The sequence below is a fragment of the Pantoea sp. AG1095 genome (assembly GCF_003208415.1).
GTDB classification, from domain to species: Bacteria; Pseudomonadota; Gammaproteobacteria; order Enterobacterales; family Enterobacteriaceae; genus Pantoea; species Pantoea leporis.
The window spans coordinates 1-57,671 of sequence record NZ_QKMJ01000003.1 but is presented as its reverse complement, the minus strand read 5'-3'; the positions used below and the strand labels follow the sequence as shown (position 1 = coordinate 57,671).

The following is a 57,671-nucleotide window of genomic DNA, read 5'->3' as shown; positions in this document are numbered from 1 at the left end:
CCACTTTGACAAAAGGCAGATAAATCAACACCGAAACTACGATGCAGATGATTTGCGTCACCACCGCACCCATCGAACCGGCGGTAGAAAGCCACGCATTGATGATCGGCGGCGTAGTCCAGGGAACCATCACCACCGCTTTACCGGCAAAGCCCATCACCGTGGCGAAATAGCCAATCGAACCGGTTACCAGCGGGGTGATGATGAAGGGAATAGCAAGAATGGGGTTGAGCATGATCGGCATACCAAAAATCACCGGCTCATTGATGTTGAATAAGCCAGGTCCAAACGACAGTTTGGCGATTTCACGCATCTCTTTGCGTTTGGTGGCAATCATCACGGCGGTTAAAAGCCCGATAGTCAGGCCGGAACCGCCGATGCTCATGTACACGTCCCAGAATGGCATGGTGATGATGTTTGGCGCTTCCTTACCCTGCTCGAAGGCGTTCATGTTGACCAGAATCGCCCCCAGCAGCAGCGGCTCACGAATCGGTTTCACCATCTGGTTGCCATGAATACCAATCACCCAGAACAGCTGGGCAACAAACATCAGCAGCAGAATGCCCCACAAGCTCTGCACCACCGATTCTAGCGGCTGCTGCACCACTTTGTACACCGCGTCGTACAGGTACATGCCGGTGATCTGATGGAAGATAAAGCCAAAGGTAGCGACCAGCGTGACGGTGATGATCGACGGAATCAGCGCGGAAAATGACGCGGCAACGTTCGGCGGCACGGTATCCGGCATTTTGATTTTCAGCCGTTCAACCTGCTCCAGCCGGCAGTAAATCTCCACCGATAGAATGGCGATAAACATGCCGAGGAACAGACTTTTGGTATCGGAGAACTGTTTCGCCAGCACATCGGTTACCACCTGCATCTGGCCATCCACCAGCATTTGCAGCGTGGTGGGCGTCACCGAGATGAAGCAGATGATCGCCAGCAGGCCGGGAAACAGCGTTTTAATGCCGTTGATGCGGCCCAGTTCGATACCAATCAGAAACACCGCGCCGATATTCAGAAAGCTCAGCGTGGCGTAGTTAATGCTGCTGGTGATCGGTTTCAGATCGGCGAGAAACGACAGTGCAGAGAAACTGGCGAGGCCATTTTTCGGATCCAGCACCATGTTGGAAATCAGCACCGAAAACGCGCCGACGATGATCACCGGCATCAGCGTAATAAACGAGGCTTTGATCGCCATGATGTAGCGGTAGCTGTTGAATCGGGTGGCAAAGCTACCCAGTGAATCGATAAGACGTTCCTGTAGAGACATTGGTCAACCCTCAGCGGTTTTAGGTGTTATGCAATAGCTTGATGGTTCGTGGCATACCAAAATGGCGATATTTGTCGTTAATTTCTGTGATCATGCTCGCGGAACTCTTTTTTGGTATTCCGGTAGCATCGTTATTACCAATTTGGCATACCAATAAGTGAGGCGGATATGGATTTTGAACAAACGATGATGGAGTTGCTGATTAATGCCGGTGAGGCGCGATCGCAAGCCATGATGGCGATCCAGCAAGCGCGTAAAGCTGACTGGCAAGGGGCGGACGAGGCTTTAGCGGCATCCGACGAGGCCGCGAAAGCCGCGCATAAAATCCAGACCGCGTTGATTGGCGCCGATGAAGGCAGCGGTAAAGTACCGGTCACGCTGATTTTGGTGCATGCGCAGGATCATCTGATGACGGCGATGCTGTGCCGTGATTTGGCAGGCGAATTGGTTCTGTTAAGGAAGGAGTTGCATGGGGAGTAAGGGTGCAGCAAGGTAAATTTAACCGACATCAAATGCTATACGGCTATTAACCGTACGCGTTGACTTATCAAAGCGATAAGGTTTACATTATCCGCATACGGTTATTAGCCGTACCAAGCTAACTGAAATGAAAGACTTCACTCACATTGCAACGCTGCATAAGTTTAAGGACTGACGTCAACAGGAGGCGTTTTTACTCAACGAGGCTCTCGCTATGCCAAAAGTATCCGCACTTTCCACCGATACGCGCGCCGTTAAAGATGCGCGCGTAGAGTTAAAAACCAGTTCGAATCTCAAAGAAGTCTTAAAGGAAGCAGCAACCGCTGCAGGGTTAGATTTGAGTGCCTTTATCTTAAATGCGGCGCTTGAGCGTGCAGAAACCGTTTTGGATAATCAGCGACGTCGCCAGCTTTCGGAAGAGAGTTGGCAGCAAGTGAATCAGCTCATGTCTGAACCTGCAGCTCCGACGCTGGCGTTACAAGCGTTGATGCGAAGGAAAAGAGCAGATGGAAAATTCACGGAATAACAGCGCTGACGTTATGGTGTGCGCTTATCAGGCTGATATCACTTATCCCGGTAATAAGCACTTCGATTGCGGCAACGCAATTATCAACTCCTTCGTGCGCAACTCGCTTAAAAAAAGCGTAAAAGAGGGAAACTGTGCAGCGAAGGCGCTGATTGACGCTAATACCGGCGAACTGCTGGGAATCTGTACCTTCAGCGCCTACTCCCTGTTGAGACAAAAGCTCACAGGCGTGGTGTCCGGTTCAATGCCAGCCGAAGTCGGCGTGGTGCGCCTGGTTATGCTGGGAGTCGCCGTCAAAGAACAAAACAAGGGTTATGGACAGGATTTGTTAGGCGAATTCTTCGAACACGTCAAAATAATCCATGACGCATTACCTGTAAAAGGCGTTTATCTTGACGCTGAACCCAAAGCCGTGAATTTTTACACCCGCCTGGGATTTGTGGCATTGCATGAGCCGCCCAATGTATTTGGCGCAATCCCGATGTTTCTGGCGATTCAGCACATACTCGCGGCGTAATCCATCATGATTAACCGAGGAACCTATGGCGCTGTCACATGAACTGATTCTTATCTACACCACCTATTTCGTCGCGACCGCCAGTCCCGGCCCGAGCAATATGGCGATTATGGGCACGGCGATGAAACAGGGACGCGGCGCGGCGCTGGCATTAGCGAGCGGCGTGATTGGCGGTTCAATGATGTGGGCGCTGCTGGCGGCTTGCGGGGTTCTCACCGTGCTGGCCACCTTTGCGCAACTGCTGGTTGTGCTAAAGATTGGCGGCGGATTGTATCTGCTGTGGCTGGCGTTTAAGGCGGGGAAATCGGCGCTGCGTCGGCCAGATGCCAGTGAATTCGCACCGGTCAGCGAAAAAGCGCGCTTCGGCAGAATGTTTCGTCAGGGCATTTTGATGCACGTCGGCAATCCTAAAGCGATTTTGACGTGGGTGGCGATCATGTCGGTGGCGTTAAAACCGGGTGCGGCGGCATCAACCTTGCCGATGATTGTTGCAGGCTGCGCGGCAATTTGTGTGCTGGTGTTTGGCGGTTATGCGCTGCTGTTTTCCACCGCGGTGATGACGGCTTTCTATCGCCGCATCCGTCGTGGGCTGGATGCGCTGCTGGCTTGCTGCTTCACAGTTGCGGGATTGAAGCTGGTGTTTAGCCGGAGTTGATGTGGGCAGGTCGCCATCAATGGCGACCTGAAAAAAACATACTGGTGCGCATTTATGCGCACCCATACATCAGGAATTATTCGGCGGCGTGGCGTCGGTTTCGCTGAACGCGGGCTTCTGGCGCGTTACAGAATAGACCACGTTTTTCGGGCTGTTCGGATCGGTGGTGACATCCACGGATGCGATCGTCACTTTGCCAAAACCAAACAGCGTCTGCACGTAACCACCAATCTGGTGTTTACCTGGCGCAACACGAATTTCTCGTTTTTCACCCTTCTTCAGCAGCCCCGCATCCTGACCATCTACCGTCACATAGACAGAAGAACCGTCATCGGTACGCGTCACCAGGTGCGAAACGTTAATCACCGTTGGGCCTGTCTCGAATGGAGAAGGCGAATCATTATTGTCGATTGGCGCGCCGGTTGCAGGCTGAGCGGCGGATGCGTCCGCAGTCGCAGTGCTGTCATGAGATGTACCAGTAACGGCGGCAAGGCGGGCGCAGCCGGTGAGCATGATTGTTGCCATCAAAGTGGCTAAAGTGAAGCGCGATAACATCGTGACGAAAAACCCCTGCTAAATGAGAAGCGCGTATTTTAACGTGCCTTGCAGAGTGATGACAGTCACACAAATACAGTATTTTCCGAAAACCGCTTAATAAATACCTGGCTGAAAAGCGCGTCGCACGGAATGCGAAACGAAACGGCGGCCACGCAGGCCGCCGGAGGGAATTACCAGCTGTAGCTGACCGAAGCCACAATGGTGCGACCGCTGCCGTAGAAGCAGGCACTTTCGTTACTGCATGACGCCACGTAGTGCTTATCCGCGATGTTGTTGACGTTGAGCTGCAGCGTGGTGCCACGCAGCGAGTTCGCCGCTTCGCCCAGCTCATATTTCGCCATCGCATCATACAAGGTGTAATGCGGTACTTTGTGGACGCCAATTTCATCCGCTGGCGCGGTGCCGGTATAACGCACGCCGCTGCCCAGCGTAAAGCCGCTCAGCACGCCATCGAGGAAGGTATAGCTGCCCCACGCCGACGCCGCATGACGCGGAATGCTCGACGGTGAATGGCCGATGCGCTGCGTGATGCTGCTCTCTTTGGTCACCGCATCGGTGTAGGTATAGGCCGCTAACAGTTTGATCTCTGGCGTAATCTGCGCATGCGCTTCGGTTTCGATGCCTTTCGAACGCACTTTACCAATCTGCTCGTTATAACCGGTCACGCTGTTATAAGCGGTGATGTTTTTCTGCGTGATATCAAACGCTGACACGGTTAACACCGCATCCCAACCTACCGGCTGATACTTCACGCCCACTTCGGTCTGTTCGCCGGTGGTCGGTTTAAAAGGATCGGTGCCTGGCGCGCCGCTGTTGAGGTTTGGCTCGAACGAGGTGCTGTAGCTGACGTACGGTGAAATGCCGTTATCAAACGCATACAGCAGACCCGCGCGGCCAGTGAACTTGTTGTCATTCTGCTGGGTTTCACTGTCGTCGGTGCGATCCTGCGTGCGCACTTCGCTCCAGTCGTGACGTCCGGAGAGCAGCAGGTTCCACTGATTCCACTCCAGCTGATCCTGCAGATAAACACCCACCTGATCGAGCTTCTTGCGCGTGCTGGTAGTGAGCGTCAAATCGCTCTCGTTGATGCTGATCCGTGTCGGATTCGCCCAGTCGAGGATGTACTGATCGCCGCTGTCACGCCACAGTTTGTTATCCACGTCGCTCCACTTGTAATCCAGCCCGCCGAGAACGGTATGCGCGATGTTGCCGGTTTCAAAGGTGGCTTTCAGCTGGTTATCAAGGCCCAACTCTTTCGACTTGATCTTGTCATGCTGCGGACGACGGTTGATCGAGTGATCGTTATCAGCATCAAAGGTATACACCAGATATTTGTACGATTCGTCCATGTTGCTGTAGCGCAGATTCTGCGTGAAGCTGATGTTATCGCTTAAATTGTGCTCGAAGATATAGCCAATCGACGTCTGTTCGCGCTTGGCTTCGTTGAAGCTCGGATCGCTGACGTTGAAATCGTAAGGGATAAAGCCCGCGCTGCTCTCTTTCAACGTACCACTGGCCGGCAGGAAGTTACGGTATCCCGCTTTCGGCTCGTTTTGATACATCGTCAGCAGCGTGAAACTGGTGTCTGCGTTCGGCAGCCAGGTTATCGCTGGCGCAATCGCCATGCGCTGCTGTTTGTTGTCCTTAACGAACTCATGTTTGGTGCTGGCAATACCGTTCAGGCGGTAAAACAGCGTGTTGTCATCATTCAGCTTGCCGCCAAAATCAAACGCCGCTTCACCCAAATGCTGGTTGCCGGTGCTGAGCTGCACTTTGTGAATGCTCTGCGCGGTCGGGCGCTTGCTGGTCATGGCCACGATACCGCCCGGATTCACCTGGCCGTACAGCACTGAAGCTGGGCCGTGGATCATCTCTACGCGCTCCAGCAACCAGGGATCGATCTGCCCCGCTGCGCCCGCCTGGCCGGATAAACCGTAGCTCAGGCCATCAAGGAATTTTGGCGCATAGCGGAAACCGCGCGCGATGATCTCATCATTACGGTTGGAGTTACCGCGATAGTTGGTCAACACGCCGCTGCTGTAGCTCAGCGCATCCGCAACGGAGGCCGCAGCCTGATCGTCCATCTGCTCGCGGGTAATTACCGAAATGGATTGCGGGGTTTTGCGCAGCGGCGTCGCGGTTTTGGTGCCTGCCGCGCTCTCTTTCGCCACGTAGCCCTGCAGCGGCGAAGTCACGCTTTCACGCGAGTCGGCGTTGACGGTTAGGGTCTCTTCGGCAGCCACGCTGAAGGCGGCTGGTGTCACCAACAAAATTGAGGCCAGAGAAAGGTACAGAGGATTGAATCTGAACTGCCGTGCCACAGCAGGTATTGCTGAATTTTTAGCGTTAACGGACATAGTTGCCATCTCTATTTCAAACTGCCTTGTAAATGAAATAATCCGTTCAGTCGCCCTCGCCCAACGACAAGGGCTGTAACGGATTGAAATATTAATCTCTTGCGTAATTGACGGTCCTAATCTCCCCGCGTGACGTCCTTCACAAAATAATCCACTGAAATTGCGAAGGTTTATCAGGCACGAAAAATCATATTGCAAATGTAAATCGTTATCAATAGCATTTGCATTAGCTTTGATTAAGTAAAGACAGTGAACAAAATGTGGAGATAGGTTGCAGGATGTTTCTAACAAGCGCAGAAAATACGACGCAGACTTGGTTGCCCGCCGGAACAGTTGCGCAATGGTTGCAGCAGGCCGAAATAGGAAGCGAAAGCTGGTGGCAGCGGCTATATGCGGTCGGTACGCCGCTGGTGGAGCGTGACGAAAGCGGTCAAACGACCATGCACTTCTTCTGGCGCGATCCCGAAGGACATTCCGCACGTTCTTCCACTGAACGGGTTTATATCGATATTAACGGCGTCACCGATCACCACAGCGAAGCGCCAGAAAGTCTGGTGCGCGTCGGCGACAGCAACGTCTGGCATTGGTCGACCGCCATTGAATCTGACTGGCGCGGCAGTTACAGCCTGATCCCCGCCACCGCGCAGCAGTTACCGCCGCTGTTTTGTGGCGATGATGCCGACTGCCGCGCGCTGCAGCGTAAGTGGTGGATCTCGCTGATGCCGCTGGCGATCCCCGACAAATTCAATCCCACGCCGCCGTTTCTCAGCAGCCGCCGTTTTGCGCTGAGCAACGCGCACATGCCGGATGCGCCGGATCAATCGGCCTGGCGCGCGCTGGATGCCGGCATGGCGGAAACCTGGCCGGATACGCTGCAAACCCTGCAGTGGCACAGCGCGTTGCTCAACGTCACGCGCAATGTCTGGCTTTATAGCACCGGAACAACCGCTCAGCCCGAACAGCGTCCGCTGGCAATCCTGCTCGATGGACAAAACTGGGTCTACGGTCAACCGATTTTCAGCGCGCTGGATCAGGTCACCGCCGATGGCGCACTGCCGCCCGCCTGCTGGCTGTTTATCGATGTTATCGACAGCCAGCACCGCGAAGCCGAATTGCCGTGCAATGAAACCTTCTGGCAGGCGGTGCAGCAGGAACTGTTGCCGCTGGCACGCCAGCACGCGGCCTTTAGTAGCGACGCTGACCGCACGCTGGTGGCCGGGCAAAGCTATGGCGGACTCGCCGCGCTCTATGCCGGATTGCACTGGCCGCAGCGTTTTGGCCGCATTCTTACGCAATCCGGCTCCTTCTGGTGGCCGCATCTGCAATACATCCGCGACTACGCCAATCGCGAGCAGCACGCACCCGGCTTGCTACTGGAGCAGCTGCAACAGGGCGATTTACCGCCGGGCAAGCTGAAGATTTTCCAGGAAGTGGGCGATCGCGAGGCGGACATGGTTTACGTCAACCAGCAGATCGTCCCGGCGCTGCAAGCCGCAGGCCATGAATTACATTTTCGCCGCTTCGCCGGAGGGCACGATGCGTTGTGCTGGCGTGGCGGTTTGATCGACGGCTGCCGCTGGCTGCTGGCCGATTTTCTCTCCCCTACATCAACCTCTGAAGGTAACCACCATGTCTGAACAACAGAATCCGTTTGATAACGACGCGCTCGATTTTTTTGTGCTGCTTAACGCGCGCCAGCAATACAGCCTGTGGCCCGCTTTTGCCCCGGTTCCGGCAGGTTGGCACAACGTGGCGGGACCGCTGACGCGCAGCGCCGCCATTGAGTTTATCGAAGCAAACTGGCACGACATGCGGCCAGCGACGCAACAGACGTCGTCTACCGCGCATTAAATTTTTTTAACTTTCTCTTTTTTAAATTGTTTTTCTCGACAGGAATTGTCCTTTGGCATCGCTAAACAACTATTCTCCAGCCTATCCACTCGTCGCGGCGCAGCCCGGCATCTGGATCGCTGACAGCATTGCGCAGCAGCGCAATCAATTTACCGTGGCGCACTACAGCGTGCTGCACGGCGACATCAATCGCGCGGCGCTGGACAGCGCCATTCAGCAGGCGATGGCGGAAGCCGATACCGTGCAGGCACGCTTCGGCCTGGACGAACATGGCAATCCGGCGCAGTGGTTTGGTGCACAAGCGCCGGTCGCGCCGGAATGGCATGATTTCAGCCAGCGCGGCGATGCCAGCAGCCATGCTCAGAAACTGATGCAGGCCGATCTCGCTGCCGATCTGCCCGCCGACGGCGACAAACCGCTCTATCGTCATGCGCTGATGCGCATCGGCGACGGCAGCTGGCTGTGGTATCAGCGCTATCACCATTTGCTGGTGGATGGTTTCAGCTTTGAAGCGCTGACTCAACGCGTCGCAGCGATCTACGCCGCCCTTTGCGCCGGCGAAGCGCCCTCGCCCTCGCCGTTTACCCCGTTCACCACGGTGATTGAAGAGATTCAGCAGTGGCAGGATTCGCCGGCTTTTACCCGCTCCGCCAGCCACTGGCAAAGTTACGCGGCGGATTTGCCGGAAACCCTGACGCTTGCCAGTGAAAACGTCAGCGATCCCGGCGATCGCCCGATCAGCTGTCAGGTAACGCTGCCGCAACTGACCACGCTGCGTCAGCAGCATCCACTCGCCGACAGCAGCGAAGGCGATATCGTCAGCGCGCTGTTGGTGGCCTATCTGGCCCGCTTCAGTAACAGCCAACGTTTGTCAATTGGCTTCCCGTTTATGCGCCGCATGGGTTCGGCGGCGATTTCTACCCTCGGCCCGGTGGTCAACGTGTTGCCGCTGATTTTCAGCGTCAGCGATGAGATGACCTTGCCGATGCTGGTGCAGCAGGTGCAAAGCGAAATCCGCAAAGCGCGCCGTCATCAGCGTTATGAAGCGGAACAGCTGCGCCGCGATCTCGGTCTGGTCGGCAGCAGCCAGGCGCTGTATGGCCCGGTGATTAACGTCAAGGTTTACCACGACGATCTGCAATTCGATGGCCATGCAGCCACAACGCACACGCTGGCGATGGGCCCGGTCGACGATCTCGAGTTTGAAGTTGGCTTCCGCGCTGGCGCATTGCAGCTGACGCTGGTGGCGAACCCGCGCCGCTACGAGGCACAAACGCTACAACGTCACGCCGAGCGCATCAGCCACGTGCTCACGCAATTCGCGGCGGATGCCAACACGCAAATCGGCGCGCTGTCACTGCTGGCGCCACAGGAACAGATCGATCTGCAACGCTGGTCGACCGGACCAACCATCGTGCCGCCCGCCGATACCCACACCATCGTCGATATCCTGCTGCAAGCCGCTGAGCACTACGGCGAGCAAACCGCGGTGGTGTGCGGCGATCGCAGCCTGAGCTATCGCCAGTTAGCCGATCGCGCGATGCAACTGGCGCATCTGTTGATCGCGCGCGGCCTGCAGGCTGACGATGTGGTGGCGATTGGCATTCCGCGTTCGGTGGATTCACTGGTAGCGATGTTCGGCGTGCTGGCGAGCGGCGCGGCCTACATGCCACTCGATCTTGACTATCCGCGCGAACGCCTGGCGCTGATGTGCGATGACGCGCAGCCGAAGCTGCTGCTGACGCACTCCAGCACGCTGGCGCAAATGCCGGAGTTAACGCATCTACTGATTGATCAGATCGCGTTGAACACCCTTTCCACCGCACGACCAGATACCAAACTGTGCGGCGACGATCTGGCCTACATGATTTACACCTCAGGATCGACCGGCCGCCCGAAAGGCGTGATGAGCACTCATCAAGGGTTGCTCAATCTGTTCCTGTCGCACCGCGAGCATCTGTTTGGCCCGGCGATTGCGCGCTTCAGCGCCAGCAGCCCGCGCCGCATGCGCGCTGGTCACACCGCTTCCTTCTCGTTCGATTCCTCATGGGAACCGCTGTTCTGCATGCTGATGGGCTGCGAGCTGAATATCTTCGACGAAGAGCTGCGCCGCGATGCCTGGGGCCTGATTCAGCAGATGAACGCGGTGCCGGTCGATTTACTGGATATCACGCCGTCATTCTTCTCGCAGATGATCGACAGCGGCCTGCTGGAAGCCGATAACCATCGTCCCTCTTTCGTCATGATTGGCGGTGAAGCAGCCACGCCAACGCTGTGGAAGCTGATGCAGCAACAGCAGCAGATGGAGATCCACAACTATTACGGCCCATCGGAATACACCATCGATACGCTGGGTGCCAGCGTCATGGCGTCGCCGCAGCCGGTGATTGGTCGTCCGGTGGGGAACAGCGAAGTCTATCTGCTGGATAACCAACTGCGTCAGGTGCCGATTGGCTGCGCTGGCGAGCTGTATATCGCCGGAACCGGCATCGCGCGCGGTTATCTGCGTCGTCCCGATCTCACCTGCGGACGCTTTGTCGCTAATCCCTTCCGCGACGGCGATGTGATGTACCGCAGCGGCGACCTGATGCGCTGGCGTCAGGATGGACAGCTGGCGTTTATTGGCCGTACCGATCACCAGATTAAAGTGCGCGGTTTCCGTGTCGAACTCGGTGAAGTGGAAAATGCGCTGGTGGCGCTGCCGGAAGTCAGCACCGCCGTGGTGATCGCCGAAGTAATGGGCGCCACGCATCGCCTGATTGGTTACTGCTCGGTGCAGGATGATGCGCTGCGCGCCGATGCCGATCTCAACGCCCGTTTGCTGGCGCAGCTCGCCACGCAGCTGCCGGATTACATGGTGCCTGCGGTGCTGATGGTGATGGACGAATTGCCGCTCAACGTTAACGGCAAGATTGATCGTCAGGCGTTGCCGAAGCCGCAACAGGCGCAGCAAAGTCAAAGTCGCGCCGCCAGCACGCCGCAGGAGCAGCTGATTTGCCACGCGATTGCCAGTCTGCTGGGGCTGGAGAGCGTTGGCGCGGAAGATGATTTCTTCGCGCTCGGCGGCGACAGCATCTCAGCGATGGGGCTCAGCACCGCCGCCCGTCGCGCTGGCTATCTGTTGCGTCCACGCGAAATCTTTGCCGAACGTACCGCCGCCCGCATGGCGCGGGGTTTGCAGCCGCTGGCACAACACCACACCGGCGCGCGCGTCGCGCAACAGGGCGCGATTGGCGGCTTGCCGATTCTGCACTGGTTCAACGCCCAGGCGGGCATCAATGCGCGCTTTGCTCACGGCGTGCTGCTGTCGGTGCCGCCGCAGTTGCAGCTCGTTCAGTTGGAACAACTGATCGATCAGCTGGCGCAGGCGCATCCGGCGCTCAACGCCTTTACGCGCGGCGATCAGCTGATTGTCGGCGAAGCGCTGACGACGCGCCCTGCCCGCGTGCGTGCGCTGGAGGTGCAGGACCGCGACCGCGCAGCGGAACGGGCGTTTAGCGAAGATGCTGAGGCGCTCGACCCGGCTAAAGGCGCGCTGCTGCACGCCACGCTGCTGCAGCAAGAAGGCGCCAGCTGTGGGCTGGTGTTAACGCTGCATCACCTGATTGTCGATGGCGTCTCGTGGCGCGTATTGCTGGAAGAACTGCAACAGGCCGGTGACGCGCTGCTCAATAACACGCCGCTGGTGATCCCCGCCGAGGAAACCTCGCTGCACGACTGGTCTGCCGCGCTGCTGGCGAACCTTGCGGCGCGCGCCAGCGAGTTACCGTTCTGGCAACAGATGCTGACGGAACCGCTGCCGCTTGTTGGGCAACGGGCGATTCAGTCCGGCGATCGCCAACAGCATCAACGCACGCTGCTGGATGCCTCAACCACGCACGCGCTGCTCAACACGCTGCCGCAGTACTATCGCGCCACCAGCGAAGAGCTGCTGCTGACCTTGTTGACCCTCGCTCTGCGCCAGCTCAACGGCAGCGCACAGCAGCGCGTCACGCTGGAATCGCATGGCCGTGCCGAACTACATGCGCAGCAGGATCTGGCGCGCACCGTCGGCTGGCTGACGGCAGAATACCCTTTACTGCTGCCGTTGCCAGAAAATCCACATGCGCCGCTCAATGAGTGCGTACGCGCGGTGAAAGCGGTACTGCGTGCGGTGCCGGATCGCGGCATTGGCTACGGGCAGCTGCGCTGGCTCGATGCACATCGCGGCGTGACGCTGGAAAAACTGGCAGCGCAACACGCGCCGCAGGTGCTGTTTAACTACCTCGGGCGCTTTACACCGCGCAGCGGTGACTGGACGCCACAGCGCACCGCGCAACAGTTCCGTGACACTTTCGCGGTAGTGCAGGATGACGCGCTGCCGCTGCAGCACGCGCTGGAACTCAACGTCTTCGTTGAGGAGCAGCCACATGCGGCGCAGCTGGCGCTGAACTGGAGCTGGGCGGACGGCGTGCTCAACGCCGAAGCGATTGCCGATTTACATCAGGCAATGGCGGCTACCGCGCAGGCGCTGATCGCGCTGGCCCAACAGCAACCGCAGCACGCCGCCCACACGCTGGTGGCCGCCGAGGTGGCGCTGGAAGGCGTTGATGACGCGCTGCTGCAACAGCTGCATGCGCGTCACGGTGCGTTTAGCCATGCGCTGCCGTTGTTACCGCTGCAAAAAGGTTTGCTGTTCCACGCGCAAACCACCACGCAGCAAGGCAGCTATAACTCACTAACCCGCATGACGCTGAGCGGCGACATCAGCGCCGCAGCGGTACAAACCGCGCTCGACGCGGTGTTACAGCGTCATCCGCAGCTGGCGGCGCGCTTCGACGCCGAACTCAGCCTGCAACCGCTGCAGCTGATACCGGAAGGCGAATTGCACTGGCCGCTGACGCTGCTTCAGTTGGGCGAGGAAGAGGACATTCAGGCGTTGGAACATCAGGCGCTGGCGCAGGATCTGTTTAGCCAGCCAATCATGCTGCACGCCACGCTGATCGCCCATCGCGATGGCGCGCGCTGGACGCTACTGCTCAACGCGCATCACTTGGTGGTGGATGGTTGGTCAACGCCGGTGATCCTCAACGATCTGCTCAGCGCGCTGCGCCAGCAAATCTTGCCCGCGCACAGCAGCAGCTACGCCGACATCGTGCGTCAGCTCAGCCAGCGCGACAGCCATGAAGCGCGTCAGCAGTGGCAAGCTTGCCTGAAAGACGTGCGTCCGACGCTGCTCTATCCGCAGGCCGCCGACAGCGCGGTCAATGAAAAGCGCATTACGCTGGATGCCACGCTGGAGCGGGAACTCTATGCGCTGTGCCGGGCGCGCGGTTTAACCCTGAACACTGTGATGCAGGGATTGTGGAGCTTGCTGCTGTCGGTCGCCAGCGGCCAGCAAGACGTGGTGTTTGGTGCGCCGGTTTCTGGCCGTTTTGGTCAGATTGACGACATCGATCAGCACGTGGGCCTGTTCAGCAACACGCTGCCGGTGCGCGTGCGCTTCGATCATCAGCGTCCATTACTGGCGCAGCTCGCCGATCATCAGGCGCAGCAAATCCAGCTGATTGAGCAGGATTGCCTCGGCCTCGCCGAGATTCAGCAATGTGTCGGCGCCGGTACGCTGTTCGATACCTTGCTGGTGGTGGAGAACTATCCGGACAACCAAACGCTGCTGGATGCCAACGCCACCGTGCGCTGCGAAGCGATCCATAATCGCGGTTACACGCACTATCCGCTGACGCTGTTGGTGCTGCCGGGCGAACAGCTGACGCTGCTGATGGAGTATCGCGACTGCGTTAGCGAGCCGGAACGTCTGGCCGAGCGGCTGTTATTGCTGTTGCAACAGCTGGTCAGCACGCCGGATCTGCCGCTGACGCAGTGGAAGTTGCAAACGCTGGCCGAGCAATCGCTGCTCGCCTGGGTGAATAACACCGGCGTGCAGCTGGAAAATGAAACCCTGCAACAGGCGATTGCCCAGCAGGCGGCGCGCACGCCCGACGCGCTGGCGCTAATGGATGTGGATCATCGTCTGAGCTACGGCGAAATGCAGCGTCGGGCCGCGCTGCTGGCGGATCGCCTGATTGAAGCGGGCGTGATGCCAGGCGATATCGTCGCCGTGGCGCTGCCGCGCTCGGTGCGTCTCAGCATTGCGCTCACTGCCATCCTGCAGGCGGGCGCGGCGTACTTGCCGCTGGATATCGGTTATCCCGATGAGCGTCTGGCTTACATGGTGGAAGATGCGCGGCCGTGGGTGCTGATCACCGAATCCGCGCTGGAAACCCGCTTTGCCACGTTTGGCACGCTGATGATGTTTGATGGTTTAGCCGGTGAACACATTCAGCCGCGCCATCCTTTGCCGCAGGCGGACGCCAGTCGCCCGGCTTACGTGCTTTACACCTCGGGCTCGACCGGTAAACCAAAAGGCGTGGTGGTGAATCAGCGCGCCATCGTCAACCGCCTGCGCTGGATGCAGGCCAGCTATCCGCTGCGCGCCGACGATGTAGTGTTGCAGAAGACGCCGTGCAGCTTTGATGTATCGGTGTGGGAGTTTTTCTGGCCGCTGATGACCGGTGCGCAGCTGATGATGGCGCCGCCGGAAGCGCATCGCGATCCGCAGGCGCTGTGGCAGCTGATCGACGATTATCGCGTGACCACCCTGCACTTCGTGCCCTCGATGTTAGCGGCCTTTGTCGGCCATCTCGCCGCGCAAACCGAGCAAGCTTGCCCAACGCTGCGCCGCGTATTCTGCAGCGGTGAAGCGCTGGCGTGCGACCTGGCGCGCAGCTATCAGGAGATGATCGCCGCGCCGCTGCACAATCTGTATGGCCCAACTGAAGCCGCCGTCGATGTCACCTGGCAACCGGCCAGCGGCAGCGCGCTGGAAGGCCTTAACGGGCCGGGTGTGCCGATTGGTCGTCCGGTGTGGAACACGCAGCTGCATATTCTCGATAGCCTGCTGCGACCAGTACCGGTTGGCGTGCCGGGCGATCTCTATCTCAGCGGCGTGCAGTTGGCCGATGGCTATTTGCATCGCGCCGACCTTACGTCACAGCGCTTTGTCGCCGCGCCGTTTGCCGAAGGCGAGCGCATGTATCGCACCGGCGATATCGCCAGCTGGCGCGCCGACGGCGCGGTGGAGTATCTCGGCCGCAGCGACGATCAGCTAAAAATGCGTGGACAGCGTATCGAGCCGGGCGAAATCGAACAGGCGCTAGTGGCGCTGCCGGGCGTGGCGCAGGCGGTGGTGGCGGCGCGCGCGCTGACGCAGCACGCCACGCCGGGCGTCGATAACCGTCAGCTGCTCGGCTGGCTGGTGGCCGAAACGGGCGTGGCGCTGGATATCGACGCGGTGAAGCAGCAGCTGGGCGAACGTCTGCCCGCGCATATGCAGCCGGTCAGCTATCTGCTGCTCGACCATCTGCCGCTCAGCGCCAACGGCAAGCTGGATCGTAAAGCGCTGCCGATGCCGCAGCTCAGCGCGCGCAGCGGCCGCCTGCCGCACAGCGCCAACGAGCGTTTGCTGGCGGATCTGTTCCTGCAGCTGCTTGGTTGCGACAGCGTGTTTGCCGATGACGACTTCTTCGCGCTCGGTGGTCATTCGCTGCTGGCGATGCGTCTGGCGGCGGAACTGCGTCGTCGTGAGGTGCCGCCGCTCAGCGTCGGGCAGATCATCGCCGCGCGCAGCGTGGAGAAGCTGGCGGCGCTGCTTGACGGCGGTGCCAACAGTGAAAGCGGTGGCAACGGCGAACTGCTGCCGCTGCGCGCCGGTCACGGCCCGACGCTGTTCTGCATCCATCCGGCATCCGGCTTCGCCTGGCAGTATAGCGCCCTGCTGCACTATCTCGACGGCGACTTCCCGATTGTCGGCCTGCAATCGCCGCGGCCAAACGGCGTGATTGCTGCCTGTCACAGCGTGGAGGCGATGTACGAACGCCATCTGCAGGCGATACGCCAGCAGCAGCCGAGCGGTCCGTATTTCCTGCTCGGCTATTCACTCGGCGGCACGCTGGCGCAAGGCATTGCGTCACGTTTGCAGGCGCAAGGTGAAACGGTGGCATTTCTTGGCCTGCTGGATACCTATCCGGCAGAAGGTCAGGACTGGCGCACGCCGGATGCCGATGAAGCGGAACAGGAAGTGGCGCGTGAGCAGGCCGAGTTTATGGCTGCGACCGAAGATGAGCGCGATCCGCTACTGCGTGAAGAGAAGGCAGCGATGTTTAGCACCATCGTCGCGAACTACAAAGACGCCGTCGCACGCCTGGCTGAAGCGCGAACGCCGCGCTATGCCGGCCACGCCACGCTGTTTATGGCCGAGAAAACGCTGCCGCCTGAGATGGATGTGCGCGCCAGTTGGGCACCGTTCGTTGATGAATTGACGATCTTCCCGCTGGATTGCGAACACGCCGATATTCTTTCAGCAGATTCGTTGCAGGTGCTGGGACCGTTGATAAACCGTTTGTTAGCTCGGCGTTAATTAAGGCACATATCGTAGCGGCGCGATTCATCGTGTTCTGTCAAAAAACGCGAAATAAATTGCGCCGCTACGGGTGATGCAAATGTGATTCACCGTTGGAGATTTATGGCTAAGCCCTCGATATTCTTAGATTTCAGTTTACTCAAAAACAACGCCTCCTTCCGCGCGATATTCTGCGCGCGCATGCTCTCGGTATTCGCCCTTGGCATGCTGGCGGTTGGCGTGCCGGTGCAAATTCAGGCGATGACCGGCTCCACGTTGCAGGTTGGTGTGGCGGTAATGCTCGATGGCATCGGCATGTTTATCGGCCTGCTGCTCGGCGGCGTGCTGGCCGATCGCTACGATCGCCGCAAATTAATCCTGTTCGCGCGCGGCACCTGCGGCATCGGCTTTGTGCTGCTCAGCCTCAACGCCTTCAGCCCAGCGCCTTCATTGCTGGCGCTCTACTTCCTCGCCTTCTGGGATGGCTTCTTTGGCGCGCTCGGCATGACTGCGCTAATGGCAGTGATCCCGCTGATCGTCGGACGTGAACATCTGGCGGAAGCCGGTGCGCTCAGTATGCTAACGGTGCGCCTCGGCGCGATTTTGTCGCCCGCGCTCGGCGGCATGATCATCGTTGCGGCGGGTGTCGGGTGGGCGTTTGCGGTCGCCGCGATTGGTACGCTAGCAACGCTGATTCCGCTGGTGCGTTTACCGTCGATGAAGCCCGAACAACAGGAGCCGGAGCATCCGCTGCGCGCGCTGGCGAGCGGCATGCAGTTTGTCTGCCAGCATAAAGTGGTCGGCGCGGTGGTGCTGGTTGGCTTGCTGCTCAGCATGGTTGGCGCGGTGCGTATTCTGTTCCCGGCGCTGGCGATCACCTATCACGCCGATGCATCCGCATTAGGATTGATGTACTCGGCGGTGCCGCTGGGTGCGATGATCGGTGCCTTTACCAGCGGCTGGGTGCGGCAGTTAACGCGCCCGGGATGGGTGCTGATGGGTTGTGCGCTACTGGCATTTGCCTGTATCGCCTCACTCGGTCTTTACAGTCATCTGCTGCCCGCGCTGCTGGCGCTGGTGTGTTACGGCTACAGCAACGCCATCGCCTCGCTATTGCAGTTTATGCTGACGCAGCACCACACGCCGGATGCGCTGCTGGGACGCGTCAACAGCCTCGGCACCGCGCAGGATGTGACCGGCGATTCGGTCGGTGCATTGGGTTTAGGCGCGCTGGCACGTGTGCTGGCACCGTTGAGCAGCGTGCTGTGGTTTGGCGGATTGGCGGCGGGATTGCTGGTGCTGTTGTCGCTGGCGGCGCGCGGCCTGCGCTCGGCGCGCCTCAGTGAACAACCGGACGCGCCGCAGCCCGCCACCGCAGAGGCTTAACGGGTAAACTGCCGCTCGATGCTGCTGAGCATATTGCTGGCGCTGTAGTAATCGAGACGAAAAGTATCGTTACCTACGGCAAAGATGTCGTGCTGCTGTACCGCCGGCAGATGGGCGAGGAATGGATTCTTCGCCACCTGCGGCACGGTTTTCTCATCAGCGGCGAACAGCAATAGCGTGTTGCCGGTGATGCCATCGGCCATGTTTTCGCCATTCAGCTGAATAATGTCATTGCGCTTACCCATGCTGGTGCTGCCCTGAAAACTGGCAGGCGGCGCGGCCAGCGTAAAGCCCAAATCCTGTAATAGCGCGCCCTGCGCCGATGCTGGCGTCCACAAGTTCATTCCGCGTCCATCTTCGTAATAGACCAGCGCAGAGGTCGGCTGCGGCGGCAGCGTAATCTTGTGACGCACTGCTTCGACTCGTTGGTCGAATGCTGCGATCACCTTATTGGCATCAGCTTCATGGCCGGTAATCTCGCCCAGCTGCAGGGTCAATGCCTGCCAGCTCTTATCGCCATAGTCGATCACTAACACCGGCGCGATGGTTTGCAGCTGATCGTAGAGGCGCAGCGCCGAATCGCCGCCGGTGGCGGCAATCACGATCAAATCCGGCGCTTCGGCGGCAATCGCTTCGGCATTCGGCTGTGAAATATAGAGCGGTTTAACCTGACGCGCTTTGGCCACCGCGCTCCATTGCGTAAAAAAGCCCTGCGCATCCGATACGCTGCTATTGCGACTGGTGGCACCGGAGCCAATCAGCGGCGCGTTAATTGCCAGCAAAGTGCCACTCAGCGTAACGCTGGTAGAAACAATGCGCTGCGGCGGCTGTTGCAGTGTGAAGGGGCCTTTCGGTGTAGCGATAGTGCGCGGCCAGGTTACGTTGGCGTGAACATGGGTGCAGATGAAAAACAGGCTAAGCAGCAGAGAAAGAGCGGGGAAACGCATCAGGTTGTCCATCACTTGATAGTTGAGAATAAATATCATTATCAAAAATAAGTGCGGGTGCAAGGGAAATAGTGCGTGGTTTCCCCTCACCCTAACCCTCTCCCGCAAGCGTGAGAGGGAATAATTAGGTGGGCGCGGCCGGCTCCTTCTCCCGCGCGCGTGAGAAGGCTGGGGTGAGGGGCAAACCTCACCAACTTACAACGAATATCGCCCCATCGGCGCCACAGCCTTAATCACGCCATTAGCTTGCATATATTCACCAAACGCCTGATAGCGCGCCTGATCAAACGCCGCACTGTGCGCGGCGAAATATGGCAGCGTGGCCTGCCACGCCTCGTGATTGAGCGGCGTATTCAGCTCGGGATATTTTTCGATAAACGCCTGCCACGCTTCCTGCGGGTGAGCGCGTAGCCACGCCACGCCGGCATCCAGGCCACGTAAAAACGCCGGAATGCGCTTGTCCTGCGCGGCAGTTTTCTGGTTTGCCAGGATGATCAACTCATCATAAGCAGGCACGCCGTAATCTTCCGGCTTGAACACCGTTGGCTTTGCGCCTTTGTCTTTCAGATCCAGCAGCTCATAGTTGCGAAAGATGGTCATCGCGCCATCAATCTTGTGCGTTAGCAACGCGGAGGTGCCATCCATATTCAGGTTGATAAGCTTCACCGAGTCGGCATCAACGCCCTGCACTTTTAGCATATTGCGGATCGCCACGTCTTCGGTGCCCGGCACCGCGTAGCCGATGGTTTTGCCAGCGAAATCCTTCAGCGAGTGAATATCGTCTGACACCGTGGTCAGCGTATTCAGCGGCTGATTAATCAACGTGCCGACGCGGATTACTGGCACCTCTTTATCCACCAGCGTGTAGAGCTGCGGCTGGTAGCTGACGGCGAGATCGACTTTGCCCGCCGCCAGCAGCAGCGGCACGGACGCCGAATCGGCGGGCGCGATCATCTCCACATCCAGCCCCTCTTTCTTAAACGCGCCGCTGTGCTGGGCAGCAAAAATCGCCGCGTGATTGGGGTTGATAAACCAGTCAAGCAGCAGGCGAACTTTCTCCGCCGCCTGCACGTTAGCGGTCGCCAGCAGCAGCAACGCGGTCAATGCCATTCGTAGGATTTTCACGGTATTTCCTTATGTAGATTGCCAGAGGATTTTCTTGCGCATCAGCGCCACGCTGCCCGAAAGCAGCAGCGCCAGAACCAGTAACAGCAGCAGCGCCGCGAAGCTGGTGGCGGTTTCCAGTCGCGCGTTGGATTGCATCATCAGATAGCCGAGCCCTTCGCTGGCGCCGACCCATTCGCCAATCACCACGCCAATCGGGGCCAACACCACCGCCATCTGCAGGCCGGAGAAAAACTGCGGTAACGCGGCAGGCCAGCGCACGCGCCAGAAGATGCGGAAACGCGACGACGTGGAGGTTTGCGCCAGCTCCAGCCAACCGACCGGCGTACGGCACAGCCCATCAAACAGTGACAAGCACAGCGGGAAGAACAGGATCAAAGCCGCCACCACCACTTTTGAGGCGATGCCAAAGCCGAGCCACAGCACCAGCAGCGGCGCGAGGGCAAACACCGGGATTGCCTGGCTGGCGGTGACCAGCGGAAACAGCACGCGACGCAGCAGCGTACTGGCGGCCATCAGCACCGCCAGCGTCACGCCCGCGCCGACGCCCAGCAGCAGCGCCAGCACAATTTCCGCCAACGTATAGAGCGCGTGATGCCACAGCAGTTGACGATGCAGCCACAGCGCCTCTAGCACCGCCTGTGGCGCGGGCAGCAGGAAACTCGGCACGCCGCTGTGACGCGCCAGTAACCAGCCGCACAGCAGCACCACGATCAGGTAGATCGCGCTAAACACTGTTTTCATGGGTATTCAGTCGGGAGAAGAGTTGCGCCTGCGCCTGCAGGACGTCGGGATGATCAAACGGACGCGGCGCGTCACCGCTAGCAACCGGCCAGCTTTCGATAGCCAGCGGCTGGCCTTGCAGCAGCAGAATGTCATCGGCCATGCGGCACGCTTCCAGCGGATCGTGCGTCACCAGCAGCACAGTTTTGCCCCGCAGTAATCCGGCGGTCAGCGTTTGCAAACTGAGTTTGGTCATCACATCCAGCGTGGCGAAGGGTTCATCCATCAGCACCACGTCGCGCTGCGCATAAAGCGTGCGTGCCAGCGCCACGCGTTGCCGCATGCCGCCGGAGAGTTGATGCGGGGGTGCATGCGCCACGTCGCTGAGTTTTACCTGCTCGAGCAGCGCCAGCGCACGCGGGCGATCCGGCTTGTCGCCGCTGAGCCGCGCCGACAGCATCACGTTGTCGAGCACCGTCAGCCACGGATACAGCAGATCCTGCTGGCCCATCCACGCCACGTTGCCGCTCAAGCCCTGCACCGCACCCTGCTGCGGCTGGAGTAAACCGGCCACCAACCGCAGCAGCGTACTTTTGCCGATGCCGCTGCGTCCCAGCATTACCGTGGTTTTGCCACCGCGCAGGTGCAGATTCAACCGCTGACACAGCGGTTTATCGCCCCAGCTAAAGCTCACATCGTTGAACAGAATGTCCTGATTCATGGACGATTGGCCGCCAGAATCGCCAGCTGGTGAAATCCGCGCTGCGCCAGCGCGTTAGCGGCCTGCGCGGCGCGGATGCCGCTGGCGCACACCAGCACGATGCGCTGCTGGGCGGGCGGCTGCCACGCGGCGATCGCCTGCGGCAAGATGCGCTCAACGCCATCCGCCACGCTGACCGGCGCTTCTTCATAGCTGCGCAGTTCGACAATGCAGTCATCGGCGGCCAACTGTTGCGGATCGATAAACGGCACCGCATGTTCCGGCTCTTCAGCATCATCAAAGCGGAACTGGCGGAAGTGCCAGTTCACAAAATCGCAATTCACCAGACAACCGAGCGGCGATGGCGACAACTGCAGCAGCACGCTGAGCGCCATCTGCGCCTGCATCGCGCCGAGCGCTGCCACCGCCGGGCCCATCACGCCTGCGGTGTTGCAGTTCGCTGCCGAGGACGGCAAGCGTGGGAACAGCGCGCGATAGCTCGGCGCGCCGCCACAGAATCCGCCGACGTAACCTTGCCGCCCCAGCACCGAGGCGCTGATCAGTGGAATGCCCGCCTGCATGCAAGCATCGGAAAGTTGGTAGGTGACGGCAAAGTTATCGGCGGCATCGATCACCAGATCGCATCCCGCCAGCGCCTGCTGCAGATTACTGGCGCTCAGCGACTGTTGCAGCGCCTCGATCTGCACCTGCGGATTGCGCTGCTGCAACGCGTGCTGCGCGCGCAGCACTTTGGGCTGGTCGATATCCTGCTGCGTAAACAGCGTTTGCCGATGCAGGTTATGCAGCGCCACCACATCGTCGTCATACAGCCGAATATAGCCGACCCCCGCGCCCACCAGCTGCGGCAGGAGCGTGGCGCCTAATCCGCCCGCGCCCGCCACCAGCACACGCGCGTTAAGTAACTTTTGCTGCCCGGCTTCGCCGATTTCCGCCAGCATCATCTGGCGTTGATAACGTTGCATAGTTGCCGTCCTTAACTCAGATTTGCCAGGCCGAAGATCGGCGTGGACGCGGCTGCCATATCGCGCTTCTCCATCAGTCCGGCAGCGCGCGCGGCCTGTCCGGCTTCAATCGCCAGCCGGAAGGCGTTGGCCATGCCGACTGGATCGCCGGCTTTGGCGACGGCGGTGTTGAGCAAAATGCCATCGAAGCCCATTTCCATCGCCTGCGCCGCCTGCGACGGCGCGCCAATGCCCGCATCAATGATCAGCGGGATGTCGCTGAACCACGCGCGCATGGCGCGCAGGCCGTCGATATTGCGCAAACCCTGGCCGGAACCAATCGGCGCGCCCCACGGCATCAACAGTTCGCAACCCGCTGCCAGCAGCTTTTCGCCGACGATCAGATCTTCGGTGGTGTACGGAAACACCTGAAAACCCTCTGCGCTGAGGATGCGCGCGGCTTCCACCAGCGCGAAAGGATCGGGCTGCAGCGTGTCGGCATGGCCGATTACTTCCAGTTTGATCCACGCGGTGTTGAACAGTTCGCGCGCCATGTGCGCGGTGGTGACGGCCTCTTTTACCGTGTGACAACCGGCGGTATTCGGTAACACGCGGATGTTAAGGCCGGTTAGCAGTTCGCGGAATGCCGCGCCAGCCGCACCTTCGCGCCGCAAACTGACGGTGATGATGTCGGTGCCGGAGGCGGCAATCGCCTGCTGCAAAATGGCGGGCGAAGGATAACCGGCGGTGCCGAGCAGGAAGCGTGATTGCGGTTCAAAATCGTAAAACATCGCTTAACCTCCCTGCATCGGTGACAGCACTTCGAGCTGGCAACCTTCATCCAGCCGCTGCGTGTCGTACTGGCTTTTCGGCACAAACGCACCGTTGTAGGCGGTGGCGACGCAGGCCACATCAATTTGCTGCTCGATCAGCAATTCGCTCAGGCTTGTTGCCTGGGTGCTGATGGCGCGGCCGTTAAGCTGAATATTCATTATTGAGTTCCCCAGAAATGCGTTGCATCAGCTGCTCTGCCAGCATTGGCGCCAGCAGAAAACCGTGGCGATACATGCCGTTGAGATAAAAGGTGTGATTGTGATAGTCGATTTCCGGCAGATTCGCCGGATAGGCCGGACGCAGCCCGCTGCCGCTCTCAATCACGCGCGCTTCAGCTAAGGCGGGATGGATGGCATAGGCGGCGCTGAGTAACTCCATCATGGCGCGCGCGCTGATGGCGCTGGCATCGTCGCTCTCAATCATGGTGGCGCCGAGCATAAAGTGGCCGCCGCGACGCGGCACCAGATAGCAGGGAAAACGCGGATGCAGCAGACGAATCGGGCGGGAAAACTGCACTTCATCGCTGTGCAAAATCAGCATTTCGCCGCGCACCGCACGCAGGCGCGGCAGTTGCGGCGCGGCGTGGATGCCGCGACAATCGATAATCTGGCCGCTCGGCGCGTGATTGCTGAATGACACGCCGCGCGCGATCAGCGCGTCACGCATCTCCTGCAACGCCAGACGCGGATCGAGATGCGCTTCCCCGGCGAAAAACAGACCGCGCGCAAAGCGCCCTTCCAGCGCCGGTTCAATGTTGGCGGGATCGACCCATTGATGCTGCTCGGTCATGCGGGCGAAACGGTTGAGTTCCTGGCTGTCGCGCGGCGGCGCAACCACCAACGTGCCCTGATGCTCGACGCTGCTGACGCGCTGTTGCCACCACGCGGCGGCGTGTTGCCCAAGAGTGATAACATCGCGCGGCGCGCTTTCGGCTTCACACCAGGGCGCCAGCATGCCGCCAGCAAACCACGATGCCGGGCGGCGCGCGTCATCGCCCATCACCTCAACGTCTTCACCGCGTTCCGCCAGTAAAGTGGCTACGCATAGGCCCGCCACGCCGCAGCCAAGCACGCTCCAGCGGCTCACAGCGCCGGATCCAGGATGTTCAAACAGGGGGAATTCACATCGGCCTCTCAGTGTTAGCTGAGACCCGCAGATACAGGAGAAGGGAAATGGCGCATCCATCGAGCTGGTTTGAGCGCCAGACAGCCCAATGATAAAGACTGTCAGTCTTCCTACGCCAGTATCAACTGGGTCAGGTTCAAAGGGTCGCTAAACCGCGCAGTGCGCTATTAGCCTCTCAGTCTCTTTGGCGAGACTCCCCCGACGCGTCTATTTGTATTGCAGGCGATGGTCGCCGTCAAGCGCGGAATAACCGGATGCTTTACGTGGCATTTAGCATCACGGCATTTATCGCTACTTAGGCTTTGTGGATCACAAACGTAACATATGGTATACAAACACATTATTTTATGCGCAAGAACCAATTACAGGTGATGTCGTAATAACCATGAAGAATATTAAAATTGCATTTATTAAAGCCGGCTGGCACAAAGAAATTGTCCATAATGCCTTAGTGGGTTTTGAAAAAGAATTAGCCGATCACTCCGTAGAAGCGGAATTAAAAGTGCTGGAAGTGCCTGGCGCATTTGAAATGCCGCTGCTGGCTAAGCGTCTAGCCGAAACCGGCAAATACGATGCGATTGTCTGCGCTGCGCTGGTGGTTGACGGCGGTATCTATCGCCATGATTTCGTTGCCGCTGCGGTGGTTGATGGCTTGATGAATGTGCAGCTGACCACCAACGTACCGGTGTTCTCCGTTTCATTAACGCCACATAATTTCCAGCCGGTTGATGTGATTGAAAACTTCTATACCGAGCATTTTATTAAGAAAGGCAAAGAAGCGGCGCGCGCGGTGTTAGCGATTCATAATTTGTCGATTGATTGATGCATTAAAAAGGGAGCACCTCTTCAGGCGCTCCCTTTTTATTTATGATGACCTTCAACGGCTCATTTTCAGAATAGTGCCAGTCATCTCGTAAAATAGTCTAACGAATAAAGTATCAGCTATTCGTCATTAACGCAGTGGATGATTCACTTCCAGCGGACGCAAATCAAACACCAGCACTTCCGCATCATCACCGTTAGCGAACTGCAGCGCGCTTTCGTTGCGAACGCGTGCACCGTCGCCCTCTTTGAACTTCACGCCGTTCACTTCGATGCTGCCGCGAGCCACGTGAATATAGGCGTAACGATCGGCATCCAACGCGAAGGTTTGCTGCTCTACACCGTCGAACAGTCCGGCATAAACGCGAATATCCTGACGCACGCTGAGTGAACCGTTATCCCCTGCCGGCGAAATAATCAGGCGCAGCTGACCGCGTTTGTCACGTTCCGCCACTGAAATCTGCTGATAACCGGGAGGCGAATTACGTTCGCCAGGCACAATCCAGATCTGCAGGAAGTGCACGTTGTCCGTTTTCGAGTGGTTAAACTCGCTGTGCGTGACGCCGCTGCCGGCGCTCATTAGCTGCACATCACCCGGCACAATCACCGAACCGGTGCCCATTGAATCTTTATGCTCCAGCGCGCCTTCCAGCACGTAGGAGATGATCTCCATGTTGTTGTGCGGATGCGCACCAAAACCGCGACCCGGTGCAACGCGGTCATCATTGATCACCAGCAAATCTGAGAAGCCGGTTTGTTTTGGATCCCAGTAACTGGCGAAAGAGAACGTATGATGCGAATTTAACCAACCGTGGTCACCCACTCCGCGTTGTTCTGACAGGCGTTGTTCAATCATGGTCTGCTCCTCAAATTTGCTGTTGGGGGGCGATTGCCCTTCCCGTTGCAAACAAGTATACGTAAACTGATTTGCCTAACAATGCGTCAAAATGACAATAACTGTCACCGATAAGTGGACAATATGCAGATTGAAGATCTCCGTATTTATGTAGCCGTCATCAAAGCCGGCAACTTCACCGCTGCCGCCGAACAGCTGATGCTGTCGAAGCAGTATGTCAGCCGCCGCATCGCCGCGCTGGAGGAATCGCTTGGCGCGCGGCTGCTGAATCGCAACACGCGGAAGTTGTCGGTAACCGATAACGGCCAGCTGTTTGCGCAGCACGCGCAGCGCATTCTGGATGATGTGCAGGAAGCCGAGCTGGCGGTATCGGGGCGTCGTCAGGTGCTGCAGGGCAGCTTCCGCCTGAGCGTGCCGATGTCGTTTGGTATCAGCCATTTGTCGCCGTTTATTGCCGAGTTTCTCAGCCAGCATCCGGGGTTGCAGTTTCAGGTTGAACTGGCGGATCGGCATGTCGATATGGTGGGTGAAGGATTTGATATGGCGATTCGCATCGGTACGCTGCCAGATTCGAGTTTGATCGCCAGGCGACTGGGCGAGTTCCGCCGCGTGATCTGCGGCAGCCCATCCTACCTGCATGGCGCAGGCGCACCGCGAACGCCGGAGGAGCTGAGCGAGCATTTGTGTCTGCGCTACGGGCGCGAAAGCCAGACCGGCTGGGAACTGTTTAACGGCGACCAGCGCAAAGTGATTAGCGTGCATGGGCCGATGGTGAGTAATAACGGGGAAATGCTGCGCGACGCAGCAGTGGCCGGATTGGGTCTGATTATGCTGCCAGAGTTTATTGTGGCACCAGCGCTGGCGAGCGGTGAGCTGGTGAAGGTGCTGGAAGAGTGGCAGCCGACCTCGCTCCATCTCAATGCGCTCTATCCGCAGCACCGTCAGCGCAGTGAGATCAATCGGGTGTTTATGACATTTTTGCAGCAGAAGTTGGCGTAAAAATTAATTACCCGTTGCGGCGCGATCTATTGCGCATATCAAGGGCGGCAATGTGCCCATCCCGGCAATACGTAATATATCGCGCCGCTACGGTAGGTAGGGTGTTAATGACTTTCGTGTGCAAAGGTAATCGATTTACGGCGCGCATCGCGCATCGCCACCGCGTGGATCAGCAGACCCAACACCGCCAGAATCGCGCCCACCCAACCGGTGGATTGCCATCCCAGACCAGCGGAAATGGTCACGCCGCCCAGCCATGCACCGAGCGCGTTAGCGAGGTTAAACGCCGAATGGTTCATTGCCGCCGCCATGGTTTGCGCATCACCGGCAACATCCATCAAACGGATCTGCAACACCGCCGCCAGCGCCACCATGGTGCCCACCAGCATGACGTTGATGGCACCAGCCAGCGCATAATGCGCGGCAAACACGAAGGCGCTGAGCACCAGGAATGACCAGATCAATAAAATGCGGATGGTCTTTTCAATGCCGCGATCGGCCAGACGACCGCCAGCGATGTTACCGATGATCATGCCTAAACCAAACAACGCCAGCACCGCCGGGATCCAGCTCACCGGCATCTGCGCCAGTTCGGTCATGGTCGGCTTCACGTAGCTAAACACCGAAAACAAACCGCCGCTGCCCACCGCGCCAATCGCCAGTGTCAGCAGTACCTGTTTGCGCGTCAGCGCCGACAATTCGCGCAGCGGGCTGGCATTTTTGTCGCCCGCTACGTTTGGCACCCACAGCCAGATCAGCAGCAAGGTCACCAGCGCCAGACCGCCGACAATGGCAAAGGCATCGCGCCAACCAAACCATTGGCCGATAGCGGTGACGGCGGGCACGCCGAGTAAGTTGGCGATTGTCAGGCCGAACAGCACCATCGAGACTGCTTGCGCGCGTTTGCGCCGTTCAACCAAACCGGCTGCGACCAGCGCCGCCACGCCGAAGAAGGTGCCATGTGGGAAACCGGCGAGGAAACGCGCCAGCAGCATCGAGTAGTATCCCGGCGCTATGGCGCTCAGCAGGTTGCCGGCGGCAAACAGGCCCATCAGCGTCATCAGGAAATTACGACGTGAAGCGCGCGCGCCCAGCACCGCCAGCAGCGGCGCACCAATTACCACGCCCAGCGCATAGATGCTGATGAGATGCCCGGCCGAGGGGATCGATACGTTGAGACCTTTGGCTGCATCGGGCAGCAGTCCCATGATGACGAATTCGCCGGTACCAATGGCAAAGCCGCCGGTGCCGAGCGCGAACAAAGCTTTTAGCACGCTCTGACGCGGCAGCGATGCCTCATCCGGCAGCTGAGTAAGTTGGGGTTGTACTGATGACATGAGTTTTCCGAACCGCAAGTGAAGAACTCAGTCAGGATCGTGATTGCCTGAAACAATCATCGTCAGGACTGAGCAGAGTGAGCGGCTTATGATAGCGCAAAATCCCGCTTCCGTAGCGGCGCAATTCATTGCGCGATAAATCGCGCCGCTAAGGAGTATGCGTATTCTGCAGCGCCAACAGCGCTGCGCCCATCATGCCGCCGTGATGCGCGAACTCACCTGGCACCACCAGACGATGTGCGGTGCGGCGTAATACGTAACCCTGCACCACCTCATCTAACGCCGCGATCAGCGGAGCCACCGATGCCAATCCGCCGCCCACCGCCACGCGCGACGCGCCGGTGATATTGATGGTGTATGCTAGCGGCTGACCGACAATTTGCAGCCATGCCTGAACGGTTTGCTGCGCCAGCGCATCCTGCTGCTGCCAGCATTCGATGATCTCAATGCTGCTCGCCGTGCGGTCATGCAACGTCTGATGCAGATTTTCCAGCCCGCGCGCACCGCCGTAGCTGTCGAGACAGCCCTTTTGCCCGCATGGACACGCCTTACGCGGCAGTCGCCGCGTGACGCCATCAATCTCCACTTCGGTTAATGTGATCGGCCCATGTCCCCATTCGCCGGTCAATCCGTTTTGCCCGGTAATGATGCGGCCATCTGCCACCAATCCGCCGCCAACGCCCGAACCCAGAATCGCGCCAAACACCACTTTGTGACCTTTTCCCGCGCCCGCCAGCGCTTCCGCCAGCGTGAAGCAGTCGGCATCGTTATGCACAATCACCTGGCGTTGCAGCAGCGCGCCCAGCTCGTTCGCCAAACTGCGCTGGTGAAACGCGGGAATATTGCTGGCAAATATCTCGCCAGAGTCGGGTGACACAATGCCCGCGGTGGAGATCGCTACCGGGCTGCTGGCGTTAAACTGCAGGTGATGCTGGGCTAACATGCGACGCACCAGCGCGGTGAAATCGTCCCAGCTGGTAGCCGGGATTTTATGCTGATCGAGCAGGATTAATTGATCCTGCGCATTCATCACGCCTAGCTTGATAAAAGAGCCGCCCAGATCGAGGCAAATCACCGCAGATTGTCTTCTCATAAACGTTTATCCATCACATCACGCAAACCGTCGCCCAACACATTGAAGCCCAGCACGGTAATCAAAATCGCCAATCCGGGGAAGAGTGACACATAAATATTCAGGCCAAGGAAGTTGCGCCCATCGCTCATCATGGTGCCCCACTCCGGCATCGGCGGCTGCACGCCTAAACCGAGGAAGGACAAACTGGCGGCGGACAGCACCACCGCGCCCGCCGTCAGCGTGGATTGCACAATCAGCGGTCCAATTGAGTTGCGCAGAATGTAGTGCGTAATGATGCGCGGATAGCGCACCCCGAGCATATGCGCCGCTTCGATGTACTCCATGTTCTTCAGACCCAGCGTCAGGTTGCGGCTCAGACGCGCATACACCGGAATCGAAAACAGTGAAATGGCGATCAGCATATTGGTCAGTCCTTCGCCGAGCACGCTAACGATCAAAATCGCCAGCACAATGCCTGGAAAGGCGAAGATGATATCCATCACCCACATGATCAGCGCATCAATTTTTCGTCCGGCTAAGCCGGAAATGATGCCAAGCGGAATACCGATCACCATGGAGATCGCGACGCTAAGGCTCACTTCAAACAGCGTGATACGCGCGCCGTAAATCACGCGTGAAAAAATATCGCGGCCATAATCGTCGGTGCCAAACCAGTGCGTGGCCGACGGCGCTTGCAAGGTGTTGAGCAGATCCTGCTCCACCGGATCCCAATGGGTAATTAGCGGGGCCAGCGCGGCGGCGAGCACCACCAGTAGCACTAACGCACCGCCGATGGCAATGGACGGATTTGCCAGTAAAGTGCTGATCAGGTGTCGGCTGCGCGAACGCGGCGGCAGCACGGAAGTATCAATGCTGTTCATCAGTCGAACCTTATTTTTGGATTGAGCAAGCCAATCAGGATTTCGCCCACCAGATTCATCAGCACCACGCCAGTCACGGCCACCAGCGTCACGCCCTGAATCATTGGATAATCGCGGTAGCGCACCGAATCCACCAGCAAGCGGCCAATGCCCGGCCAATTGAACACCGATTCAGTGACCACCGCGCCGCCAATCAGGCTGCCGAAGTTGAGCGCCACAATGGTGACAATCGGGATCAGTGCATTTCGCAACGCATGCTTCCAGTTAATGCTGGCGGAGGTTAATCCTTTGGCTCTGGCGGTACGGATGTAATCCTGACTCAGCACATCCAGCATGCTGGAACGCGTCATGCGGGCGATCATCGCCATCGGCAGGATTGCCAGCGTAACCGTGGGCATGATGTAGTTTTTCCACGAATCGGCGCCCAGCAGCGGTAACCAGCCCAACTCGACCGCGAAGTAATTCATCGCCAGTAGCGCCAGCCAGAAGTTGGCAATCGACGCACCGGCAATGGTCAACACCATCACGATTTGATCCGGAATCCGCTGGCGATAAATGGCGCCAGTCATGCCCGCCGGAACACCTATCGCAATCGCCAGCAGATACGCCAGCGCCGCCAGCGATAAGGTGTACGGCAAACGCTCGCTGATCTCCGTCATCACCGGACGCTGCGACTGCAACGACAAGCCAAGGTTGCCGTGCAGCGCTTCCGCCGCGAACCTGACGTATTGCAGCGGCAGCGGCTGATCGAGCCCCAGCCGCACGCGCATACTGTCCACCGCTTCCTGCGGTGCTTCCGGTCCCGCCATCAGCCGCGCCGGATCGCCCGGCAGCGCGCGGATGGCGATAAACACGATAATCGACACGCCGAAAATGATTAACGGCAGCGAAAGCACCTTTTTTGCGACGTACGCTTTCATATCACATCAGCCATGAGGTTATTGCTTCACTGCGTCGCGCACGACGATTTGTCCGCCCGGCTGCATAACCACGCCGCTGATATTTTTACGTGCGGCATAGAGATCGTCCTGATAGAACAGCAGCACCTGCGGCGCTAATCCGCTGATCTGTTTTTGCGCCTGGAAGTAGAGATCTTTGCGTTTGGCATCGTCGAGTGTGGATGCGGCGGTATCGATCAGATCATCGGTTTGCTTGTCGCTGAAGAAGCCCAGATTGGCCCCGCCCGGCGCAAAGCTGCTGGTGTGATACAGCGGACGGAGCTGCAGATCCGAGCCATATAAACCGGAAGACCAGGACGCCAGCACCGCATCGGTGCCCTGCGCGGCTTTCTCTTTGCCATCAGCAAATGCCGCTTTAGTCCACACGCCGCTCTCCATCTGGCGCACGTTAAGTTTCACGCCGATTTTGCCCCACATGCCCTGCAGCACTTGTGCGGTACGCGCATCCGGCGCCTGCACCGCAATCGACATTGGGAAACCGTCGGCGTAGCCCGCCGCTTTCAGCAGATCTTTGGCTTTTTGCAGATCGTACGGATAGTCATGCAAGCTTTTGTCGTAGTTGGGATCGACCGGTGCCAACGCGGAGTTTGCCGGTTGCGCATAACCAAACATGATGGCTTTCACCAGCGCCTGCTGGTCGGTGGCGAAATTCAGCGCCTGACGCACGCGCACATCGCTCAGCGCTTTGCTTTGGGTATTGAGATCGACCCAGAACACCGCCGCGCCCGGCGACTGTTTAAGATTTACGTTGGCGTTATTTTTTAACATGCCGGCAAACTGCGGCGGCACCGGGTTAATAATATCAACCTGACCCGATTGCAGCGCCATATTCATCACCGAAGGCTCGCTGCTCCACGTCCATTTAATTTCATCCGGCCCGGAAGATTTTCCCCAATAGTCGGGATTCTTTTGTTCAAGTACATATTCACCGGATTTGTACTGCACCAGTTTATAAGGCCCGGTGCCGTCGGCTTTATTGTTAATACTGCCCGCCTTGTCCGCTTTTGGGCTCACCATTAATCCTGGGCCGGAGGCTAAAACAGTTAAAAAAGCCGGATTAATTTTTTTCAGCTGAAACGTGACGGTAAGATCGTCTTTTTTCTTCACGTCCTGAATAAAGGTGCGAATTTTCCCACTACCCGCTAAACCGCGCTGCGTATTTAAATGACGCTGGAAGTTTTCCACTACCGCATCGGCATTAAAGGGCGTGCCGTCGTGGAATTTCACATTGGGTCGCAGGGTAAAGGTCCAGTTAAGTCCGCTGTCATCGGATGTCCAGGATAATGCCAATGCCGGAATGATTTTGCCGTCATCACCGAGACGCGTCAGGCCTTCGTACATTGGGTCCAGCACCGTGCCGGTAAAGGTCGCGGTTTGGTTGCCAGGATCCATGCTGCGCGGCGGTTCGTTCTGCATGATCACCAGCTGGCTGGCAAAAACGGAGGCGCTCGCCATCGACGCCAGTAAACAGCCGGCCAGCGTCAGTACCTTGAAATGCTTATTTTTGCTTTCCATGAAGGCCCTCAATGAATCATTGAAATGATCGGTGAAATATCCACGCTATATAAGCCACACTCACTAAACAAAAGCCAATAGGTTGGTTCATATAATTTACTTATAATCAGATCTACATTCAGAAATTTAACTAAATAGCGTTGTATTTGTTTTCTGTCCTTATTATTGTCAGCGCATAGTGCTAACGCTGTGAGAACTTCAATGCTCAATGCCCACCAGCAACAAATTCTGCGCTTACTTATTGCGTCGCATGGCATGAGCCGCACCGTGCTTGCGGAAAAAATGAAATTAAGCAAAGCCGCAATTAGCACGCTGGTGAAAGAGATGCTGCAGGCCGGATTGCTGGAAGAGAGTATTCCGGAATCCAGCGGCCAGGGTCGCCCATCGGTGTTATTAAAAATGCGTGCCGACAGCGCCTATTTTCTCGGTGCCTCGCTGCTGGACGAACGCGTGGTATTGGTGCTGATTGATATGCACGGCCGCACGCTGACCGCCACCCAGATGCCGTTGAATCTCGATCCGCCGCAGCTGGCCAAAACCATTGCAGCGGCGATCCCGGACCTGATTGCGCAGAAATCAATTACGCAGGATCAGCTGATTGGCCTGGGCGTGACGCTTTCCGGCTTTGTCGATGAACATCAGGCGATTTGCGTGCAGTCGGCGCTGCTGGGCTGGAAGAACGTGCCGCTGGCGGAACTGCTAAAACAGCAAACCGGGCTGGAAGTGTCTTTAGAGAACGATGCCAAAGCGCTGGCGGTGAGCGAGAAGATTTTCGGCGTGGCAAAAAAGGCGCGCAACTTCACCCTGATTTCGCACGGTGATGGCATTGGGTCGGCGCACTTCTTTCAGGGCCAATTGCATCGGGGGGCGCACGGCGCTGCCGGTGAAATCGCCCACTGCACCATCGAGCCCGGCGGACGTCCCTGCCGCTGCGGCAAACGCGGCTGCCTCGATACGCTGGCCTCGTTAACCGCCATCCGCGAAAGCGTGCGTGATAAAGCGCTGGAGTGTGAATCGATTACCGAACTGGAAGCGCTGGCGGTGAAAGGTAACAGCGCGGCGATTGCCATTTTGCATCAGGCCGGTCATGCGCTGGGCTTATCCATCGCCAATATTATCCAGATGAACGATCCCGAGTTGATTGTGATTGCGCATCAGCCCAATGCGTTTGATGGCTTACTGAAAACCGTGGTGATGCAGGCCATCGACAGCCATGTGCTGCCGTCGATTATCGGCAAAACACCGATCGCCAGCATGGTGATCAACGAAGAGAGCTGGGCCAGAGCCGCAGCCAGTGTGGCGGCGTATCGTTTTATCATTCACCTACCCGACTAGCGGAGGCTGCTATGCGCATTGCTTTTGGTGGCATTCATACTGAGTGCAGTACTTATAATCCGGTGCTGAATTATGCCGACGACTTCCGCATCGTGCGCGGGGATGAACTGACCACCAATCCTTATTTCGCCTTTTTGCAGGATTATGATGCCGAGTTTCTGCCGACCTTCCACGCGCGCGCCATCGCCGGTGGTCCGGTGGCGCGCGTCACCTACGACGATTTTAAGCAGGATTTTCTGACGCGCCTCGCGGCTCATTTGCCGGTGGATGGCGTTTATCTCGCGATGCACGGCGCGGTTTATGTTGAAGGCATGGAAGATGCCGAAGGCGACTGGATCAGCGCCACGCGCGAGCTGGTCGGCGCGGAGTGCCCGATCACCGTCAGCTACGATCTGCATGGCAACGTTACGCAACGCATCATCGATGCCATCGATATGTTCTCGACCTATCGCACTGCGCCGCACATTGATGTGGAAGAGACCATGCGCCGCTCGGTATCGATGCTGGTGAAAAGCCTGCAAACCGGCGTCAAACCCGGCGTGGTGTGGGCGCCGATTCCGGTGGTGTTACCCGGTGAACGCACCAGCACCGAAGATGAACCGGCGAAAAGTTTGTATGCGCGTTTGCCCGCGATAAACCAGCTGGAGCACATCTGGGATGCGTCGCTGATGGTCGGTTACGTCTGGGCCGATGAACCGCGCGCTACCGCCGCCGCGATCATGACCGGCACCGATGCCGATGTGCTGGCGGAACAGGCGGCTAAACTGGCGCTGGCTTACTGGCAGGCGCGCGATGAATTTAGTTTTGGCTGCGTCACCGGCAGCATTGAAGAGTGCGTCAGCATGGCCATCGCCAGCGAAACCGCGCCGGTGATTCTGGCTGATTCTGGGGATAATCCCACCGGCGGCGGCGTCGGCGATCGCGCGGATGTGTTGGCGGAACTGATTCGCCAGGGTGCGCAGCAGGTGATCGTGGCTGGTATCACCGATAAACCGGCCACTGACGCGGCCTTTGCTGCTGGCGTTGGCGCAAGCTTAACGCTGAATGTTGGCGCTTCACTCGATCCGGCCGGCGGCAAAGTGCAGGCCGAATTTGTGGTGAAACATCTCAGCGATGATGCGCGTTCGCTGGCGAAACAGGCGCTGCTGCAAACCGGCGGCATTACGCTGGTGGTCGCCGACCGTCGCCGTCCTTATCACAACCTGGCGGATTTCGCCCTGCTCGGCCTCGATCCCGCAGCGGCCAAAATCGTGGTAGTGAAGTCCGGTTATCTGTCGCCGGAGCTGGCACCCCTGGCCAATCCCAACCTTATGGCGCTGTCGGAAGGCGTGGTTGATCAATATGTGGAACGCTTAACTCGCAAGCGCAAATTGCAGCCCGCCTATCCGTTCGATACCGATTTCACTTATCTGCCGGTTAGCCACTTATCGGCACGCTTTATGGCAGCGAAATGAACGCGCCCGCTTCAGCAGTCGAACCGGTGCTGCGCATCGAAAATCTGACCGTCGCCTTTCGCGTTGAGGATCACTGGCGCGAGGTGGTCAAGAACCTGTCGCTCACCGTTAATGCCGGTGAAACGCTGGCGATTGTCGGTGAATCCGGTTCGGGGAAAAGCGTCACCTCGATGGCGATCATGCGCTTACTCAACATGCGCCACGCGCGCGTCAGCGGCAAAGTGCTGCTGAACGGCGTCGATCTGCTGACGCTGAGCGAATCCGCCATGCGTGACATTCGCGGCAATGCGGTGGCGATGATTTTTCAGGAGCCGATGACCAGCCTGAATCCGTCGTTCACCATCGGCAATCAAATTGCTGAGGCGCTGATCAATCACCGCAAAATCAGTAAACGCGTCGCGCGTGAAGAGACCATTCGGCTGCTGGAGAAAGTGCGTATTCCCAACGCGGCGAAACGCTTCAATGATTATCCGCACCACTTTTCCGGTGGCATGCGCCAGCGCGTGATGATTGCGATGGCGCTGGCGCTGCGGCCAAAACTGCTGATTGCCGATGAACCGACCACCGCGCTGGACGTCACCATTCAGGGGCAGATTCTTGACCTGATTAAGACGTTGCAGGAAGAGGAAGGCACGGCGGTGCTGTTTATCACCCACGATATGGGCGTGGTGGCAGAGGTGTCGGATCGCACGCTGGTGATGTATCAAGGCGATGTGATGGAAACCGGCACCACCGCCGCGATTTTTTCCGCGCCCGCTGCGGATTACACCCGCACGCTGATTGCGACCGTGCCGCAGCTTGGTGCGATGCGCGGCATTACTGGACCGCGTAAGTTTTCCTTTGACCAGCGCGACGCATCTGAGACCAACGCTGTATCGACATCGCAGCAGCCGCTGCTGTCGGTTAAAAATCTCAGCACCCGCTTCAGCATCCACGAAGGCGTATTCAGCCGCAAAACCGGCGCGGTACATGCGGTGGAGAACATCTCGTTTGATCTAATGCCGGGCGAAACCTTGTCGCTGGTTGGTGAATCGGGCTGTGGAAAATCCACCACCGGACGTTCACTGACGCGCCTCGTCACACCCGACGCGGGTGAAGTGGCCTTTGATGGTTACGACGTACTGAATCTTTCTGTTCATGAGCTGCGCACTTTGCGCCGCGCCATGCAGATGATTTTTCAGGATCCGTTTGCCAGCCTCAATCCGCGCATGTCGGTGCTGGAAGCGCTGACCGAGCCTTTTCTGCAACATCGTTTAGGCAGCAAAACCGAGGCGCGCACGAAAGCCGCCTCGCTGATGGAGCGCGTCGGGTTATCCGCTGACATGATGAAACGCTATCCGCACGAATTTTCCGGCGGCCAGCGCCAGCGTATCTGCATCGCTCGCGCGCTGATGCTCGATCCGAAAATGATCATCGCCGATGAATCGGTGTCGGCGCTGGATGTCACGGTGAAAGCGCAAATCATCAATTTGCTGCTCGACCTGCAACAGAGCCTCGGCTTGTCGTATCTGTTTATTTCCCACGATATGGCGGTGGTTGAGCGCATCAGTCATCGCGTGGCGGTGATGCTGCTGGGTGAAATCGTCGAGATCGGCCCGCGCGCGGCAATATTTGAAAATCCGAAGCATGATTACACGCGCAAATTACTGTCGTCGGTGCCGGTGCCCGATCCGGCGCGACGTCATGTGAAGCGCCAGATTGACATCAGCGAGCTGAAAAGCCCGGTGCGTGCATTGGGATTTGTGCCCGAAGCGCGACGTTATCGTGAGGTGAGTGAGGGGCATTGGGTAATGGAATAAGCGCTTTTTACAAAGCGTACACGCTGTAGCGGCGCGATTTATTGCGCATGAAGTTTATGCACCAATGCGCGATATATCGCGCCGCTACGATTTGTGCGGTTTTAAACTATCATCCCAAATCCAACATCTTCCCGCCGCTAAAACTCCAGTCTTCGGGCTGGGTTTGCTGGATGATGATCATTAAATCATTGGGATCGAGATTGAGCCGCTGTTGCAGCCGTTCACTCAACACCCGATAGGTTGCCCGCTTCTGTTCCGCGCTGCGCGGTTTGCCTGCCACGATGTTCAGCAAAACATAGCGATCGCTACGACCACCGCTGAGATAATGGCGATCGTAGATAAAGCGCGGCGCCGCCAGCGATTCAATCACCTGAATGCGTTGCTGCCCGCGGCGGGAGATGTGGGCATCGCACTGTGTCAGCACAATGCAGCAGATGGTGCGCAGCAGATGCTGGCGCAGCTTACGCGGCGTGCGGTGGCAGGCTATATTCATCACAGTGAGGTTGGAACGGCTTAGATGCGTTGTGCTAGCGGGTAAAACATCCATTGCTGGCCAGTTTCTGTCCTGCACGTTAAAGTTTAATACAACCTTCTGCCGCTATTTTTCAGGCAGAAGGTTTTTCACACATTATTCTTTCATGCATAACAAGCAAAATACCGCTCGGCTGTTGGGATAATGCGTGTGGAAATATTGCCAGGCATGGTCAGGAGAATAAAATGATCCCATGAACACACGATTATCATAGGCAGGAGCCAGGCGGCAACTATCGCGGTGTAGATTGCAGCACCCTTCTGTATCTGCCTGACTAAAGACATAAAAATCCGTGATGCTTAAGTTCATCCGCTACTCCTCATGGGCAGAGATAAATACTAATTAATAAAAATCTTTAAAATCGCCCGTTGCGGATACTATTTGTACACTTTTTAGTAATCAGCCCAAAATGAGCCATAAAATAATTATAGTCTTCGTGGAGTCGGCTGTCTTTAATTAAAAATAAACTTATTTAAGCCGAACGTAATAAAAGAGTAATTTAATAACTATTATTTAACCCTTTTTGTCGCTGCGCTTAATAGGGCCAACATTTACTGTTAACGGCGGTCATCACTTATAAATTCGCGCTAAGATTTATCTTAAAAAAATGAAATTCATTTCTGGTCAATTAAACTTAAGTAAACTTAAATTAAGCCACCGGAGATAATATCATGCTCAGTTATACTATCCGTATCGAATTGAAAGAACCCACCGCTGGCGCGCAAATAGAATTGCTCTATGCGATGCTTGAGAATGGTTTCGCGCGTAGCTTGGTGTGCGAGAAAGGCTACACTTATGTGTTACCCACCAATGAATACGTTTATGTAGGCAGCGAGAATATAAGAAGTTTAACCGACCGGGTGGTGACTTTGGTGAGCGAGTTCAGTGAGGATCCTTCGGTGATGATTACTCAATCCGCCGCAAGGTGCTGGTCAGGTTTACGCGGCGTAAACCTCGCTTAATAGCGAAGATAAACGCCCTCTGCCCACTACGAAGGCGTTTATCCTTTGATTTAAATAAACTTAAAATATAATTAATTAGCCCGGATAAATACCGCGATCTTTACGTGCCAGTAAAATACGTTCGCAGGCAACGATATAAGCGGCAGTGCGCAGCGAGCAGCGCTTTTCGGCGGCCTTGTCCCAAACGTGAACCATGGCTTCGGTCATGATGCGGTCCATACGCTGGTTAATCTCATCTTCGCTCCAGAAGAAACTCGCCATATCCTGCACCCATTCGAAGTAACTCACCGTTACCCCGCCAGCGTTACAGATTACGTCTGGCACCACCTGCACGCCGCGACTCGCGAGCATATCATCTGCATCCGGATAAGTTGGGCCGTTTGCCCCTTCCAGTACCAGTTTGGCACTAATAACTTCTGCGCGCTCGCGGGTAATTTGTCCTTCCAGCGCCGCCGGGATCAGAATATCCATGGCAGTGGTCCAGAACTGCTCTCTGTCGATCTCTCGCGCGCCAGGGAAGCCAGCAATCTGTTTATGTTCGATCTGCCATGCAGTCAACGCGGCTAAGTCAATACCGCCTTCGTTGAGTAAGGTTGCGGTGTGATCCTGAATCACCACCACACGCGCACCGGCTTCGGCGAACAGACGCGCGGCTTCGCTACCGACATTACCAAAGCCCTGCAGCGCCACGCGTGCGCCTTCAATGGTGATATTGGAGCGTTGTGCCACTTCCCGACCGGTAATAAATACGCCACGCCCCGTCGCTTTCTCACGCCCTAACGAGCCGCCAAGATGGATCGGTTTACCGGTGACCACACCGGTGATGGTGGTGCCGTGATTCATGGAGTAGGTATCCATCATCCACGCCATCACTTTGCCATTGGTGCCGACATCGGGTGCGGGAATATCTTTCTGCGGGCCAATAATCAAGCCGATTTCACTGGTGTAGCGGCGGGTTAATCGCTCCAGTTCACCTTCAGATAGCGAGTGCGGATCGACACGGATGCCGCCTTTGGCGCCGCCATAAGGCAGGTTAACCGCCGCACACTTGATGGTCATCCAGGCGGATAGCGCCATCACTTCATTCAAATCGACAGCAGGATGGTAACGCACGCCCCCTTTGCCCGGCCCGCGTGAGAGATTGTGCTGTACGCGATAGCCTTCGAAGTGGCGAATCGAGCCGTCATCCATCTGCACCGGGATGTCGACAATCAGTGCTCTTTTGGGGTGACGCAGGGTTTCTATCCAGCGAGACAATTCACCAAGATGAGGCGCAACACGATCAATTTGGCTCAGGTAGGTAGTCCAGGGAGATGTACTGCTTTCAGAAGCGTAAGATAACTTTTCCATGAGAAGCCTGTAGGTTCAGAGTTATTTATATTGAAAAGACGTGGAAAGGTAATGCATTGCACTAGACGGAAAGTAATTTAACACCTTTTCAGACAAGCGGGTCAGGCCAAATAAGAGGGGTTTAACTTTTTCGACACAAAAATGCCTTAATAAATGAATAACTAAGCATTAAAAAAGAGCCACATATGGCGCATACCCATGCATTAATTATGCACTTAATTGCATAAATTTTGATTTTATCCCTATTTTTCAGTTCTTTGATGGTCATCAAAAAGTGAATAAACTGTTATTTTTCCGCATTGACTTTGTTAACACACGCCACCACGATGAGTAAAACCCAGCTGGAAACCTCCATCATGAATTAGCGTTTTATTAATTTCGTTTTTCTTTCATCTATTTAAACGTGCCTCTTTAAGGTTTAACCCATATTTGCCATTGATGCTTGCGGGCAGGCATCGTCATGCGTCTTTTCGCCAGACTGAAGGAATCATTGTGTCTAACAAACCTACACAAGGGCAGATTCAGCCTGCTCGGGCTCACGACGCCCCGCAAAAACTGCAGCGAGGGCTGAGCGAACGCCATATTCAGATGATCGCGCTGGGCGGATCGATCGGTACCGGGCTGTTTATGGGCGCGGGACGCAATATTGCGGTAGCCGGAACCTCGATATTAATCATCTACCTATTGGTGGGTTTTTTTAGCTATATGGTGATGCGGGCAATGGGGGAAGTGCTGCTTAGTCGGCTCGACTATCGCTCGTTTGCCGATTTTGTCAGTGATTATCTCGGCCCCAAAGCCAGCTTCTTTCTCGGTTGGTCGTACTGGCTAAGTTGGGTGGTGACCTGCATCGCCGATGTGGTGGTATGCGGCGCGTATATGCAGTATTGGTTCCCGGAAATGTCGGCGTGGATACCCGCGTTATTTACCCTCGGTATTTTGTGTCTGTTTAACATGTTGTCGGTGAAGGCTTTTGGTGAAGCTGAATTCTGGTTTGCGCTGATCAAGGTGATCACCATCATTGCGCTGATCATCACCGGCGGATGGATGGTATTTACCGGCTGGACCTCGCCGGATGGCGTTAAAGCCTCGGTGCACAACCTCACCGATCCTGCGGTGTTCATGCCGCATGGCATCACCGGTTTTCTGGCTGGTTTCCAGATCGCGATTTTCTCTTACACCGGCATTGAGCTGCTCGGCACCATGACGGCAGAAACGCGCGATCCCGAGAAAATTTTGCCGCGCGCGATCAACTCTCTGCCGCTGCGGATTGTGATTTTCTACTTGCTCTCGATGATGGTGATCATCGCGGTGACGTCCTGGCAAGGGGTATCGCCGGATACCAGCCCGTTCGTGACGCTGTTTGCCAAAGCCGGCTTGCCTGCGGCGGCAGCGATCATTAATTTCGTCGCACTCACCTCGGCGATGTCTTCCGCCAATAGCGGCGTCTACTCCAGCACCCGCATGTTATACGGCTTGTCCGTCGAGAAGCATGCCCACTGGCAGTTTCGTATTCTTTCACGCACCACGCGTATCCCGCTGCGAAGCCTGCTGTTCTCCTGCTTCTGCATGCTGAGCGGCACCTTGCTGCTGTTCCTGGTGCCGAATGTGACAACGCTGTTCACCATCGTTTCGACGCTGGCCGCCATTCTGGTGATCTATTGCTGGGGAATGATTCTGGTCTCTTATCTGGTGTACCGCCGGCAGCGCCCGGATCTGCATCAAAAATCCAAATTTAAGATGCCCGGCGGCAGGATGATGGCGTGGGCAACGCTGATGTTCTTCCTGTTTTCAGTGGTGATCATGATATTTGATCCCGACACGCTCGCCGCGCTAGCCGCTTCGCCGGTGTGGTTCATTGCGCTGTGGCTATGCTGGAAGATGAAGGAGAAGCGGAAAACGACAGTGAAGGTAGCGGCATGATCAGGCCGCTACTTCATCAACACGTTAAACTGTGGATTGAACTCGTCGAAAATCGGCAGCGCGGCGGCACCCAGCGCGGCGGTATCGCTGCCGGTCATACCGATCTTTACGCGTGTTCCGGTGAGGTAGCGACCGCGCACCGACTGATAGAGCGGCGGCAGTCGACGCATGATTTTATCCAGCAGCACCGCAGGCATCATGCCGCCGATTATCACGCTTTCGGCATCGAAGATGCATTCCAGCAGGTTAATCGCCTGACGCAGCGGCGTTAACACGGTATCGATCCATTTATCGAACAGCGCCGGATCGACTTCCAGCAAATCTTCCGGCAAAGCGGTCATCGGATCGAGCCCGCAAAACTCGTACGCCGCCTGCAGTGAAACATAGCGTTCTAAACAGCCGTGATTGCCGCAGTAACATTCGCGTCCGCCCGGCTCCACCACCACATGCCCGACTTCGCCGGCATTATGCGCATGGCCGCTATAGACGTGGCCATCCATGATGATGCCAGCGCCCAAACCGGTGCCGATGTAGAGATAGACAAACGAATTGAGCTGACGCGCGACGCCATGAAAGCGCTCACCAATTGCTGCCACCGTGGCATCGTTTTCCAACGTCACCGGCACGCCGCTCATCGCGGCGAGTTTGGCTTCGATGTCCACCTGTTCCCAGCCGTGCAGCGTGGTCGGCCCCATCGACGAGATGCCCTCAACACCAAACGGACCGGGCATCACCACGCCAATGCCCAGCACTTTCTGCCAGCGATCGCCCAGCTGCGTTTTAATTTCGCTGAGCACATCGGCGATGCGCGCTAATGTGGCATCCGGCTGGGGTTTTTGTACCAGAATCAGGCGGCGAAAATGAATTTCGCCGGTGAGATCCACCAGCACAATCAGCAGCGTTTGGTGATCAAGATGGATGCCGATCGAAAAGGCGCTGGCGGGATTAAGCGTCACCGGAATTGCCGGTTGCCCGCGTCCTTGTTTGCGCGGCGCGCGGCTGGTGAGCAGTTCGGCCTGCTCCAGCTCCGCCACAATATTCGACACGGTTTGCGGCGTCAGCGCGGTGAGACGAGCCAGCTCGGCGCGGGTCAGTTCGCCGTGCAGACGAATGGCTTCAATGATCACGCGGCGATTGTGCGCCCGTGCGTGTTCCAGATTGGTTCCCGACGTTTTCACCTTGCTCCCTTCCCTTTCGTCACCTGCGCTGCGAATAGCCGCATCAATATCCCTGATCGTACACACATTTTACAACCCTTTCAGGCAGGTGAATGATTGAGGTGGGGATGTCGATAATTTTAACCCTTGGTGACCATCCCAACGGTTATTTGATAAAAAGCCAACCTGCCACGGCTACCAGGCCGGTTAACAACGATGCGAATACCGCGCCTGTTACGAATGAATGAGTTGTCGTCTGAAATAATTGATGAACGGGCATGGCGCTGTATTTGTATTTGGTTAATCCCAGCAGTGGATGTTGCTGGTACAGCTATTTTTCCGTTTAATAGCCCACTTCATAATTTAAACATATCCATCCGGGGGCTTGCAGGAGACAGAGTTGAAGCAAAACGCTTCTGCCGCCCCTAAGTCTTGACCGCTCCACCCTTGCAGTTCAGAGCCGTCACGCTAAATTAATGTTTTATCAGCATGTCAGTATGTTTCTATGGATAAAATCGTCGATATCTTCCTTCGCCTGCTCTACTAAGCCTTTAGATGGCAGGGTTAAAATCTGCTCACTATAACCAAACAGCATTGCATCCAACTGGCGCGCTACGCGGTGCACATCAACAATTCGGAACGACTGCTCGTCCATGCCTGTCTGTATAATGTTTGCCAGCACCTCATGCCACTCATCCAGAAAGGTTTGCATCAGACTCGCGTAAGCTTCGTCATGAGTAGAGAGTAACCATAAGGAACCATATAATTTACGGGTCGGGTCGGGGGCATCGGTAATCATCCCGTTAATAAATTCCTGCAATTTTTGCCTGGCGGATAAAGGCTGAATAATGAAACGAAATTCCTTGATTTCTGCATTGATAAAACTTGTTACTGCCGCAAGACTCAGCGACTGCCAGTCTTTAAAATAATGGTAAATATGGCTTCGTGACAGGCCCAGATACTCTGTAACATCTCGCGTTTTAACCTTATCAATACCCTTCTCTGTAAATAACTCAATAACCGCATTAAGAATTTTCTCTTTCATTAGCTCAGATTTAGCGTTCATCTCTTACCTCAGTTGACTTTGAGCAATTGCTCAAATAACATATAACATTATTGAGCACTTGCTCTATTTTAACAGAAGTACCACTCATGAACACTGAAAATATAAAGGCTATCTCCCCGACCACAAGCGCCTCCGGCACGCTGAAATCACTGGCTAACCGCTACCGCAAAAAGCTGTTCTTTACTTTTTTATTGGTCGTTGCCGAAAACGTCACTTATCTGTTGTATCCGATCCTGGCTGGCGTCTCCATTAACGCCATCATGTCCGGGCAGACGATAAATGCGATGCTCTATGGCGTATTGATCTTATTTATCTGGTGTCTGGGTGCAGCGCGCAGAAGCGTTGATACCCGCACTTTTGCCAGGATTTATGCGGCCCTGGCGGTATCCGTGATTAAGACTCAACGTAAAAATAACTTTAATCATTCAACCGTTGCAGCACGGGTTGTGTTGTCGAGAGAGTTTGTTGATTTTTTTGAACTGCACTTTCCTATGCTCATCACTTCGCTGTTTTCGATGATGGGTGCCGCAGTAATGTTGCTGATTATCGAATTCTGGGCGGGTATTGCCTGTTTGGTCATCCTGGCTTTACTGGCCTGTTTCCTGCCTGGTTTTGCCCGTAAAAATGAAGTGCTCTATAACAAACTCAATAATCGGCTGGAAAAAGAGGTTGATTTTGTTAGCAGGGCGACATCGTTATCTTTACAGCGACATTACTCCACGCTCGCCAGATTACGCATACGCCTCTCCGATCGCGAAGCAATGGGATATCTGTCAATCGGCGTGCTTGTCGCCATGCTATTTAGTCTGACCATTATCTGGATGACGCAGACAACGGGGATCAGTGCCGGGCACATTTATTCGGTCATGACCTATATGTGGATGTTCGCTACCAGCCTGGATAATGGCCCTCAACTGCTGGAGAAATACTCCCAGCTGAGTGATATCGGCCGCCGCGTCCATACGGAACAAATCTGATCCTAACGCACACTGCAAATTTTACTGCTTATTCCCGGATATTCCGATGCCGCAATTTTTTATTGAAAGGCCTGTTTTTGCATGGGTTATCGCCCTGTTTATTGTACTGGCAGGCATAATTGCCATTCCGCAGTTGCCCGTGGCGCAGTACCCCGCTGTGGCTCCTCCGAGCGTCAGCATTACGGTGACCTATCCCGGCGCCACGCCAGAAACGATGAATGAGTCGGTCATCTCGTTGATCGAGAGAGAAATCTCCAGCGTTGACGACATCCTCTACTTCGAGTCTTCAAGTGATACGTCAGGCACTGCCAGCATTACAGTGACCTTTAACCCCGGAACGGACATCAAGCTCGCTCAGGTTGATGTGCAGAACAAAATCAAGGTGGTTGAATCCCGGCTGCCTCAGACCGTACGTCAGAACGGTCTGAACGTGGAGGCGGCAAACGCGGGATTTCTGATGATCGTCGGGTTGCGCTCGCCCTCGGGTCGATTCAGCGAACAGGACCTTAGCGACTATTTTGCGCGTAACGTTTCTGAGGAACTACGTCGCGTGCCAGGCGTTGGCAAAGTACAGCTGTTCGGCGCTGAGAAAGCAATGCGCGTATGGCTGGACCCGGTCAAACTATTTAACTATAAGCTCTCGGTCAGCGACGTTACCACCGCGCTAAGCCAGCAGAACGCCCAGGTCTCGCCGGGCAGAATCGGCGATGAACCGGCGCAGCCCGGACAAGCTGTGACCTACCCGCTTAACGTACGCGGGCAGCTCAGTTCTGAGGAAGAGTTCCGCAACATTACGCTTAAGGCGCTAAGTAACGGTTCGCGCGTCCGGCTGGCTGACGTGGCGCGCGTGGAACAGGGTCTGCAGAGCTACGCGTACGCGATTCGTGAAAACGGCCATCCGGCTACTGCCGCAGCGATCCAGCTGATGCCGGGTGCCAATGCCGTCAGCACGGCAGAGGGCGTGCGTTCTCGGCTAAATGAACTCTCAACGGTGCTGCCGCAGGGCATGGCGTTCTCGGTGCCGTTTGATACCGCGCCGTTTGTGAAGCTGTCGATTGAGAAAGTCATCCACACTTTTATTGAAGCCATGGTGCTGGTATTCCTGGTGATGCTGCTATTTCTGCAGAATCTGCGCTACACCTTTATTCCGGCAATTGTCGCGCCGGTGGCGCTGCTCGGCACTTTTACCGTAATGCTGATGAGCGGATTTTCCATTAATGTGCTGACCATGTTTGGCATGGTGCTGGCTATCGGCATCATTGTTGACGATGCGATTGTGGTAGTGGAGAGCGTTGAGCGCCTGATGGTTGAAAAAGGCCTGTCGCCAAAAGAAGCAACACGTGAGTCGATGCGCGAGATTACGCCAGCGATTATCGGTATTACGCTGGTGCTTACCGCCGTGTTTATTCCCATGGGATTCGCCACCGGCTCGGTTGGCGTCATCTATCGGCAATTCACACTTTCGATGGCTGTGTCCATTTTGGTCTCGGCTTTTCTTGCGCTGACGATGGCCCCTGCACTGTGTGCTTCCCTGCTGAAGCCGATTGCGCAGCACGGCGAAGAAAAGAAAGGCTTTGCAGGCGTGTTTAACCGCCGCTTCAGTGCCCTAACGACAAGCTATGAGCGGGCATTGCACGCCACGCTGCGCCGTGGCGGCCGCGTCATGCTGATTTATGCCATGCTGAGTGCGGTGATTTTTGCTGCCTATCTGGCGCTGCCTTCATCTTTTATCCCTGAAGACGATCAGGGCTACTTTATGACATCGATCCAGTTGCCGTCAGATGCCACACAAGAAAGAACCCGTCATGTGGTTGATCGGCTTGAAAAAACGATCATGGAAAGGCCCGGCATTGCCAGTAATATCTCCATCTTTGGCTTTGGTTTTTCCGGATCCGGTCCGAACACCGCGATGGCCTTTACCACCCTGAAAGAATGGGGCGAACGGCAAGGCGCAACCGCTGATGGTGAAGCAAAATTTGTCCAGACGAAGATGAATGACGATCCCGCCGCCACGGTAATGAGCCTGATGCCGCCCGCGATTTCTGATATGGGGACTTCATCGGGTTTTGACCTCTACCTCGAAGATCGTGCCGGCCGTGGTTTTGCAGCATTGTTGCAGACAGCCTCAGAGCTAATGGAGAAAGCCAATAACAGTGGCGTGGTCAGTGATGTCTACATTGAGGGTTTACCTGCGGGTGTAAGTGCCACTCTTGAGGTGGAGAGAGAAAAAGCGCAGGCAATGGGCGTCAGCTTTGACGACATTAATCAGATGCTGTCAGTCGCGATTGGCTCAAACTACGTCAATGACTACGTAGATAACGGGCGAGTACAACAGGTTATTGTGCAGGCGGACTCCCGTTACCGTATGCAGCTGGCAGATTTACTCAAGCTTTACGTCAGGAATGCCTCGGGTGAGATGGTGCCGCTGTCGGCCTTTATCTCGACGGACTGGACCCAGTCGCCGCAGCAGCTCAGTCGTTATCAGGGCTATCCGGCGATTAAAATCACTGGCAGCGCCGCTGCTGGTTACTCCAGCGGGGCAGCGATGGCTGAAATGGACCGACTTGCCGCTTCTCTTCCAGCAGGCTATTACGCCGAGTGGACTGGCACCTCGCTGCAGGAACGTAGCTCAGCGGCTCAAATGCCGCTGTTGATCGCCTTATCCGTTCTTATTGTTTTCCTGGTGCTTGCCGCGCTGTATGAGAGCTGGTCAGTACCGCTTTCAGTAATACTTGTCGTTCCGCTGGGTATGGCTGGCGCTCTACTGGCGGTATTTCTCGCAGGTATGTCTAACGATGTTTTTTTCAAGGTCGGTATGATCACACTAATCGGACTTTCAACCAAAAACGCCATCCTCATTGTAGAGTTTGCGCGACAACTTTATGCGCAGGGTGAGCCGCTGCTTGAGGCAACGAAGCAAGCAGCCCGACTACGCCTGCGGCCAATTATCATGACGTCACTGGCTTTTACTCTTGGTGTGGTTCCCCTGATGATGGCAAACGGTGCCAGTAAGAGCACCCAGAATGCGATTGGCACAGGCGTGTTCGGCGGGATGCTTAGCGGTACGCTGCTGGCCATCTTCTTTGTGCCCGTATTTTTTGTGATTATCACATCGGCTGTGCAAAAGCTTAGCGGCTTGCTGAAAAGGGTAAATAAAGGTTGAATGCTAAGCCCAGGCAATCCTGAGTTGATTGCATTGCCATTCATCGACAATGTTAATAAACCCTGCTTTAAACGCGAAGACCCACTTTTCGCTCATAGTGGACGCTGTCATGCACAGCGTCCACTTTGGCAGGAGCGGACATTGTTGGCATCGTGATTATTGTTCACTGAGCAGTTCATATTTCGGTAATACCCGGCCATCGTCACTGACAAGGTATTTAGCGCCATCTCAGCGACCCATCCTTAACAGGAAGAGCCACAGAGTAAGCTTGCCTGAGGCTGTTTTCACACGGAGTCGAACGAAAAGAAATCAAACAATGCGGGCCCAGATTAAATAAGAGCCCCAATGTGAATGAAAATATTAAACCTGGAACGCTTCAACCATGCCTCGTAAAGCATGTGCCTGAGCAGAAAGCTCTTGCGACGCAGAGGAGGACTCTTCAACCAATGCAGCATTGTTCTGCGTTACGCCATCCATTTGGCTGACGGCAATGCTGACCTGTGAAATTCCCTGCATTTGTTCGGAAGAAGCCAGAGATATCTCGTCCATCGCATCCGCGAGTTCACCTACCATGCTGACGATTTTCATGATGCTCTGCCCGGTTCCAGTCGCCACGTTCACACCACTTTCCACCTGCCCTACGGCCTGCTCAATGAGTTGTTTGATATCCCGTGCAGCAGTCGCACTTCGTTGTGCTAACGTTCTGACTTCACCGGCAACCACGGCAAATCCCCTTCCTTCTTCACCGGCGCGAGCAGCTTCAACGGCGGCATTGAGTGCAAGAATATTGGTCTGGAAGGCAATGCTTTCAATGACGGAAGTAATATCCCTCACTTTTGTCGCGCTGAGAGAAATCTCGTTCATCGTATCCGACATTTTCTGCACATCCGCCTCGCCAGCTCGCGCCAGCTCTGCTGTCCCACGTGCAACTTGTGCCGTCTGCTGTGCACCTGCAGTATTACTTTTCACCGTTGCCGTGAGTTGCTCCATACTCGCGGCCGTTTCCTGAAGCGCAGCGGCCTGCTGTTCAGTACGCGATGAAAGTTCAGTGTTGCCTTTTGATATCTCATCAGCGGCTAAAGCAACGGATCCAGCCGAGTCTTTAATTTGTGATACCAGTCCACGTAGACTCTCCTGCATACGATCTAACGATGCCAGTAGGCTGTGCTTATCGTTACGGCGCAAGGTTATTGAGGTTGTCAGATTCCCCGCGGCGATGGCTGCCGCCAGTGCCTGTGCCTGGGCGGGCTCGCCGCCTAGCTGACGCATCAGTACACGTACGATTAAATAACCGGTCACCACAGAAATAATCACCGAGAGCGCCGCCATTATTAATAAAATAAACGCTGTACGTGTCGTCGATGCACTATTCTCAGCCATCGTATCCTTGCTGAGTGTCATTTCGATGTTCGTTAGCGCATCCAGCGATCCCATTAATGCCTGTTGCGCCGGTCGCGCAGTTTTCATGAGGTAAACCGTTGCTTCTTGCTGACGGTTATCGAGTCCCATTTGACCTGCGATCATTAACGTCTCCATCGCGGCGCTCTCAGAGGCAACGACTTTTTCAAGAGCCTCCTTCCCGTGAGAGGAAACATTGATCCTCATGCTATCCACCAGCTCACGGCGCTTCTCGATATAATTTTTCTGCTGCGAGATTAATCTTTGCCATTCAGGCTGCATTTCTACGGGATCGCTCAGTAAAGCCAGGTTGCGAACGGCAATGGCCATATCTCGAGCAATTCCCCGCATATCCTGAACCAGCGTAAAGCGCTTCATCTTGTTATTGACCGTATCTTCCATCCCATCCCGCGCCTGCCATAATGCGTTCAGAGCAATCCCCGTGCACAATACGAAAAGAATAATGAGCAGACTGAAACCCGCAGCCAGACGTGTAGATATTTTCATTTATAATTCTCTTAAAGTTCAAGATGCTTTGCCGAAGAAGAGGAATTATAGACAGTGAAATTAACCCTGCCTGCGCGACAAATTAATAAGGGCTTCACTCAAATTCATCACGCACGGAAAATATAAGAACTGCTTGAGTTATCACGGATTACTTAAGTTAAATTTGGCATTTTTAAATGCTTTGGATTAATTTAACTCCGTAAATAACTCAATTTAAATTAACCTTTATTTTAGGGAAAATATTTTATATTTTTTTAGTTACATTATTTTAAAAACGAAGCGTGTTTTAAAAACACGCTTACTTCGAGAAAATTTAACTTATGTTACGCTCTTACCATTACTCAGATTGGATTGAAAAGGAAACGACAGCTTCCTGTAATACCAGCAAACGCCATAATCATACTGAAAGTCTGGTCTATTTTGCCCTCACCGTGGTAACGGCGACCGGCATGCCCTCCTCTGGCCAACTTCATCACATACTTGAAGATCATGCTAAATGGAAAAGAAGTTGAGCGCCGAAGAGAGCATGTGAAACGGGCTGGCTTAATCTCACATTGGCAGCGTATCAGGTTGGAAAAATTGATATGACCCATCACGTCGTGCTTTAGCCTGATACATCGCTGTATCGGCATTTTCAAATAAGGTTTTTACCGTTTTTGTCCCAAATCGTGCCAGGCTGATGCCAATCGATGCGCCGATCTTTACTTCTACGCCATTGATAGCAAAAGGATCTTTCAGGCCGTCTATGAGGCGCAGTGCAATAGCGGCTGCAGCATCATGACTACTGCACGTTGCTGCCACGACAAACTCGTCTCCTCCCTGGCGTGCTAACGAGTCGCCCTGGCGCATGCAACTTTGTAGCCGTTCGCTTACCTGCTGCAGCAACATATCCCCTATTGCGTGCCCCATCGAATCGTTAACTGCTTTGAATCCATTCAGATCGATAAACAGGACAGTCGTATACGCAGGATCTTCTACGTGCGTAAGCATGGATTGTACTTTGTCGTTGATCCAGGCTCGGTTTGGCAGTCCGGTTAAGGTGTCGCGGGTCGCGAGCAGCTCAAGCATCAACATCTTTTCTTTATCACGGGTGATGTCACGCGAAACCAGCACTGCTCCGATATTTTTACCTTTAGAGGGATCGCTTACGCCGCAGGCCTTAGTGCCAAGTGTAATGTAGTGACCGTTACGATGCCTTTTACGCACCTCGACGACGTCTGGTAACTCAGCACCGTTGAAGATATTTGCCAGAACTGCCGCAGCAGGCTGCTGATCGTCGATATGCAGGAAGTCCACCACCAGCTGGCCCACCATTTCATCGGCTGACCAGCCTATCATTTCGCTATACGAAGGAGAGATCGAAACGTACCGACCATCCGCATCACAGTGGGCGATCAGATCAGTACTGTTTTCAATCAACAAACGATATTCTGTCGCCGTGCGCAGCGCGTCCTGAAGGGCTTTGCGCTGTCCGGTAACATCTAAAACGAAGCCGCTAAACTGTGTATGAGAATCACTTGGTTGGCATGCCGGCAGACCTGAAACAATCACATGGCGCATCGTTCCATCCAGACACTTGATCGGCACCTCTATATTAAAAGGCGTCTTAAACTCTAATGCCGCTGTCAGCTGCATCGCGATTTTTGCATCTTCCTCTACCAGCGCAAGGCTAAGCCACTCACAAAGCGTTATGCCTTTAAGTAGTGGCAATAAGCCTTCAGGGCTTTCCTGGCTGGCAATGCAAATGCCGCGTGCATCCGTCGACCAAACGGCAGAAAGTGTGGGTTTGATCGCGATATTCATGCTGGTGATTCCGTTGTTTGCCGATGATGCTGAACACATTTATTTCTGCTGCTAAAACCCATCAGGTGCTAAAAAAGTGCCTGATAATGATAACGTCAAGTTTTCCATCGCAGAGCTGCCAGAGCCTGTTATCAGGCATCTTAGGGCCGCAAAAGCTGATCTCTATTTATCGGCTGATGAGTTCAGGATCTTTAGTGACCGGCATTAAACATCGCCGATCTCGACACGGCGTTTCGCTTCGTGCTTTTTATCGAGCAGGTATTATCCAGCGACATCTGATGCTCATGCCATACGCGTGGGCGCGACTGAAAATGCATAGGCAATATTTACCGCTCCGTCTTCAGTCGGGCAAATATGGGTGAGTATAGAGTCATCACACTTTGCTTTCTTCTCATCGCTCTCAGAGCTGTAAACACATGACCTGCTTCGTGGTTAAAGTGGATCGTGCAGTATGCATGTCGGCTTCTCGCCAACAGCGGACATAACAGCATGCCGCTATTAAGTCACTTGAAGGGGCAAAATTTGATTCTGGCCTCGATTTTTACCTATCAAAAAATTAGGTTGCCTATCGATGCACCGCCATCAACATATAAGGTTTGTCCTGTTATAAAGGCCGCATCCTCCGACATCAGAAAGGCAATTGTTGCAGCGATCTCAACCGGTTGCCCAAACCGTTTCATAGGTACACCCGCAAGATAGCGCGCCTCACCCTCACTTCCTGGCGGATTGTTTGCCCTGAAAAGTTCGGTTTCAGTAGGACCTGGCGCCACGGCATTCACGGTAATTCCGGTCTGAGCGAGTTCCAAAGCCCAGTTACGGGTGAAACTAATCAAGGCCGCTTTAGCTGCGGCATACGCGGTCCGCTCAACGCTGCCCAGCACGGTAAGACTGGAAATATTGACGATCCTTCCCCAGCCCCGATCCTTCATTCCAGCCAGAATAGCCTGAGTTCCCTGTATCGCCGGGAAGAGATTGACGCGCATCACATCGTCAAACTGGATTAAATCGATTTCACCAAGGCGCTGTGGCTTTACCAGCCCGACGTTGTTTACTATCCCGTCAAAGACGAATTGCTGACTCAAGGATTCAAAGGTCTGGCGGGTTTGCTCAACGTCTGCCAGATCTGCGTTGATTAAGGTACCGGGAAAGTGTGGGTTAGCGCCTCGCGCCAGTCCAACCACCTGATGCCCCGCACCGGCAAGCCGATGGGACAGTGCCAGCCCGATGCCCTTACTGGCACCGGTAATCAGAAATGTTTTCTTCATCATTTACTCCAGTTATTGATCTCAGGGACAGAGCGCCGGAACAGGGTTAAAAACCATCTCTCAGATATTCTAAAGTGCAGCGCCTCAAACTGAGGCGAGCGCGTTAACGCGTTCAATCGCGCGCTTGACGGCAGGGCGTGCCGCCATCTGTTCAAACCACAGTGTAACATTCGGTGCGTTTTCAAGGCTTACGCCAGCAAACTCGCGACGCCACAACCAGCCAAAGTGCGCGATATCGGCAATCGAAAATGCCTCTCCAGCGACAAACTCATGATCGGCAAGGATGCTATCCAGCACTTTTACTGTACGGTCGGCTTCTGATGAAAAACGTTGCATTGCCAGCGGTTGCGGCCCAGCTGCCTGACATAGAAAGAATCCGGCCTGACCAAAAGCAGGCCCCAGTCCAGAAGCATGAAAAAATAACTGCTCAAATACGCGCGCTCTTTCCAGGCCAGCGGCAGGCAAAAGTTTTCCGTTCTTTTCGGCAAGATAAACCAGAATAGCGGCGGATTCGGTCAGCACCCGCTTCCCGGAACCGGCATCCGTATCGACAAGCACCGGGACTTTGCCGTTAGGATTAAGGGTGATGAATTCAGCCGATTTCTGCTCTCCTTTACGCACATTCACAGCGTGTAAAATATAATCAAGACCGAGTTCTTCCAGCGCAATCGGCACTTTGATGCTGTTAGGCGTAGCAAATGCATAGATATCTATCATGATCCTTTCCTGGTTTAAATTACCGCCGGGCCATTCCCGAGGTGCTGTGCAAGATATTGGCTGGCACGTCACGGGAATGGTAGTTATCCTGCCGGGATAACAACTATTCTTCAGGGGAATGAGATGGATCGCTTTCAGGCTATGACCACGTTTATTCGCGTAGTGGATACAGGGTCTTTTTCAGCTGCGGCCAGACAGCTCAACATCGGTCAACCTGCCGTATCGAAAATTGTGGCTCAGCTAGAAGCCCGCTTACACACCAGTTTGTTGACCCGTTCAACCCATGGCCTGACACCAACCGAGGCAGGCCAGCGATTTTACGAGCGGGCGCGTCTCGCCTTGCAGGAAGCAGACGAGGCTGAACTGGCCGCCAGAGGCGCGGGAAAAGGGCTGTCCGGAAAATTACGCATTTCAGCAGCCACCACGTTCGCGAGGCTGCATGTCATTCCTCAGCTTCCACGTTTTCTTGGGGAACACCCCGAATTGGATGTGGACGTCATTCTTGATGACCGGGTGATTGACCTGATTGCCGAAGGTGTTGACGTGTCGTTAAGGATGGGAAACCTGCCCGACTCTACTGCCGTAGCCCGTAAACTGGCGACAAGTCCACGATCCGTTATCGCCACGCCAGACTATCTTGCCAGCAAAGGGGAGCCCAGCACGCCAGCCGAACTGGCAGAACATGATGCCGTTCTTTATAATCCTCAGCCAAGCCTGTGGTCATTTACCCGTGAGGACGCGGTTATTCCCATTTCTTTGAGAGGGCGCATTCGAGTCAGTGCCGCCGAAGGTCAGCGCGCTGCCGTGCTCAGTCATATGGGATTGTGCATTGCTTCTGACTGGATGTTTGCAGGGGAACTTAAAAGCGGCGCGGTCAGAAAAGTGCTAACGGCATGGCAGCTGCCATCCATCGATTTGTGGGCCGTGTTCCCTAATGGCCGTCTGGCAAGCGCCAAAGCACGACAGTTCGCCGGCTTTGTAGAAACCATCATGGCGGAAAAATAGCTACAGCTATTCCTTATGGGAATAGCTGTTATCTAATCATGAGGCGATCCCATTTTAATGGGAATGGAATAGTGTTGTTTCACGGCCAGCCACTCCGGGCTGGAAACAACAAGGATCGCCTCCATGACAACGTTTGACTCTTATCGTAATGCCTTTGCCAATGCCCGCCTGACGCGCAAACCCAATGGCGTACTGGAAGTCCAGTTCCACACAGCCGGTGAAAAACTGGTTTTTGATGGCCACACCCACGAACAGTTTGTTTCCCTTTTTCACGCCATCGGCGAAGACCGTGAAAACCGCGCGGTGATCCTCACCGGCTCAGGTGATGCCTTTATGGACGCCATCAGCCCGGAAGGGTTCGATTTCTTCAGTCCGCTCGGTTTCGATAAAATCCTGCGTGAAGGCAAAAAGGTGCTCAGCAACATTCTGGATATCGAAGTCCCGATGATCACCGCGTTAAATGGCCCGGTGCTGCTTCATAGCGAATATGCCTTGCTGACCGATATCGTACTGGCAACTCCAGAGACGGTTTTCCAGGATAAACCCCATTTCGAATTCGGTATTGTTCCCGGCGATGGCGTTCACATTTTGTGGCCAGAAGTCATTGGCTCAATCCGCGGTCGTTACTTCCTGCTTACCCGTCAGGTGCTTGATGCACAGACGGCGAAAGAGTGGGGGGTCGTGAACGAAATTGTTCCCGCAGACAACCTCCTTGCTCGTGCACATGAAATTGCTGACGGTATTGCCGCCCTTCCGCCGCTGACCTCGCGTTATACCCGTATTGCACTGACTCAACGCCTGAAACGACTGTTAGAAGAAGGCATTGGTTATGGTCTGGCCCTTGAGGGAATAAGCGCGGCCCAGGTTGTACACACCATGGCTCAGCAACAGGCCTGATGGCTAGCCACCACCGATAAAGTAAACCACTGAACTTGATAATGACCATAACGAGGAACTCCCTGTGAACAGGAGCTCTTCCTCATTGCGAGGGGAATATTATGAAGACGTTACTGTTACCTGTTTCTGCTGGAAAATTACAGCTGAGTCACCGCGTGGTGATGGCGCCCACCACGCGCATGCGAACCGTAAAGGGCGGTATCCCGGGCGAATTAATGATTGAATACTATCGCCAGCGTGCAAGTCAGGGAGGACTACTTATCGCTGAAGCAACCGCTGTGTCTCCCTTTGCTAACGCTTATGAAGATGCTCCGGGTATTTTTACTGATGAACAACTGTCGGGCTGGCAACGATTAGTCGAGGCGGTACATGCTCGTGGCAGTCAAATCGTACTTCAGCTTTGGCATCCGGGCCGCCAGTCGCTGCCTGAATTGTCAGCAGGCCGCCAGCCCATCGCCCCTTCTGCGCTGATCGCCAGAGATACCTATGGCGTGGTTAAAAATCCCCAAGGCGTGTATGAGGGCAAACTTTTTCCTGAGCCCCGTGCTTTAGAAACGAGTGAGATAAAAGGTCTTATGGATGAGCTGCGACAGGCCGCCCTTCGAGCCAAAGCCGCTGGATTTGATGGTGTCGAGTTGCATGCAGCCAATGGCTATTTACCTGAACAGTTTCTGCTGGATGGCAGCAATCAGCGCACTGATAACTACGGTGGCAGCCTTGAAAACCGTGCGCGTTTTTTGCTTGAGTCAATGGAAACACTCAATGCCGTGTGGGGGCCGGGACGCGTTGCCTTACGTATTTCACCGAGCGGTATCTATGGCGATATGCATGACAGTAATCCCACGGCGACTTTCCGCTATCTGGTCGAGCAATTGAACCCGTTAGAGCTGGCCTATTTGCACATTATTGAACCCCGTATCGTCGGTCCAGATGACAGGGAGTCAGGACATTATTCCGAACCGGTCGCAAGCCGAGATTTGCGTGCTTTTTATCAGGGAACCATTATTGCGGCAGGCGGTTTCAAACCGGATGATGCAGAAAGTATGCTGCAACAGGGTGACGCTGATCTCATCGCCTTTGGTCGCCTTTTCACTTCAAACCCCGACCTGCCAGAGCGTATTCGCCATGCATTCCCATTGACCGCATTTAACCGCGACACCTTCTTTGGCGGGGACGCGCGAGGTTATAACGATTTTCCTGCTTATTCCCCTTTACCGCTGTAAAGGGTGGTTTGATTGCATCGACCACATGTGCTTTAGAACCATAGAAAATTTAGTCATTATTGATGATCCGGTGCGCCAAACTAATGCCGGATCATTTGTAATTTAAAATCGACATCAACTTTTTAAAGCTGAGACGTCCGCTTTTCGCTGTGAGTTCAATGGGTCGATGCAACGCTATCCTTAATCAAGGGGGGCGTTGCCATGAAACGAAGAACTCGGATTAACTACACGCCAGAGCAGA

General features: G+C 55.7%; 46 protein-coding genes and 1 riboswitch (1 of these 47 running past the window's edge). Of the genes, 20 read left to right on the top strand and 26 right to left on the bottom strand.

Annotated features, from left to right (window positions below; all coding sequences use genetic code 11):
• On the bottom strand, positions 1-1,273 hold the 5' portion of the coding sequence (locus DEU53_RS08900; RefSeq protein ID WP_110866738.1) for a PTS sugar transporter subunit IIC. Its footprint begins 62 nt before the window's first position; 1,273 of the gene's 1,335 nt are visible here — the first part of the coding sequence; it begins with the start codon at positions 1,271-1,273; its stop codon lies beyond the left edge, outside the window.
• A 168-nt stretch (positions 1,274-1,441) separates the two neighbouring features.
• On the opposite strand from DEU53_RS08900, the gene DEU53_RS08895 reads away from it, so the two are divergent.
• The 4 genes from DEU53_RS08895 (at position 1,442) to DEU53_RS08880 (ending at position 3,451) form a co-directional block, all read left to right on the top strand.
• The gene (locus tag DEU53_RS08895) at positions 1,442-1,753 is read left to right on the top strand and encodes a PTS lactose/cellobiose transporter subunit IIA (RefSeq protein WP_110866737.1); all 312 of its coding nucleotides are present in this window, start codon (positions 1,442-1,444) and stop codon (positions 1,751-1,753) included.
• A 214-nt stretch (positions 1,754-1,967) separates the two neighbouring features.
• A complete protein-coding gene (locus tag DEU53_RS08890; protein WP_110866736.1) occupies positions 1,968-2,279 on the top strand; it encodes a DUF1778 domain-containing protein in 312 nt (103 codons plus the stop codon).
• Positions 2,260-2,796, top strand: a complete 537-nt coding sequence (locus tag DEU53_RS08885) for a GNAT family N-acetyltransferase (protein WP_110866735.1) — start codon at positions 2,260-2,262, stop codon at positions 2,794-2,796. Before DEU53_RS08890 ends, DEU53_RS08885 begins: the two co-directional genes overlap by 20 nt.
• 25 nt (positions 2,797-2,821) lie before the next feature.
• Positions 2,822-3,451, top strand: a complete 630-nt coding sequence (locus DEU53_RS08880; protein WP_110866734.1) for a LysE family translocator — start codon at positions 2,822-2,824, stop codon at positions 3,449-3,451.
• A gap of 69 nt (positions 3,452-3,520) precedes the next feature.
• Here the strand turns inward: DEU53_RS08880 and DEU53_RS08875 are convergent, their stop codons facing one another.
• Together DEU53_RS08875 and DEU53_RS08870 are read right to left on the bottom strand one after the other, a co-directional pair.
• Positions 3,521-4,006, bottom strand: coding sequence for a hypothetical protein (locus tag DEU53_RS08875; RefSeq protein WP_101761737.1), 486 nt, complete (start codon positions 4,004-4,006; stop codon positions 3,521-3,523).
• Between the two features lie 173 nt (positions 4,007-4,179).
• On the bottom strand, positions 4,180-6,366 hold the full coding sequence (locus tag DEU53_RS08870) for a TonB-dependent siderophore receptor (protein ID WP_110866733.1): 2,187 nt from the start codon (positions 6,364-6,366) through the stop codon (positions 4,180-4,182).
• Between the two features lie 278 nt (positions 6,367-6,644).
• Between DEU53_RS08870 and fes the strand changes: the two genes are divergently transcribed.
• From fes to entS, 4 genes are all read left to right on the top strand, one after another.
• A complete protein-coding gene (fes, locus tag DEU53_RS08865) occupies positions 6,645-8,003 on the top strand; it encodes an enterochelin esterase (RefSeq protein ID WP_110866732.1) in 1,359 nt (452 codons plus the stop codon).
• A complete protein-coding gene (locus DEU53_RS08860; RefSeq protein ID WP_110866731.1) occupies positions 7,996-8,217 on the top strand; it encodes an MbtH family protein in 222 nt (73 codons plus the stop codon). Before fes ends, DEU53_RS08860 begins: the two co-directional genes overlap by 8 nt.
• A 52-nt stretch (positions 8,218-8,269) precedes the next feature.
• On the top strand, positions 8,270-16,672 hold the full coding sequence (locus DEU53_RS08855; protein ID WP_110866730.1) for a non-ribosomal peptide synthetase: 8,403 nt from the start codon (positions 8,270-8,272) through the stop codon (positions 16,670-16,672).
• Between the two features lie 105 nt (positions 16,673-16,777).
• Positions 16,778-18,040: an enterobactin transporter EntS gene (entS, locus tag DEU53_RS08850; RefSeq protein ID WP_110866729.1), complete on the top strand. Its 1,263-nt coding sequence runs from the start codon at positions 16,778-16,780 to the stop codon at positions 18,038-18,040.
• Here the strand turns inward: entS and fepB are convergent.
• From fepB to DEU53_RS08810, 8 genes are all read right to left on the bottom strand, one after another.
• Positions 18,037-18,987, bottom strand: coding sequence for a Fe2+-enterobactin ABC transporter substrate-binding protein (gene fepB, locus DEU53_RS08845; RefSeq protein WP_110866978.1), 951 nt, complete (start codon positions 18,985-18,987; stop codon positions 18,037-18,039). The genes entS and fepB overlap by 4 nt on opposite strands.
• Positions 18,988-19,182: 195 nt before the next feature.
• Complete coding sequence (locus DEU53_RS08840) at positions 19,183-20,112, bottom strand: ABC transporter substrate-binding protein (RefSeq protein ID WP_110866728.1); 930 nt, start codon at positions 20,110-20,112, stop codon at positions 19,183-19,185.
• Between the two features lie 9 nt (positions 20,113-20,121).
• Positions 20,122-20,856 (bottom strand): ABC transporter permease, encoded by a 735-nt coding sequence (locus DEU53_RS08835; RefSeq protein WP_110866727.1) that lies wholly within the window; start codon positions 20,854-20,856, stop codon positions 20,122-20,124.
• Positions 20,840-21,556, bottom strand: coding sequence for an ABC transporter ATP-binding protein (locus DEU53_RS08830; protein WP_110866726.1), 717 nt, complete (start codon positions 21,554-21,556; stop codon positions 20,840-20,842). The genes DEU53_RS08835 and DEU53_RS08830 overlap by 17 nt, the downstream gene beginning before the upstream one ends.
• On the bottom strand, positions 21,553-22,518 hold the full coding sequence (locus DEU53_RS08825; protein WP_110866725.1) for a HesA/MoeB/ThiF family protein: 966 nt from the start codon (positions 22,516-22,518) through the stop codon (positions 21,553-21,555). The genes DEU53_RS08830 and DEU53_RS08825 overlap by 4 nt, the downstream gene beginning before the upstream one ends.
• Before the next feature lie 11 nt (positions 22,519-22,529).
• The gene (locus tag DEU53_RS08820; protein WP_110866724.1) at positions 22,530-23,288 is read right to left on the bottom strand and encodes a thiazole synthase; all 759 of its coding nucleotides are present in this window, start codon (positions 23,286-23,288) and stop codon (positions 22,530-22,532) included.
• Between the two features lie 3 nt (positions 23,289-23,291).
• Positions 23,292-23,489, bottom strand: coding sequence for a sulfur carrier protein ThiS (gene thiS, locus DEU53_RS08815; protein WP_110866723.1), 198 nt, complete (start codon positions 23,487-23,489; stop codon positions 23,292-23,294).
• Entirely contained in the window at positions 23,473-24,417 is a 945-nt protein-coding gene (locus tag DEU53_RS08810) for an FAD-dependent oxidoreductase (protein WP_110866722.1), read from the bottom strand. Before DEU53_RS08810 ends, thiS begins: the two co-directional genes overlap by 17 nt.
• A 129-nt stretch (positions 24,418-24,546) precedes the next feature.
• A riboswitch (TPP riboswitch) is annotated at positions 24,547-24,666 on the bottom strand.
• A gap of 175 nt (positions 24,667-24,841) precedes the next feature.
• Between DEU53_RS08810 and DEU53_RS08805 the strand changes: the two genes are divergently transcribed.
• Complete coding sequence (locus DEU53_RS08805) at positions 24,842-25,279, top strand: 6,7-dimethyl-8-ribityllumazine synthase (protein ID WP_110866721.1); 438 nt, start codon at positions 24,842-24,844, stop codon at positions 25,277-25,279.
• A gap of 129 nt (positions 25,280-25,408) precedes the next feature.
• On the opposite strand, the gene DEU53_RS08800 is transcribed toward DEU53_RS08805, so the two are convergent.
• On the bottom strand, positions 25,409-26,134 hold the full coding sequence (locus tag DEU53_RS08800; protein ID WP_110866720.1) for a pirin family protein: 726 nt from the start codon (positions 26,132-26,134) through the stop codon (positions 25,409-25,411).
• Between the two features lie 123 nt (positions 26,135-26,257).
• On the opposite strand from DEU53_RS08800, the gene DEU53_RS08795 reads away from it, so the two are divergent.
• Positions 26,258-27,133, top strand: a complete 876-nt coding sequence (locus DEU53_RS08795) for a LysR family transcriptional regulator (RefSeq protein ID WP_110866719.1) — start codon at positions 26,258-26,260, stop codon at positions 27,131-27,133.
• A gap of 104 nt (positions 27,134-27,237) precedes the next feature.
• Here the strand turns inward: DEU53_RS08795 and DEU53_RS08790 are convergent, their stop codons facing one another.
• From DEU53_RS08790 to DEU53_RS08770, 5 genes are all read right to left on the bottom strand, one after another.
• Positions 27,238-28,470 (bottom strand): MFS transporter, encoded by a 1,233-nt coding sequence (locus DEU53_RS08790; RefSeq protein WP_101761051.1) that lies wholly within the window; start codon positions 28,468-28,470, stop codon positions 27,238-27,240.
• Between the two features lie 148 nt (positions 28,471-28,618).
• Entirely contained in the window at positions 28,619-29,563 is a 945-nt protein-coding gene (locus DEU53_RS08785; protein ID WP_110866718.1) for an ROK family protein, read from the bottom strand.
• A complete protein-coding gene (locus tag DEU53_RS08780; RefSeq protein ID WP_110866717.1) occupies positions 29,560-30,426 on the bottom strand; it encodes an ABC transporter permease in 867 nt (288 codons plus the stop codon). The genes DEU53_RS08785 and DEU53_RS08780 overlap by 4 nt, the downstream gene beginning before the upstream one ends.
• On the bottom strand, positions 30,426-31,346 hold the full coding sequence (locus DEU53_RS08775) for an ABC transporter permease (protein ID WP_110866716.1): 921 nt from the start codon (positions 31,344-31,346) through the stop codon (positions 30,426-30,428). The genes DEU53_RS08780 and DEU53_RS08775 overlap by 1 nt, the downstream gene beginning before the upstream one ends.
• Positions 31,347-31,364: 18 nt before the next feature.
• Entirely contained in the window at positions 31,365-32,900 is a 1,536-nt protein-coding gene (locus DEU53_RS08770) for an ABC transporter substrate-binding protein (RefSeq protein ID WP_110866715.1), read from the bottom strand.
• A 201-nt stretch (positions 32,901-33,101) separates the two neighbouring features.
• On the opposite strand from DEU53_RS08770, the gene DEU53_RS08765 reads away from it, so the two are divergent.
• The 3 genes from DEU53_RS08765 to DEU53_RS08755 are packed head-to-tail and all read left to right on the top strand — an operon-like array spanning position 33,102 to position 37,488.
• On the top strand, positions 33,102-34,235 hold the full coding sequence (locus tag DEU53_RS08765; protein WP_110866714.1) for an ROK family transcriptional regulator: 1,134 nt from the start codon (positions 33,102-33,104) through the stop codon (positions 34,233-34,235).
• Positions 34,236-34,246: 11 nt separating this feature from the next.
• Complete coding sequence (locus tag DEU53_RS08760; RefSeq protein ID WP_110866713.1) at positions 34,247-35,689, top strand: M81 family metallopeptidase; 1,443 nt, start codon at positions 34,247-34,249, stop codon at positions 35,687-35,689.
• The gene (locus DEU53_RS08755; RefSeq protein WP_110866712.1) at positions 35,686-37,488 is read left to right on the top strand and encodes an ABC transporter ATP-binding protein; all 1,803 of its coding nucleotides are present in this window, start codon (positions 35,686-35,688) and stop codon (positions 37,486-37,488) included. Before DEU53_RS08760 ends, DEU53_RS08755 begins: the two co-directional genes overlap by 4 nt.
• Before the next feature lie 109 nt (positions 37,489-37,597).
• Here DEU53_RS08755 and DEU53_RS08750 read toward each other — a convergent pair whose 3' ends face one another.
• Positions 37,598-37,981, bottom strand: a complete 384-nt coding sequence (locus DEU53_RS08750; RefSeq protein WP_233501688.1) for a tautomerase family protein — start codon at positions 37,979-37,981, stop codon at positions 37,598-37,600.
• A gap of 135 nt (positions 37,982-38,116) precedes the next feature.
• Positions 38,117-38,329 (bottom strand): hypothetical protein, encoded by a 213-nt coding sequence (locus tag DEU53_RS08745; RefSeq protein WP_101761059.1) that lies wholly within the window; start codon positions 38,327-38,329, stop codon positions 38,117-38,119.
• 362 nt (positions 38,330-38,691) lie between these two features.
• Here DEU53_RS08745 and DEU53_RS08740 point away from each other — a divergent pair, with 362 nt between their 5' ends.
• Complete coding sequence (locus DEU53_RS08740; RefSeq protein ID WP_101761060.1) at positions 38,692-38,982, top strand: hypothetical protein; 291 nt, start codon at positions 38,692-38,694, stop codon at positions 38,980-38,982.
• A gap of 75 nt (positions 38,983-39,057) precedes the next feature.
• On the opposite strand, the gene DEU53_RS08735 is transcribed toward DEU53_RS08740, so the two are convergent.
• Positions 39,058-40,332: a Glu/Leu/Phe/Val dehydrogenase gene (locus DEU53_RS08735; protein WP_110866711.1), complete on the bottom strand. Its 1,275-nt coding sequence runs from the start codon at positions 40,330-40,332 to the stop codon at positions 39,058-39,060.
• A gap of 492 nt (positions 40,333-40,824) precedes the next feature.
• Here DEU53_RS08735 and DEU53_RS08730 point away from each other — a divergent pair, with 492 nt between their 5' ends.
• Positions 40,825-42,252 carry an amino acid permease gene (locus tag DEU53_RS08730; protein WP_110866710.1) on the top strand — a complete coding sequence of 476 codons (1,428 nt, stop codon included), beginning with the start codon at positions 40,825-40,827 and terminating at the stop codon, positions 42,250-42,252.
• 8 nt (positions 42,253-42,260) lie between these two features.
• Here DEU53_RS08730 and DEU53_RS08725 read toward each other — a convergent pair whose 3' ends face one another.
• Both DEU53_RS08725 and DEU53_RS08720 read right to left on the bottom strand, forming a co-directional pair.
• Positions 42,261-43,430: an ROK family transcriptional regulator gene (locus tag DEU53_RS08725; RefSeq protein ID WP_110866709.1), complete on the bottom strand. Its 1,170-nt coding sequence runs from the start codon at positions 43,428-43,430 to the stop codon at positions 42,261-42,263.
• A 463-nt stretch (positions 43,431-43,893) separates the two neighbouring features.
• Positions 43,894-44,475: a TetR/AcrR family transcriptional regulator gene (locus DEU53_RS08720; RefSeq protein ID WP_101761064.1), complete on the bottom strand. Its 582-nt coding sequence runs from the start codon at positions 44,473-44,475 to the stop codon at positions 43,894-43,896.
• An 86-nt stretch (positions 44,476-44,561) separates the two neighbouring features.
• On the opposite strand from DEU53_RS08720, the gene DEU53_RS08715 reads away from it, so the two are divergent.
• Together DEU53_RS08715 and DEU53_RS08710 are read left to right on the top strand one after the other, a co-directional pair.
• Complete coding sequence (locus tag DEU53_RS08715) at positions 44,562-45,452, top strand: ABC transporter six-transmembrane domain-containing protein (RefSeq protein WP_110866708.1); 891 nt, start codon at positions 44,562-44,564, stop codon at positions 45,450-45,452.
• A gap of 46 nt (positions 45,453-45,498) precedes the next feature.
• Entirely contained in the window at positions 45,499-48,615 is a 3,117-nt protein-coding gene (locus DEU53_RS08710; RefSeq protein WP_110866707.1) for a multidrug efflux RND transporter permease subunit, read from the top strand.
• Between the two features lie 360 nt (positions 48,616-48,975).
• On the opposite strand, the gene DEU53_RS08705 is transcribed toward DEU53_RS08710, so the two are convergent.
• The 4 genes from DEU53_RS08705 to DEU53_RS08690 all read right to left on the bottom strand — a co-directional run bounded on the left by DEU53_RS08705 (position 48,976) and on the right by DEU53_RS08690 (position 54,305).
• Positions 48,976-50,520, bottom strand: a complete 1,545-nt coding sequence (locus tag DEU53_RS08705; protein WP_110866706.1) for a methyl-accepting chemotaxis protein — start codon at positions 50,518-50,520, stop codon at positions 48,976-48,978.
• 549 nt (positions 50,521-51,069) lie between these two features.
• A complete protein-coding gene (locus tag DEU53_RS08700; RefSeq protein WP_110866705.1) occupies positions 51,070-52,323 on the bottom strand; it encodes a sensor domain-containing diguanylate cyclase in 1,254 nt (417 codons plus the stop codon).
• A 548-nt stretch (positions 52,324-52,871) separates the two neighbouring features.
• Positions 52,872-53,591, bottom strand: a complete 720-nt coding sequence (locus DEU53_RS08695; protein WP_110866704.1) for an SDR family oxidoreductase — start codon at positions 53,589-53,591, stop codon at positions 52,872-52,874.
• Between the two features lie 81 nt (positions 53,592-53,672).
• The gene (locus DEU53_RS08690) at positions 53,673-54,305 is read right to left on the bottom strand and encodes a glutathione S-transferase family protein (RefSeq protein ID WP_110866703.1); all 633 of its coding nucleotides are present in this window, start codon (positions 54,303-54,305) and stop codon (positions 53,673-53,675) included.
• A gap of 123 nt (positions 54,306-54,428) precedes the next feature.
• Between DEU53_RS08690 and DEU53_RS08685 the strand changes: the two genes are divergently transcribed.
• The 3 genes from DEU53_RS08685 (at position 54,429) to DEU53_RS08675 (ending at position 57,430) form a co-directional block, all read left to right on the top strand.
• Entirely contained in the window at positions 54,429-55,310 is an 882-nt protein-coding gene (locus DEU53_RS08685; RefSeq protein WP_110866702.1) for a LysR family transcriptional regulator, read from the top strand.
• Positions 55,311-55,433: 123 nt separating this feature from the next.
• A complete protein-coding gene (locus DEU53_RS08680; RefSeq protein WP_110866701.1) occupies positions 55,434-56,207 on the top strand; it encodes an enoyl-CoA hydratase/isomerase family protein in 774 nt (257 codons plus the stop codon).
• A 101-nt stretch (positions 56,208-56,308) separates the two neighbouring features.
• Entirely contained in the window at positions 56,309-57,430 is a 1,122-nt protein-coding gene (locus tag DEU53_RS08675) for an alkene reductase (RefSeq protein WP_110866700.1), read from the top strand.
• Positions 57,431-57,671: the final 241 nt, after the last annotated feature.

What these genes read in the sequence shown, in the direction of transcription:
- DEU53_RS08745 (WP_101761059.1), bottom strand. Translation starts at nt 38,329, where the DNA reads ATGAACTTAAGCATCACGGATTTTTATGTCTTTAGTCAGGCAGATACA.
- DEU53_RS08800 (WP_110866720.1), bottom strand. Translation starts at nt 26,134, where the DNA reads ATGATTGAACAACGCCTGTCAGAACAACGCGGAGTGGGTGACCACGGT.
- DEU53_RS08880 (WP_110866734.1), top strand. Translation starts at nt 2,822, where the DNA reads ATGGCGCTGTCACATGAACTGATTCTTATCTACACCACCTATTTCGTC.
- entS (WP_110866729.1), top strand. Translation starts at nt 16,778, where the DNA reads ATGGCTAAGCCCTCGATATTCTTAGATTTCAGTTTACTCAAAAACAAC.
- DEU53_RS08765 (WP_110866714.1), top strand. Translation starts at nt 33,102, where the DNA reads ATGCTCAATGCCCACCAGCAACAAATTCTGCGCTTACTTATTGCGTCG.
- DEU53_RS08805 (WP_110866721.1), top strand. Translation starts at nt 24,842, where the DNA reads ATGAAGAATATTAAAATTGCATTTATTAAAGCCGGCTGGCACAAAGAA.
- DEU53_RS08835 (WP_110866727.1), bottom strand. Translation starts at nt 20,856, where the DNA reads ATGAAAACAGTGTTTAGCGCGATCTACCTGATCGTGGTGCTGCTGTGC.
- DEU53_RS08890 (WP_110866736.1), top strand. Translation starts at nt 1,968, where the DNA reads ATGCCAAAAGTATCCGCACTTTCCACCGATACGCGCGCCGTTAAAGAT.
- DEU53_RS08735 (WP_110866711.1), bottom strand. Translation starts at nt 40,332, where the DNA reads ATGGAAAAGTTATCTTACGCTTCTGAAAGCAGTACATCTCCCTGGACT.
- DEU53_RS08795 (WP_110866719.1), top strand. Translation starts at nt 26,258, where the DNA reads ATGCAGATTGAAGATCTCCGTATTTATGTAGCCGTCATCAAAGCCGGC.
- DEU53_RS08785 (WP_110866718.1), bottom strand. Translation starts at nt 29,563, where the DNA reads ATGAGAAGACAATCTGCGGTGATTTGCCTCGATCTGGGCGGCTCTTTT.
- DEU53_RS08775 (WP_110866716.1), bottom strand. Translation starts at nt 31,346, where the DNA reads ATGAAAGCGTACGTCGCAAAAAAGGTGCTTTCGCTGCCGTTAATCATT.
- DEU53_RS08690 (WP_110866703.1), bottom strand. Translation starts at nt 54,305, where the DNA reads ATGATAGATATCTATGCATTTGCTACGCCTAACAGCATCAAAGTGCCG.
- DEU53_RS08710 (WP_110866707.1), top strand. Translation starts at nt 45,499, where the DNA reads ATGCCGCAATTTTTTATTGAAAGGCCTGTTTTTGCATGGGTTATCGCC.
- DEU53_RS08695 (WP_110866704.1), bottom strand. Translation starts at nt 53,591, where the DNA reads ATGATGAAGAAAACATTTCTGATTACCGGTGCCAGTAAGGGCATCGGG.
- DEU53_RS08750 (WP_233501688.1), bottom strand. Translation starts at nt 37,981, where the DNA reads ATGAATATAGCCTGCCACCGCACGCCGCGTAAGCTGCGCCAGCATCTG.
- DEU53_RS08825 (WP_110866725.1), bottom strand. Translation starts at nt 22,518, where the DNA reads ATGCAACGTTATCAACGCCAGATGATGCTGGCGGAAATCGGCGAAGCC.
- DEU53_RS08870 (WP_110866733.1), bottom strand. Translation starts at nt 6,366, where the DNA reads ATGTCCGTTAACGCTAAAAATTCAGCAATACCTGCTGTGGCACGGCAG.
- DEU53_RS08760 (WP_110866713.1), top strand. Translation starts at nt 34,247, where the DNA reads ATGCGCATTGCTTTTGGTGGCATTCATACTGAGTGCAGTACTTATAAT.
- DEU53_RS08720 (WP_101761064.1), bottom strand. Translation starts at nt 44,475, where the DNA reads ATGAACGCTAAATCTGAGCTAATGAAAGAGAAAATTCTTAATGCGGTT.
- DEU53_RS08830 (WP_110866726.1), bottom strand. Translation starts at nt 21,556, where the DNA reads ATGAATCAGGACATTCTGTTCAACGATGTGAGCTTTAGCTGGGGCGAT.
- DEU53_RS08685 (WP_110866702.1), top strand. Translation starts at nt 54,429, where the DNA reads ATGGATCGCTTTCAGGCTATGACCACGTTTATTCGCGTAGTGGATACA.
- DEU53_RS08875 (WP_101761737.1), bottom strand. Translation starts at nt 4,006, where the DNA reads ATGTTATCGCGCTTCACTTTAGCCACTTTGATGGCAACAATCATGCTC.
- DEU53_RS08885 (WP_110866735.1), top strand. Translation starts at nt 2,260, where the DNA reads ATGGAAAATTCACGGAATAACAGCGCTGACGTTATGGTGTGCGCTTAT.
- fepB (WP_110866978.1), bottom strand. Translation starts at nt 18,987, where the DNA reads ATGCGTTTCCCCGCTCTTTCTCTGCTGCTTAGCCTGTTTTTCATCTGC.
- DEU53_RS08860 (WP_110866731.1), top strand. Translation starts at nt 7,996, where the DNA reads ATGTCTGAACAACAGAATCCGTTTGATAACGACGCGCTCGATTTTTTT.
- DEU53_RS08770 (WP_110866715.1), bottom strand. Translation starts at nt 32,900, where the DNA reads ATGGAAAGCAAAAATAAGCATTTCAAGGTACTGACGCTGGCCGGCTGT.
- DEU53_RS08675 (WP_110866700.1), top strand. Translation starts at nt 56,309, where the DNA reads ATGAAGACGTTACTGTTACCTGTTTCTGCTGGAAAATTACAGCTGAGT.
- DEU53_RS08755 (WP_110866712.1), top strand. Translation starts at nt 35,686, where the DNA reads ATGAACGCGCCCGCTTCAGCAGTCGAACCGGTGCTGCGCATCGAAAAT.
- DEU53_RS08715 (WP_110866708.1), top strand. Translation starts at nt 44,562, where the DNA reads ATGAACACTGAAAATATAAAGGCTATCTCCCCGACCACAAGCGCCTCC.
- DEU53_RS08680 (WP_110866701.1), top strand. Translation starts at nt 55,434, where the DNA reads ATGACAACGTTTGACTCTTATCGTAATGCCTTTGCCAATGCCCGCCTG.
- DEU53_RS08740 (WP_101761060.1), top strand. Translation starts at nt 38,692, where the DNA reads ATGCTCAGTTATACTATCCGTATCGAATTGAAAGAACCCACCGCTGGC.
- DEU53_RS08820 (WP_110866724.1), bottom strand. Translation starts at nt 23,288, where the DNA reads ATGTTTTACGATTTTGAACCGCAATCACGCTTCCTGCTCGGCACCGCC.
- fes (WP_110866732.1), top strand. Translation starts at nt 6,645, where the DNA reads ATGTTTCTAACAAGCGCAGAAAATACGACGCAGACTTGGTTGCCCGCC.
- DEU53_RS08780 (WP_110866717.1), bottom strand. Translation starts at nt 30,426, where the DNA reads ATGAACAGCATTGATACTTCCGTGCTGCCGCCGCGTTCGCGCAGCCGA.
- DEU53_RS08700 (WP_110866705.1), bottom strand. Translation starts at nt 52,323, where the DNA reads ATGAATATCGCGATCAAACCCACACTTTCTGCCGTTTGGTCGACGGAT.
- DEU53_RS08790 (WP_101761051.1), bottom strand. Translation starts at nt 28,470, where the DNA reads ATGTCATCAGTACAACCCCAACTTACTCAGCTGCCGGATGAGGCATCG.
- DEU53_RS08705 (WP_110866706.1), bottom strand. Translation starts at nt 50,520, where the DNA reads ATGAAAATATCTACACGTCTGGCTGCGGGTTTCAGTCTGCTCATTATT.
- thiS (WP_110866723.1), bottom strand. Translation starts at nt 23,489, where the DNA reads ATGAATATTCAGCTTAACGGCCGCGCCATCAGCACCCAGGCAACAAGC.
- DEU53_RS08895 (WP_110866737.1), top strand. Translation starts at nt 1,442, where the DNA reads ATGGATTTTGAACAAACGATGATGGAGTTGCTGATTAATGCCGGTGAG.